The 55,793-nt window shown below is 69.1% G+C and carries 59 protein-coding genes and 2 CRISPR repeat arrays; of the genes, 38 read left to right on the top strand and 21 right to left on the bottom strand.

What is annotated here, in order from left to right:
- Positions 1-476: 476 nt before the first annotated feature.
- The 5 genes from BXA11_RS32250 to BXA11_RS32230 form a co-directional block, all read right to left on the bottom strand.
- On the bottom strand, positions 477-764 hold the full coding sequence (locus BXA11_RS32250) for a hypothetical protein (protein ID WP_076440630.1): 288 nt from the start codon (positions 762-764) through the stop codon (positions 477-479).
- A gap of 222 nt (positions 765-986) precedes the next feature.
- Positions 987-2,432, bottom strand: a complete 1,446-nt coding sequence (locus tag BXA11_RS32245) for an SCO6880 family protein (RefSeq protein ID WP_076440628.1) — start codon at positions 2,430-2,432, stop codon at positions 987-989.
- Between the two features lie 31 nt (positions 2,433-2,463).
- A complete protein-coding gene (locus BXA11_RS32240; RefSeq protein ID WP_143734641.1) occupies positions 2,464-3,780 on the bottom strand; it encodes a TrbL/VirB6 family protein in 1,317 nt (438 codons plus the stop codon).
- 82 nt (positions 3,781-3,862) lie between these two features.
- A complete protein-coding gene (locus BXA11_RS32235; protein ID WP_076440624.1) occupies positions 3,863-4,582 on the bottom strand; it encodes a DUF8175 domain-containg protein in 720 nt (239 codons plus the stop codon).
- A complete protein-coding gene (locus BXA11_RS32230) occupies positions 4,579-4,884 on the bottom strand; it encodes a hypothetical protein (protein WP_083744739.1) in 306 nt (101 codons plus the stop codon). Before BXA11_RS32230 ends, BXA11_RS32235 begins: the two co-directional genes overlap by 4 nt.
- 522 nt (positions 4,885-5,406) lie before the next feature.
- Here BXA11_RS32230 and BXA11_RS32225 point away from each other — a divergent pair.
- Positions 5,407-6,372, top strand: coding sequence for a C40 family peptidase (locus BXA11_RS32225; RefSeq protein WP_076440622.1), 966 nt, complete (start codon positions 5,407-5,409; stop codon positions 6,370-6,372).
- 435 nt (positions 6,373-6,807) lie between these two features.
- Here the strand turns inward: BXA11_RS32225 and BXA11_RS32220 are convergent, their stop codons facing one another.
- Both BXA11_RS32220 and BXA11_RS32215 read right to left on the bottom strand, forming a co-directional pair.
- A complete protein-coding gene (locus BXA11_RS32220; protein WP_076440620.1) occupies positions 6,808-7,605 on the bottom strand; it encodes a thymidylate synthase in 798 nt (265 codons plus the stop codon).
- Between the two features lie 336 nt (positions 7,606-7,941).
- On the bottom strand, positions 7,942-8,715 hold the full coding sequence (locus tag BXA11_RS32215) for a hypothetical protein (RefSeq protein WP_076440618.1): 774 nt from the start codon (positions 8,713-8,715) through the stop codon (positions 7,942-7,944).
- Between the two features lie 1,127 nt (positions 8,716-9,842).
- Between BXA11_RS32215 and BXA11_RS32210 the strand changes: the two genes are divergently transcribed.
- Entirely contained in the window at positions 9,843-10,946 is a 1,104-nt protein-coding gene (locus BXA11_RS32210; RefSeq protein ID WP_076440615.1) for a ParA family protein, read from the top strand.
- Positions 10,947-11,614: 668 nt separating this feature from the next.
- The gene (locus tag BXA11_RS32205) at positions 11,615-12,118 is read left to right on the top strand and encodes a hypothetical protein (RefSeq protein WP_143734640.1); all 504 of its coding nucleotides are present in this window, start codon (positions 11,615-11,617) and stop codon (positions 12,116-12,118) included.
- A gap of 104 nt (positions 12,119-12,222) precedes the next feature.
- Here BXA11_RS32205 and BXA11_RS32200 read toward each other — a convergent pair whose 3' ends face one another.
- Both BXA11_RS32200 and BXA11_RS32195 read right to left on the bottom strand, forming a co-directional pair.
- Positions 12,223-16,023 carry an nSTAND1 domain-containing NTPase gene (locus BXA11_RS32200; protein WP_076440611.1) on the bottom strand — a complete coding sequence of 1,267 codons (3,801 nt, stop codon included), beginning with the start codon at positions 16,021-16,023 and terminating at the stop codon, positions 12,223-12,225.
- Positions 16,020-16,436 carry a hypothetical protein gene (locus BXA11_RS32195; RefSeq protein WP_076440609.1) on the bottom strand — a complete coding sequence of 139 codons (417 nt, stop codon included), beginning with the start codon at positions 16,434-16,436 and terminating at the stop codon, positions 16,020-16,022. The genes BXA11_RS32200 and BXA11_RS32195 overlap by 4 nt, the downstream gene beginning before the upstream one ends.
- Before the next feature lie 1,070 nt (positions 16,437-17,506).
- Here BXA11_RS32195 and BXA11_RS32190 point away from each other — a divergent pair.
- The 3 genes from BXA11_RS32190 to BXA11_RS43415 all read left to right on the top strand — a co-directional run bounded on the left by BXA11_RS32190 (position 17,507) and on the right by BXA11_RS43415 (position 19,725).
- Positions 17,507-18,010 (top strand): hypothetical protein, encoded by a 504-nt coding sequence (locus BXA11_RS32190; RefSeq protein ID WP_076440607.1) that lies wholly within the window; start codon positions 17,507-17,509, stop codon positions 18,008-18,010.
- Positions 18,011-18,267: 257 nt separating this feature from the next.
- The gene (locus BXA11_RS32185; protein ID WP_143734639.1) at positions 18,268-19,401 is read left to right on the top strand and encodes a hypothetical protein; all 1,134 of its coding nucleotides are present in this window, start codon (positions 18,268-18,270) and stop codon (positions 19,399-19,401) included.
- 174 nt (positions 19,402-19,575) lie between these two features.
- The gene (locus tag BXA11_RS43415) at positions 19,576-19,725 is read left to right on the top strand and encodes a hypothetical protein (RefSeq protein ID WP_159454868.1); all 150 of its coding nucleotides are present in this window, start codon (positions 19,576-19,578) and stop codon (positions 19,723-19,725) included.
- A gap of 139 nt (positions 19,726-19,864) precedes the next feature.
- Here the strand turns inward: BXA11_RS43415 and BXA11_RS32175 are convergent, their stop codons facing one another.
- The 4 genes from BXA11_RS32175 to BXA11_RS32165 all read right to left on the bottom strand — a co-directional run bounded on the left by BXA11_RS32175 (position 19,865) and on the right by BXA11_RS32165 (position 22,122).
- Positions 19,865-20,509, bottom strand: coding sequence for a hypothetical protein (locus BXA11_RS32175; RefSeq protein WP_076440600.1), 645 nt, complete (start codon positions 20,507-20,509; stop codon positions 19,865-19,867).
- A complete protein-coding gene (locus tag BXA11_RS32170) occupies positions 20,499-20,975 on the bottom strand; it encodes a hypothetical protein (RefSeq protein ID WP_204053983.1) in 477 nt (158 codons plus the stop codon). Before BXA11_RS32170 ends, BXA11_RS32175 begins: the two co-directional genes overlap by 11 nt.
- A gap of 54 nt (positions 20,976-21,029) precedes the next feature.
- Positions 21,030-21,311, bottom strand: coding sequence for a DUF6193 family natural product biosynthesis protein (locus BXA11_RS45845; RefSeq protein ID WP_373320671.1), 282 nt, complete (start codon positions 21,309-21,311; stop codon positions 21,030-21,032).
- Positions 21,312-21,531: 220 nt separating this feature from the next.
- Positions 21,532-22,122, bottom strand: coding sequence for a phosphohydrolase (locus tag BXA11_RS32165; protein ID WP_076440721.1), 591 nt, complete (start codon positions 22,120-22,122; stop codon positions 21,532-21,534).
- Positions 22,123-22,357: 235 nt separating this feature from the next.
- On the opposite strand from BXA11_RS32165, the gene BXA11_RS42590 reads away from it, so the two are divergent.
- The 4 genes from BXA11_RS42590 (at position 22,358) to BXA11_RS43410 (ending at position 25,326) form a co-directional block, all read left to right on the top strand.
- Entirely contained in the window at positions 22,358-22,642 is a 285-nt protein-coding gene (locus BXA11_RS42590) for a hypothetical protein (RefSeq protein WP_143734638.1), read from the top strand.
- 350 nt (positions 22,643-22,992) lie between these two features.
- Positions 22,993-23,985, top strand: a complete 993-nt coding sequence (locus BXA11_RS32160) for an endonuclease/exonuclease/phosphatase family protein (RefSeq protein ID WP_076440598.1) — start codon at positions 22,993-22,995, stop codon at positions 23,983-23,985.
- Positions 23,986-24,611: 626 nt separating this feature from the next.
- Positions 24,612-24,737 (top strand): hypothetical protein, encoded by a 126-nt coding sequence (locus BXA11_RS45500; protein WP_275409761.1) that lies wholly within the window; start codon positions 24,612-24,614, stop codon positions 24,735-24,737.
- A 412-nt stretch (positions 24,738-25,149) separates the two neighbouring features.
- Positions 25,150-25,326, top strand: coding sequence for a hypothetical protein (locus BXA11_RS43410; protein WP_159454867.1), 177 nt, complete (start codon positions 25,150-25,152; stop codon positions 25,324-25,326).
- A gap of 192 nt (positions 25,327-25,518) precedes the next feature.
- On the opposite strand, the gene BXA11_RS32155 is transcribed toward BXA11_RS43410, so the two are convergent.
- Positions 25,519-26,310, bottom strand: a complete 792-nt coding sequence (locus BXA11_RS32155; protein WP_143734637.1) for a hypothetical protein — start codon at positions 26,308-26,310, stop codon at positions 25,519-25,521.
- Positions 26,311-26,966: 656 nt separating this feature from the next.
- Here BXA11_RS32155 and BXA11_RS45495 point away from each other — a divergent pair.
- From BXA11_RS45495 to BXA11_RS42585, 3 genes are all read left to right on the top strand, one after another.
- Entirely contained in the window at positions 26,967-27,101 is a 135-nt protein-coding gene (locus tag BXA11_RS45495; RefSeq protein WP_275409760.1) for a hypothetical protein, read from the top strand.
- A 501-nt stretch (positions 27,102-27,602) separates the two neighbouring features.
- A complete protein-coding gene (locus BXA11_RS32145; RefSeq protein WP_076440592.1) occupies positions 27,603-27,854 on the top strand; it encodes a helix-turn-helix domain-containing protein in 252 nt (83 codons plus the stop codon).
- Positions 27,855-27,944: 90 nt separating this feature from the next.
- Positions 27,945-29,213 carry a hypothetical protein gene (locus BXA11_RS42585; RefSeq protein ID WP_143734636.1) on the top strand — a complete coding sequence of 423 codons (1,269 nt, stop codon included), beginning with the start codon at positions 27,945-27,947 and terminating at the stop codon, positions 29,211-29,213.
- A 521-nt stretch (positions 29,214-29,734) separates the two neighbouring features.
- On the opposite strand, the gene BXA11_RS32140 is transcribed toward BXA11_RS42585, so the two are convergent.
- A complete protein-coding gene (locus BXA11_RS32140; RefSeq protein WP_143734635.1) occupies positions 29,735-30,130 on the bottom strand; it encodes a hypothetical protein in 396 nt (131 codons plus the stop codon).
- 139 nt (positions 30,131-30,269) lie between these two features.
- On the opposite strand from BXA11_RS32140, the gene BXA11_RS32135 reads away from it, so the two are divergent.
- Both BXA11_RS32135 and BXA11_RS32130 read left to right on the top strand, forming a co-directional pair.
- Positions 30,270-31,283 (top strand): PIN domain-containing protein, encoded by a 1,014-nt coding sequence (locus BXA11_RS32135; protein WP_076440588.1) that lies wholly within the window; start codon positions 30,270-30,272, stop codon positions 31,281-31,283.
- 6 nt (positions 31,284-31,289) lie between these two features.
- Positions 31,290-31,664 (top strand): hypothetical protein, encoded by a 375-nt coding sequence (locus BXA11_RS32130; RefSeq protein ID WP_076440587.1) that lies wholly within the window; start codon positions 31,290-31,292, stop codon positions 31,662-31,664.
- A 66-nt stretch (positions 31,665-31,730) separates the two neighbouring features.
- Here BXA11_RS32130 and BXA11_RS32125 read toward each other — a convergent pair whose 3' ends face one another.
- Complete coding sequence (locus tag BXA11_RS32125; protein ID WP_076440585.1) at positions 31,731-32,198, bottom strand: hypothetical protein; 468 nt, start codon at positions 32,196-32,198, stop codon at positions 31,731-31,733.
- Between the two features lie 229 nt (positions 32,199-32,427).
- Here BXA11_RS32125 and BXA11_RS32120 point away from each other — a divergent pair, with 229 nt between their 5' ends.
- Entirely contained in the window at positions 32,428-33,525 is a 1,098-nt protein-coding gene (locus BXA11_RS32120) for a tyrosine-type recombinase/integrase (protein ID WP_204053981.1), read from the top strand.
- Between the two features lie 69 nt (positions 33,526-33,594).
- Here the strand turns inward: BXA11_RS32120 and BXA11_RS44065 are convergent, their stop codons facing one another.
- Positions 33,595-33,789 carry a hypothetical protein gene (locus BXA11_RS44065; protein ID WP_076440583.1) on the bottom strand — a complete coding sequence of 65 codons (195 nt, stop codon included), beginning with the start codon at positions 33,787-33,789 and terminating at the stop codon, positions 33,595-33,597.
- Between the two features lies 1 nt (position 33,790).
- Here BXA11_RS44065 and BXA11_RS32110 point away from each other — a divergent pair, with 1 nt between their 5' ends.
- From BXA11_RS32110 to BXA11_RS32085, 7 genes are all read left to right on the top strand, one after another.
- Entirely contained in the window at positions 33,791-34,471 is a 681-nt protein-coding gene (locus BXA11_RS32110; RefSeq protein ID WP_076440581.1) for a hypothetical protein, read from the top strand.
- 307 nt (positions 34,472-34,778) lie between these two features.
- Positions 34,779-35,162 carry a hypothetical protein gene (locus tag BXA11_RS32105; protein ID WP_076440579.1) on the top strand — a complete coding sequence of 128 codons (384 nt, stop codon included), beginning with the start codon at positions 34,779-34,781 and terminating at the stop codon, positions 35,160-35,162.
- Between the two features lie 167 nt (positions 35,163-35,329).
- Positions 35,330-35,593: a DUF1883 domain-containing protein gene (locus BXA11_RS32100; protein ID WP_076440577.1), complete on the top strand. Its 264-nt coding sequence runs from the start codon at positions 35,330-35,332 to the stop codon at positions 35,591-35,593.
- 127 nt (positions 35,594-35,720) lie between these two features.
- Positions 35,721-35,870 carry a hypothetical protein gene (locus BXA11_RS43405; RefSeq protein ID WP_159454866.1) on the top strand — a complete coding sequence of 50 codons (150 nt, stop codon included), beginning with the start codon at positions 35,721-35,723 and terminating at the stop codon, positions 35,868-35,870.
- Between the two features lie 48 nt (positions 35,871-35,918).
- Complete coding sequence (locus BXA11_RS32095; protein ID WP_076440575.1) at positions 35,919-36,572, top strand: P-loop NTPase family protein; 654 nt, start codon at positions 35,919-35,921, stop codon at positions 36,570-36,572.
- 288 nt (positions 36,573-36,860) lie between these two features.
- Positions 36,861-37,199, top strand: coding sequence for a hypothetical protein (locus BXA11_RS32090; protein WP_076440573.1), 339 nt, complete (start codon positions 36,861-36,863; stop codon positions 37,197-37,199).
- A 91-nt stretch (positions 37,200-37,290) separates the two neighbouring features.
- Entirely contained in the window at positions 37,291-37,737 is a 447-nt protein-coding gene (locus BXA11_RS32085) for a hypothetical protein (protein ID WP_076440571.1), read from the top strand.
- Positions 37,738-38,201: 464 nt separating this feature from the next.
- Here BXA11_RS32085 and BXA11_RS32080 read toward each other — a convergent pair whose 3' ends face one another.
- From BXA11_RS32080 to BXA11_RS32070, 3 genes are all read right to left on the bottom strand, one after another.
- Positions 38,202-38,669, bottom strand: a complete 468-nt coding sequence (locus BXA11_RS32080) for a hypothetical protein (RefSeq protein ID WP_083744736.1) — start codon at positions 38,667-38,669, stop codon at positions 38,202-38,204.
- Complete coding sequence (locus BXA11_RS32075; protein ID WP_076440569.1) at positions 38,666-38,986, bottom strand: hypothetical protein; 321 nt, start codon at positions 38,984-38,986, stop codon at positions 38,666-38,668. The genes BXA11_RS32080 and BXA11_RS32075 overlap by 4 nt, the downstream gene beginning before the upstream one ends.
- A 97-nt stretch (positions 38,987-39,083) precedes the next feature.
- The gene (locus BXA11_RS32070; RefSeq protein ID WP_076440568.1) at positions 39,084-39,347 is read right to left on the bottom strand and encodes a hypothetical protein; all 264 of its coding nucleotides are present in this window, start codon (positions 39,345-39,347) and stop codon (positions 39,084-39,086) included.
- A 163-nt stretch (positions 39,348-39,510) separates the two neighbouring features.
- Between BXA11_RS32070 and BXA11_RS32065 the strand changes: the two genes are divergently transcribed.
- Genes BXA11_RS32065 through BXA11_RS32055 form a run of 3 tightly spaced genes read left to right on the top strand, consistent with a single transcriptional unit; the run spans position 39,511 to position 42,372 of the window.
- Positions 39,511-39,846, top strand: a complete 336-nt coding sequence (locus BXA11_RS32065) for a hypothetical protein (protein WP_076440566.1) — start codon at positions 39,511-39,513, stop codon at positions 39,844-39,846.
- Entirely contained in the window at positions 39,843-41,501 is a 1,659-nt protein-coding gene (locus BXA11_RS32060; RefSeq protein WP_076440564.1) for a relaxase/mobilization nuclease domain-containing protein, read from the top strand. The genes BXA11_RS32065 and BXA11_RS32060 overlap by 4 nt, the downstream gene beginning before the upstream one ends.
- The gene (locus BXA11_RS32055; RefSeq protein ID WP_076440562.1) at positions 41,491-42,372 is read left to right on the top strand and encodes a hypothetical protein; all 882 of its coding nucleotides are present in this window, start codon (positions 41,491-41,493) and stop codon (positions 42,370-42,372) included. The genes BXA11_RS32060 and BXA11_RS32055 overlap by 11 nt, the downstream gene beginning before the upstream one ends.
- A 41-nt stretch (positions 42,373-42,413) precedes the next feature.
- Here BXA11_RS32055 and BXA11_RS42580 read toward each other — a convergent pair whose 3' ends face one another.
- Positions 42,414-42,962 carry a GNAT family N-acetyltransferase gene (locus BXA11_RS42580; RefSeq protein WP_076440560.1) on the bottom strand — a complete coding sequence of 183 codons (549 nt, stop codon included), beginning with the start codon at positions 42,960-42,962 and terminating at the stop codon, positions 42,414-42,416.
- A gap of 77 nt (positions 42,963-43,039) precedes the next feature.
- Here BXA11_RS42580 and BXA11_RS42575 point away from each other — a divergent pair, with 77 nt between their 5' ends.
- The 12 genes from BXA11_RS42575 to cas2e all read left to right on the top strand — a co-directional run bounded on the left by BXA11_RS42575 (position 43,040) and on the right by cas2e (position 55,434).
- The gene (locus BXA11_RS42575; protein WP_143734634.1) at positions 43,040-43,468 is read left to right on the top strand and encodes a hypothetical protein; all 429 of its coding nucleotides are present in this window, start codon (positions 43,040-43,042) and stop codon (positions 43,466-43,468) included.
- Between the two features lie 106 nt (positions 43,469-43,574).
- Positions 43,575-43,865 (top strand): hypothetical protein, encoded by a 291-nt coding sequence (locus BXA11_RS42570; RefSeq protein WP_143734633.1) that lies wholly within the window; start codon positions 43,575-43,577, stop codon positions 43,863-43,865.
- Complete coding sequence (locus BXA11_RS41665) at positions 43,862-44,092, top strand: hypothetical protein (RefSeq protein WP_083744734.1); 231 nt, start codon at positions 43,862-43,864, stop codon at positions 44,090-44,092. Before BXA11_RS42570 ends, BXA11_RS41665 begins: the two co-directional genes overlap by 4 nt.
- A gap of 216 nt (positions 44,093-44,308) precedes the next feature.
- A complete protein-coding gene (locus BXA11_RS41655) occupies positions 44,309-44,509 on the top strand; it encodes a hypothetical protein (protein WP_083744732.1) in 201 nt (66 codons plus the stop codon).
- 323 nt (positions 44,510-44,832) lie between these two features.
- Positions 44,833-45,894: a CRISPR direct-repeat array (repeat unit 24 nt; unit sequence CATCCCCGCGGGCGCGGGGCCGAC).
- Positions 45,895-46,082: 188 nt separating this feature from the next.
- Positions 46,083-48,884, top strand: coding sequence for a CRISPR-associated helicase Cas3' (cas3, locus tag BXA11_RS32035; RefSeq protein ID WP_275409762.1), 2,802 nt, complete (start codon positions 46,083-46,085; stop codon positions 48,882-48,884).
- Positions 48,885-49,094: 210 nt separating this feature from the next.
- The gene (gene casA / locus BXA11_RS32030) at positions 49,095-50,726 is read left to right on the top strand and encodes a type I-E CRISPR-associated protein Cse1/CasA (protein ID WP_076440554.1); all 1,632 of its coding nucleotides are present in this window, start codon (positions 49,095-49,097) and stop codon (positions 50,724-50,726) included.
- Between the two features lie 54 nt (positions 50,727-50,780).
- Positions 50,781-51,374, top strand: coding sequence for a type I-E CRISPR-associated protein Cse2/CasB (gene casB, locus BXA11_RS32025; RefSeq protein ID WP_076440551.1), 594 nt, complete (start codon positions 50,781-50,783; stop codon positions 51,372-51,374).
- 34 nt (positions 51,375-51,408) lie between these two features.
- Entirely contained in the window at positions 51,409-52,533 is a 1,125-nt protein-coding gene (gene cas7e / locus BXA11_RS32020) for a type I-E CRISPR-associated protein Cas7/Cse4/CasC (RefSeq protein ID WP_076440549.1), read from the top strand.
- Positions 52,533-53,333, top strand: a complete 801-nt coding sequence (gene cas5e, locus BXA11_RS32015; RefSeq protein WP_076440547.1) for a type I-E CRISPR-associated protein Cas5/CasD — start codon at positions 52,533-52,535, stop codon at positions 53,331-53,333. Before cas7e ends, cas5e begins: the two co-directional genes overlap by 1 nt.
- A gap of 7 nt (positions 53,334-53,340) precedes the next feature.
- A complete protein-coding gene (cas6e, locus tag BXA11_RS32010; RefSeq protein WP_076440545.1) occupies positions 53,341-54,093 on the top strand; it encodes a type I-E CRISPR-associated protein Cas6/Cse3/CasE in 753 nt (250 codons plus the stop codon).
- A gap of 7 nt (positions 54,094-54,100) precedes the next feature.
- Positions 54,101-55,132 (top strand): type I-E CRISPR-associated endonuclease Cas1e, encoded by a 1,032-nt coding sequence (gene cas1e / locus BXA11_RS32005; protein ID WP_076440543.1) that lies wholly within the window; start codon positions 54,101-54,103, stop codon positions 55,130-55,132.
- A complete protein-coding gene (cas2e, locus tag BXA11_RS32000) occupies positions 55,129-55,434 on the top strand; it encodes a type I-E CRISPR-associated endoribonuclease Cas2e (protein WP_076440541.1) in 306 nt (101 codons plus the stop codon). Before cas1e ends, cas2e begins: the two co-directional genes overlap by 4 nt.
- 18 nt (positions 55,435-55,452) lie before the next feature.
- Positions 55,453-55,785: a CRISPR direct-repeat array (repeat unit 28 nt; unit sequence GTCGCCCCCGCGCCCGCGGGGATGGTCC).
- Between the last annotated feature and the right edge of the window lie 8 nt (positions 55,786-55,793).

Raw genomic sequence — 55,793 nt, 5'->3', positions numbered from 1 at the left:
CGCCCTGTACGGGCAGTTGCAGGCTCCTTAGAGACTCGAATCCGGGCAGGTCCGGCACAGAGCCGTAGCCCAGATGGATGCCCCCGGTGAAGTGGGCCGCCAGGCGGACCGCGAGGGCGTGAGGCACCGCGGCCAGCGTCATCACGGCGAGGAGCAGCTCGGCGTCGGGGAAGGTGTCCGGACTCCAGCCTCGTGTCAGCCGCTCCTCCAGGGGCCCGACGTGCATTCACCCGGGACGTCCCGGATTCTGGCCGGTCAATCGCGAACCCTCCGCCTTCCGATACAAGATCGGGTGCAAACTCTAGCCAGGGCCCGGGCGACGGCTTCACCCTGACAGACGCCGGCCGGCGCAGCGGGGGCACCGGGTTCTGTGCGGCTAGGCATACCGAGGCGGAGCCAGGCAGCCCGGCCGACAGATCCCGGCTGAAGGACCAAGGTCAAGCCGTGGTTTCCCGCTGACCGGTTCGATGACCGTGTCAGCGACTACTGAGCCCGGTCTCGTCCGGCAGGGCGCGATCGGTGATGACCAACTCGTCCGCCAGGTTGAGGACGCGCACCCGGCCGTGATCGAACTCCAGCAGGAGCCCGATCTCCGCGTCGAGGTGTCGATCCACGATGTGCCACACCGCTCGAATCGATTGGCCGAGGAAACCGCTCATCGGGAAGGCCCGCGGGACGGGAGCGACGACCACCCGGCCGCACTCGTCCATGTCGTAGTCAGCGTGTGGTTGCCGCCGGCCGACGAGCTCGTCAGCGGAGATCACCCCGTCATGGTGTCATGACCGTCCAGGCCCCCGCGTGCAGGCGTGGACGGACGTAGGCATGCCGGGCGGAGGCTTCGTTACTGACGCCGAGACGACACCGAGGACAAGGCGCAGAGCCCGGCCGGACTGTCGTCGAATCCGACGGCCGAGGCCGGAGTGCCGTCCCGCTGATGACTCGCTCCGGCGGGGCCCGGAATGCGGCCTGCGCTCGGACCGCGGCCATCAGCGCCGGACCAGGACGGGTAGACAGGTGCCACAGGGCAGGGTCGAGGCGAAGCTTGCGGCCTGGGATCCGGTCAGCAGACGCAGACGGATCTTGGACGACTCCGCGGCCGCCTCGGTCGCGGCGACGGCCTGTGGCAGGTCAGTGGCGTCGAGCACGGTGACGGTGACGAACATGCCCACCAGGCACACCCCGGCGCCCATGGCCTCTTCCCTTGCCGCCTGCCGGGCCCGCGCCTGGTCGAAGGCATCCCGCGCGGTCTCGTCCCTGCCCAGGCGATGCCGGTATGCCTGCCGGAAAGCCGCCGAGGTGACCTCGCTCTCCAACACCCTGTCGGCGGCGGCGGCTGGCAGCGGCCGGTACTGCAGCGTCACCCGCTTGAGGTACGGCCCGGGCGCGACCATCCGGGCCAGCACATCGGATTGCACGTTCTGCCGCGGCGCCTCCTGCCAGCACCATGACACCGACACCCCGCTGTCGTGCCGGTAGCAGCCCGCCAGCTCCTCGGCCGACAGTGGCACCGCATCCGCCCAGCCCATCGTACGCATGTTGGGCTGGGGCCGGCTCACCTCGCCGCGCGCAGCAGGATCGAAGGCCCCGCGCACGACGGCGGCGATCTGCGCCGCGGTGGCCCGCCCGAGCACGGTGACCCCGCAGGAGCCCAGCGCCGACTCCAGGCCCTCCAACGTGCGCGACACCTCCGCTACGGCCGCCTCCAGTGTCGGCGGCGCCGACGGCGAGGCCGCCGGGTCGAACGTCAGCGACACCCGAGTCTCGACATGCGCCGCCGCGGCGGGCGCGGACGCGACCAGCTGAGCCAGGATGGCCCTGGCCGTGGCGGGCGCGGCCGGGTCGATCGCCTCGGCTATGGTGCTGGCGAGTCGGCCGCCCGGCTCGGGGGCGGTCTCCACGGTGACGCTGACCCAGCACAGCATGGGCACGTGCCCGAGCGAGGCCAGCCAGGACCCCCAGCAGGCGACCCAGGTGTCGGCGTCGTCGGGGTCGGCGAGCCAGGGTGAGGCGGCCACGACCCGCAGCGTCGCGGTCAGGTGCCCGGTGCGCCGGTTCCACACCAGCCCGAACGGCCTGCCGTACCAGTCACCGGCCGACAGCAGGGAGGTGGCGGCGAGTACGCCCGGCAGCTCCAGCCGGGGGCCGGAGCGGAAGCGGGTGAAGCCGCGCCGGGTGCCGTACCACCAGCGCCACCGGGTGAGCAGCACCGCGGCCAGTGGCGTGCCGCCGGCGGGTGCCAGGCCGAGCAGCGCCACCACGAGCACGGGCGGCAGCAGATACAGCAGCATCCGCGGGGACAGCGCGGTGGCCAGCAGCAGCGTCACGACAGCCCCGAGCACGGCGAAGGTGGCGCCGACGCCCATGCCGAGCAGTCCCATGCCGCGGCGGCGCCGCCAGCCGCCGTACGTGCGCGGTTCTCTCGCCTGCGTCATGCCCTGGCCATCCTCGATGACGTACGACCTGTCATGCCGACTCCTGCCGCGGCGGATCCATTGAGGAGGAGACTGAGTCGCCGGCTCTCTTCGCACCGGTGGCCAGCCCCGTGATGACCGCCCCCGCTGCGCCTGCGGCAGGACCTGCGGCGGCGCCGGCCTTCGTCGTAGACGCCCCGGACCCGGCGGGCGCTCCCGCGGGGCGACCGGCCGCGGAGGGCGGGCTGCCGGACGCGGCGGCCGCTGTGGGGGTCGTATGTGCACCGGTCGGGGGCGGCATCGCCGAGGACATGAAGCGGGCGTGGTCGACGGCGCTCGCACCCCCCGCGCCGAAGCCGCCGGAACCGGCCCGGCCGCCGCGGAAGGCGCCGACCGCGACCGCTCCCCCGACGGCCGTGCCGAGCAGGCCGCCGCCTGAGACCGCCTCGCTGACGCTGCCGCTTGCCCAGGTGAAGAACTTGAGCAGCACGGGCAGCGCGAGGATCGACAGAAGGACCATCGCGAAGCCCATGAAGGTCGACCGGGCGTCGGAGGCGTTCCCGAGCATGGTGAATGCCGTCGCGTACACCATGGCGGCCGCGGGCTTGTAGAAGATGAGTGCCAGCATCCAGCCGGTTACCCGCCGGAACCAGGGACGGGTGAGCGGCGTCATCGACCCCGCGGCGGCCAGCGGCAGCATCCCGGCCAGCACGACGAGCGCCGCCTGACGGAACAGCATCAAGACGGCCTGAACGGCCGCCATGACGACTCCCGCGATGCCGAGCACGATCACCACGCCGGGCGAGGCGCCCGCCAGGCCAAGGACGGCCACAAGCTTCTTGGAGAAGTCGCCGGCGCTCATATTGAGCACCCAGCTGGACCACTCGTCGCCTGCCTTCAGCAGCAAGGCCGGCAGCAGCACGCCGAGGCTGCCCGCGCCGAGGATGACGAGCATGCCCGTGCCGGCGTCCAACAGGGGCGCGGCCTTGCGAGTGACAGCGATCTTCGCTGCCGCCGCCAGCAGGCACACGGCGGCCACCGCGACGGCGAACGGCAACGTCCACTGCTGGATGCGCTGGATCGCGTCCACCGCCGACGGGCCGCTGCACCCGACCGCAGGGTCGGCAACCAGGCAGGGCGAGTCGATGCGGGTCCACCAGGAGACGGTGTTGGTGATGATCCACGACACCGCGTACTGGATCGCCTGTGCCAGGCCGTCCACGCCGTACTGGACCGCGCCCTTGGCCGCCGTACCGGCGAGGTCTCCCAGGACATGGCCGCCGCCCTCGACCGCCTGGCGGGTCAGGGGTCCGGCGCCCGGCAGTGCGCCGTTCGCGACGCTCTCGGCGACGCACATAGGGGAGGTCAAATCGGCACACCCCGGTGTCGGGGCCGGAGCGATCGCGTGGACGGTCCCCGCTCGCCCGCCGGCCGTGAAGATGTCCACGCTGTCACCCCCGATCCGGGAACAGGGTGTAGCCAGTCAAGTCGGCTACCGGGGCCGAGGACCGCGTCCAGTCGCCGGAGGGTGGCGCCACCATCCGCCAGTCGTCGTCCCGCCACACCAGTTGCAGCCGTGTGGAGATCCGCACGGTGACGCCGCCGCGGCCGGGACCGGCCGTGACCACGTCGACGATCGCCAGGCCGGGAGTGTAGGCCTGCCAGCGGAACGCCTCCTCCACCACATACGCCCGGCCGATAGGCCCGCCCTCCGCGACTCCCGCCACGGCGCGGACGCTGTCGTAGGTGGCGCGAACGGCCCGCATTAGCGCCGGCCGGTCCGAGCCGGTGAACTGCTTGGCGATGGTCGGCTCGAACACCGCAGGCCCCCACCGCGGGCTGGCCCGCATGCCCAGGTGCAGCGCCGCCAGCAACGCCCCCGCCGGGCTTGGGGCGAAGCCGTACGCCCGGTCCCCGACCACCGTGCGCGGGCCGTCGGAACCGGAGTACGGCAGGCGGACCCCGTTGAAGTCCGCCCACCGCCAACCATCGACGTCCACCTTCGTGCTGGTGTCGGCGAACTGAGCAGGCGCCGACGGGACCGGCGGGCTGCCAGGCGAGGAGCTCTGCGCGGCCGGCAGAACGGCCAGTAGTACGCCTGCCGCGATCAGCACCGCGGCGACCCCCAGGAAGACGAACAACCTCCGGCGCTGCCGCAGGGAGGGGTTCATCCGAAAATCGCCGTGATGATCGGCACGGCGACCGTGGCCAGAGACACGCCGAGCAGGACTTTGGGCAGCTCCGAGGCCCCCTCGGCCGCGTAGTGCGACCGGCCGGACTGCCCGAGCGCCATCTTCCCGGCGCAGATCAGGATTCCGGCGACACCTAGGATCAGGCAGGCCCACTTACCCCAGCCGAGCAGCAGGTCGATCTTCGGCTGCAGGCCCGGCGGCACCTTCGGCGACGGATTGTTCACCAGGTCGTACGGCGGCACGATCGTGCCGATCGCGTCCTGCAGCGCATGCAGCCACATCAACGCCTCTCCCCCAGGTTCTCGAGCTCGCTCCGATTGCCTCCCAGCAAGCCGCACCGGCGTTGCACACCCCGTGACCCGCCACTCCTGCACCGGCCGGTCGCCGCCATGGGCGGGTCACAGGCCATGCAATCGGCCGCCGATGTCCTGCCTCTGCCGGCGAAGGAAGGAGGCAGGCCGCATGCGGACGTACGGCTTGCGCTGCACCGGCTCGCCGACGCCGCGCTCCACACGCGCCGTCGGCGAGCCGGGCGCGGCAGCCGCGCGGCGACCGCGCCGGAGCGGGCAAAGGGCGAGTGCGCCTGCCGTGCCGCTGTACGCCCTCGCCTCTGATGCCGAAGCCGCTGCCCGCACGGCGGCGCGCTCCCCCGGGTGCAGCGGGAGGTGCGGCACAGAACGAACGCCCGCCTGCCCCAGGGCGGCGCGGGCCTACGCCTCCGATGGGTGGCGCTTGGCGACCGTCACCGGACATCCCGACGCGCACCTGGTCCGGTGGCTCACCGGCGAGATCCTGGACCGCTGATGGGATGGCGATGGGCAGGGGCCGCCGCCGCCGCGGTCGCACTCCCGCTGCTGATCGTCGTGTTCGTCTTCGCCCAGCCCCCGGTCCCGGCCGACGGCGCCGAGGACGCGGTGCCGAGCCACCGAGCGCTCTCGGACATCCCCCCGTCATATATGCGCTGGTACATGGACGCCGCGCAGACCTGCCCGGGGCTGTCGTGGACGGTGCTGGCGGCCGTCGGCAAGGTCGAGTCCGACCACGGCCGCGATCCCGCCTCCCGGCGCCCCAACACCGCCGGGGCTCGCGGGCCCATGCAGTTCCTCCCGGCCACCTTCGCCGCATACACGGTCGACGGCAACGGCGACGGCCGTACCGACGTCTACGACCCCGCCGACGCGATCCCCACCGCGGCCGCCTGCCTATGCGCCTCCGGCGCGGCCACCGACATACGCAAGGCGCTGTTCGCCTACAACCACGCCGGCTGGTACGTCGACCGCGTGCTGGCCAAGGCGGCCGAGTACGGCACCGCAGTCTCCGCCGTCGCCGGCGACCTCGTCGAGGTGATCCTCGCCTACGCCCGCCGGCAGATCGGCAAGCCGTACATCTGGGGCGGCACCGGCCCGGACGGATACGACTGCTCCGGCATCGTCTACATGGCCTACAAGGCGGCCGGCGTGACCATCCCCCGCACGACCTTCGGCCAGTGGCCCTTCGGCGTCCGCATCCCCGCCGGCCAGGAGCAACCCGGCGACCTGGTGTTCTTCTCCTCCGGCCCGGGCAACGCACCCGACCGCCCCGGGCACGTCGCCCTCGTCATCGGAGGCGGCAAGGCCATCGAAGCCCGCTGCACCAAATGCGGCCCGATCAAAATCACCGCGTACGGCTCGCGCCGCAACATCGTCGGCTTCACCCGCCCGCTTGCCAACCGCAAAATCGAGCAACAACTCAGCGACAGCCCGTCATGGGCATCAGCTCCCCCACCGTGACACGGTTCGTCGTCGGCGCCGTCGTACCGGTCATCCGGCTCGACGACCCGTGGCCGAAGCCGCCGCTGCTCGGCGAGACCATGCCCCCGCAGGATCGCCGGGCCTCTCACCGCTGTTCTGGACACACTTCAACCCCTACGGCTGATGCCGACTGGACATGGACACCCGTCTCGAGTTGACCGCATCGGCACCACAGTCGTAGCCGGCAACCACCACGCGCCGTCCTCTGGAAGCATGCGGGCGGGAGGCCGAGCGGAAACCCTTACAACACCTTGCTGCTGACCACAGCCACAGGTCAGGAACCGGTAGCGCAGCCCAGTCGACGACTCCTGCTACGGCCCGACGCAGTCCGGCGAGCGCGTGTCCCCCAATGCCACGGCAGCGTGCCGTCGCAGCCGATGACGCCGTTCGCCGACCGCGCCCAGATGAGCCCGATCACACCGCCACCGGTGCCGTGATGCCGGGGTGCGGGTCGTAGCCGTTGAGCGCGAAGTGACTGTAGGTGTAGCCGAACAGGCTGTCGGCCGGCTTCAAGCTCAGCGTGGGGAACGGCCGCGCCTGGCGTGCGAGCTGTGTGCGGACCTGGTCCTCGTGGTTGTCGTAGATGTGGCAGTCGCCCCCGGTCCAGACGAAGTCACCGACGCCGAGCCCCACCTGCTCGGCGATCATGTGCGTCAGCAGCGCGTAGCCGGCGATGTTGAACGGCAGGCCGAGGAACAGGTCCGCGCTGCGCTGGTACAGCTGGCAGGAGAGCTCGCCGTCGGCGACGTAGAACTGGAAGAACGCGTGGCACGGCGGCAGCGCCATCCGCGGGATGTCGGCGACGTTCCACGCGGACACCACGATCCGCCGCGAGTCGGGGTCCTCGCGCAGCGTGCGCAACACCTCGCTGATCTGGTCGATGTGTCCGCCGTCCGGGGTCGGCCACGACCGCCACTGCACGCCGTAGACCGGGCCGAGATCACCGTTCGGCGCCGCCCACTCGTCCCAGATGGTGACGCCGTTCTCCTGCAGCCATGCGGCGTTGGCGTCGCCACGCAGGAACCACAGCAGCTCATAGGCGATCGAGCGGAAGTGGACCTTCTTCGTCGTGATCAGCGGGAAGCCGTCGGACAGCCGGTAGCGCAGCTGGTGACCGAAGATCGACCGTGTCCCCGTGCCGGTGCGATCCTCCTTGCGGGCGCCCGTGGCGAGCACACGGCGGAGCAAGTCTTCGTACTGCGTATCCGGCATGTCGCAAGTCTAGAAGCGGTGCTTCTACGAGACCTGGCAGAGCCGCCGGCGATGCACATCACCTGGGCCGCGATCACGCTGATGACCCACTGGCTCACGCGCGGATTCGCCAGACCGTGATCACGGTTTCCGGAGACCGGTCCAGTTCTCCGGTCAAGACGCGTGACCCTGGGAGTCTTTGCCACCAAGGCCCGACCCGAACGCACGCGCCGCCGAAAGGCGCCGCCCGGCAGCCACGACGACCAGCGTCTTGCTCACCACACGCCCCTCGTCCGGCTCCAGCAGCCAGGCGAACGGCGTGCCCCTCGATCAGCCCGTAGTGGCTCGGGCTCGCCTTCAGAGGCTTTGCCAGGCGACGGCCTGGTGCTCTTCCGTGAGCTCCATCAGGCTCCTCACCAGAGGTCCGAGGTTCTCGCGAAAGTCCCTCTGCTCCGCAGCGAGGAGCTCAGGGAGGACCATCGCCCGGAGCCTGGCGGCGGCGATAGTCAAACGCTTGTGGTCTTGAGGGCAGCTAGGCGGAGAGCCGATGCCTGCGATGGTCTGCCCGAGCTGCTCAAGCTCGAAGGAAAGGTCGCCAGTCGCCCGATCGCGGGCATCAACAAGGAGGGCCGTGAGTCGCAGAAGCCGCTCTCCGTGCTGGTTCATCCACTGAGTTTCCTGCTCGGAAGCCCGCGACCCGAGGGCGTACAATTCGCCATCGGGGTGCTTGCGGCGATTATCGGCATCCGCGAGCGACAGGATGCGTGCCCGGGTGGCCTGTCTCGTCGACAACCCCACGCGTTCCCCCAGCGCCCGAAGCGTCACTGGAGGACGAGTGGCACTGCCTGCTCGCAGGAGTCGCAGCTCCAGGCTGTCGAGGTGAGCGGGAAGGGCGGGAACCGAGCGTCGCGCGTAGGTGAGCAGGGTGAGCGCGTCCAGGACGTCAGACCCCAACGTCTGGCGTGGATTGACCTCGTGCTGTTCTGCGATGAACTGGGCAAGTTCGAGAGGGTTGTCCGCCACCTTTTGCAGATGGCGGTGGCCATAGGGGGTCCCTGGTCGCTCCACGATCGCGTCTCGAGCCGCCTCCATCTCCTCCCGGCTGATGGTGGGGATACGGCGTGCGGGCATGCGTAAACTCTATCTTTACGTCTACGCTCGCTCCTGCTTCTAAGAGGGACGAGTGCACACGGGAGAGAGTCGTCACCTCTCTTGTCGTCGGCCTGGACTCGCCGCCATTCCCCTCTTCCCGCCCTCGACAGTGCTCAGTAAGGGACTGTGGCCATCCCTGCGCGACAACTTGAGCGGGGGGCGGGCCTCCTGTTGCTCCCCTGTGCGCCCTCTACGGGGACGGGAGAGTGCGGCGAGATCCCCCGGGCCCCCTACGACTGATCTCGGCACTCAGCAGCCATGCAAGGACACCGCAAGCGCGCGGACCGGCGTTCTGTTTCCCCTACCTGGGAGCGAGTTCTGCTGTTACCTGCCGCACTTCCCTTCAGCGGACGGATGCCTCCAAGCATGGAGAATGCGGCAGGCCCGCCCCCCGCAGCAGGTCACTAGGAGGCCGGTTTGCTGCGAGGGATCCGCGTGCTGGACCAGAAATTCTTCCGCCCACGGCACCGGGGGAGCCCGCCGCCTGGATGGTGGTGAGGCCTTCGCAGAGGACGCGGCCAGGGGGCCGACCCTTGCAGGGGCCCGATCTAAGAGACGTGCATCCTCGCTTGCTTGATACCACCCCAGGTCGAGGAACAGGAAGGGTTCCGACGGTCATCCTCGGCTGCGCCCATGCTCTGCCGCCTACTGCCGGACGCGCATCCTCGGCTGCGACCTTGGTCGCATGCGTGCAGGCGGGGCAGCGCGGCACCGAGCCAGATGCCGGACAGCATGGCCATAGGTAACGGAATAGTTAAGTCTCCAGCTCAGACCATATGCCTTTCACACAATCACACGTTCGCACAGTCAGCCTGTCCCACAGTCATGCAAGCGAGCGGACGGGGCGAAGCAGGAGCGGCCTAGGTGTCCAGCAGTGTGGTTGTAGGTCGCGGAATGGAAAAGTCCACAGCTCAGGCCGTACGAGTTTCACACAATCACACGTTCAGGCGGTCGGCCTGCCTCACAGTCGTGCAAGCGGAGCGGAAGCGCCACGCCCGGCGGAAATCCCGCCAAAGCTTCAAGGGGACCTCTAGCATGTCCCCTGCGGTCATGCTCCTTGATGAGCGACGCACCTTATGTCTCAACCGGAAGGCAGGATCCCTGGCATGTCGGTCACACCGGTACCGGAAGCCGCTCTCCCCGAAGGGCATGCGGACACGTCCACCTGGCTTGCCCATGACATCAAATCGGTCGCCAACGTCGTCGCGCTGATGATGCGTAAGGGTGGCGCTGGTAAGACCACGCTGACGTTGCTGCTCGCAGATGCTCTGGCTCGGTTCGGGCTCCACGTGCTGGTTGTCGACCTCGACCCGCAGGGCAACAGCTCGATCGGCCTGGGTCACAAGGTGGTGCTGGAGCAGACCGGAGAGACGAAGCTCGGCAAGAAGCCCATCATGACGCCCACCGAGCCCACAGTCCTTGAAGTGATCGAAGCGGACACGGAGGGTGTGGCGGACGACGCGATCCAGATCGTCGACTGGGGTTATGACCTGGACGAGCCGTTCCACCGTGGAGGCCCGCTGTTCCCGGGAAGGGTCGGCAGGATCGGCGTCATTCCCTCTTACCGGGCATTGGAGGTGACGGCGGCGACATGGCGGCCGAACGACCTGGAGAAGCTGGCGAACGCACTGCTGCTTCCGTCGGAGAAGGGCGGCATCGCTCCCAACGCCAAGTGGGACGTCGTACTCATCGACACCCCACCCGGTGGCTCCCTGATCTCCATCATGGCGGCCAAGGCCGCATATCGCGCGCTGCTCGTGACTCAGGCGCAGCGGTTCGGTGTTGAGGCCATCCCGGAGACGCTGCTGCTGGTCGATGACATCCGGGAGAGCTACAAGCATGACGAGCTCGACGTGCTCGGTCTGGTGTTCAACGAATACACCGAGCGGTCGCAGACGCAGCGCCACCTGATGGCAGAGGTCAACGCCGAGCAGCAGCGGGAGGGCTCACCGTACGAGGTCGACGTCTGGAAGGGCCGGGTGCCGAACTACACGGTGGTCGACAAGTCGCAAAACGCGGAAGCCCCCTTGTCGGCCTTCCTGACCTCCAGCGCGGATCGTGAGCCGGCACGGAAGGTGTGCCAGGTCGCCGAAGGGGTGGCCATCCAGCTTCTGGAGGCGATCGGTCATCCGCGTGCCGGTGAGGTGAAGCAGGCGTGGAAGCAGGCGTGGCCTGCTGACCTGCGCATGCCGATCATTAGGGAGGTGTGAGAGTGGCGAATAGTCGGTTGAAGCCCAAGCCGATCACGGGATTCGGCCGGGCCGCTGAACCCGTCGAGGAGCCCGCGCCTGCTCCGGCCCCCGAGCCCGTGACCGAGCCGGCGGCCTCCTCGGTGCCGTCTGCTGCTGTGGGGTCGAAACACGAGGAGCCAGCGGAACAGGATTCCCCGGCTGAAGCACCGGCCCCTGAGGAGCCGACTGTTACCGCGGACGCCGTCTCGGTGGCGCCCGCTGTCGAGGAACCTCCTGCCGAGCAGGCCGCCGCGACGGCCGTACCCATGTCGGCGCCCGTCACGGAGACTGTGCCCACGCCTGTCTCCGCGCAGGCGGATCCCCCGCTGCAAGAGCGCCCGCCGGTCGCAGAGGAACGTCCCGCTGTCGAGGAACCTCCTGCCGAGCAGACCGCCGCGACAGCCGTACACGTGCCGACGCCCGCTCCAGAGACCGTGCCCACGCCTGCCCCCGCGCAGGTAGACCCGCCGCTGCAAGAGCGCCCGCCGGTCGCAGAGGAACATCCCGCCGTCACAGCTCCAGCGCACGAGCTTGGTGGTGCCGGCCACGAGCATGCTGAGGACTACGAACAGGAGAAGCCCGAGCTCGAGCGGGAAGTCGCGGAAAGGCCTCGTACCCGCCCGGTGTCTCGCGGTGCCGTCTCCCGCATGCCGTCGGCGCGCGCCATTTTGGAGTTGCCACGGACGCCCGCGTCCGCATCGTCGGGAGTGACTCTCGGGCAGGCGGGTCGCGCGGTTGCCGCGTCGTATCTCCTCGCTTCCGAGGGGGACGAGCGGTGGGCTAAGTTCTCCATCCGTCTCCCCGAGGACCTGCACCGGCGGTCGGTGCGGGCGATGAACCGACTCCGCAAGATGCTGAGAAGGCGGGGGCTCGGCACGAACCACGTGTGGAACTCCGCCCTGGCGGTGATGACGCCGGCGGACCTTGATGTATGTGTCGAGTGGGCACGGGCCCGCCGGCAGGCCAGCGATGGCATCGAGGCGCCGTCCCGATCGACGACCGTGCACCCTGCGGTGAAGGAAGCGATGACCGACCTCGAGGGCGACCTGCGCGAGCACGCCCGGCATGGTCTCGTCGGATACCTCATCGCGGAAATCATTAGCCGGTTCCTGGACCGGCTGGAGGCGGAACTCCCGGACGCGAACGGCTAGGCAGTGCAGGACTTACGCGGCCGCGGAGCGAGCTGACCATGCTCCGCGGCCGTCCGCCTGCCCTGCAGTCGCACCGCGAACACCGCAGGCGGCAGGGCCGCACCTCAGCAGGTCTTCACGTAGGGCACCTCGCCTCCCACGTGCTCCTGCCACTCGGCCGGCGTCAGTGGCCGGCCCGCTCGCCGGCACACCTCGGGTACGACGCGTTCGGGGGCGACGGGCAGTTCGTGAAGCGTGCCGTCACCTCCAAGGACGTGCAGCACACTGCTGTCCTTGGAGAAGGCGATGACAGGGCGGATCGCGTTGTCCTCCGCCGCCTCGGCGACGGTGACGACCTGCGGGGCGCCCAACTGGTAGCCGCCCGCCACGTCGAACAGCGTGACCCGGGTGTCATGCGCGACCGCCAGGAAACGTCCGTCGGGGGAGAACCTCCCGTTCAGCGCGTTCCCGGGCAGCCTGAGCAGTTGCCCAGTCGGCTTCCACGTATGCGTGTTCCACAAGGCCACTGCTCTGCCCCCGTACGGGGATGCCGCGAGCCCGCCCTTCGGGGCCAGCACCATCCACCCCTTGGCCAGCGTGCCGGGGCCCTTCGACCGTGGCAGCAGCTTCTTCTTCACAAGGTCGATCACGTCTACACCGCCATCGTCGGCGGTGACGAGGGTCTTGCCGTCGGCGCTGAAGGACATGTGGTCTCCCGCGACCGGCGTGAACCGCATCACCTGCTTGCGACGCCTGACATCCACGATCTCGACTCCGCCCTCACCGGTGTAGTCGTTGGGCTGACCGTGACTGAAAGCGAGGAGGCGACCATCCGGGCTGAACCGCAGTTCGCGTTTCTCCGCGCTCTCCTCCTTCAGCGTGACGTCACGCAGCTTGCGCCGGGTTTCGATGTCCCACAGCGTCAGCTTCGGCGTGGAGTCGTTCAGGACGCTGGTCGCCAGCATGCGGCCGTCAGGGGAGACGGCCATGCCCAGTTCTTCGAACTCGTCGTTCGTGCCCGGCTTGATCTTCAGGTTTGTCTGTGTGAGGTCGGGCAGCGCCCACCTGTGCAGCACACCGTCGGCCAGGGCGAACAGGGCGTCACCGGTGGCGTTGAATTCCCTGTTCTCCGCGTCGGCGTCCTGGACCTCGGGCGCACGCATGTACCGGCTGATGTCGTAGGCCGTCACCTGTCCCGTTTCGTCGAGCAGGGTGAGCGTACCGTTGTCGGGGCTGATTCTCGGGGACCCCACGATCGCGGCGTCGATGGTCAGATTGAGGAGTTGGACGCCGTCTTTCACGCGCCACAGGGCGACGGTGGTTCCTTGCTGGTTACTGCCGGAGGTGACCAGGAGTGTGCCGTCCGCGCTGAAGACCGCGTCCTGGCTCGGGCCGTAGAACTCTCGCCCCCAGTCACCTTTGATCATGTTCCACAGCCTGATCTTCTCCTCGTCGGTCTCCTGGCCCGCGATCACGGCGAGAGTGGCGTCGGGGGAGAAGGCGAGGATCCGTCCAGGAAGGTTTTCCGGGAGCCGCTTGCCGGGGACAGGGCCGCCCTCGGGGAATGTCCGCAGCACGTCCGCTGACTCTTTCGCGCCTGCATAGATGGTGAGGGCGCCGAAGTCGTCGTGTGGGCCAAGTACCGCAGCGCTCACTCCCAAAATTTCTGATTGCGGGAGTGTCTCCGGAGGTATCTCCAGCCGCCGTTTCGCGACGTTCCACAGCGCGTAGTACGGCCCGCCCCGGTTCTGGTACGCCCACAGGTAACCGCCGCCTGGGCTGAAGCTCAGCTCGCTAGGGTCACCCTTGCCCGAGTTCTCACTTTTCGGCACGACCGCCCCGCCGCCGAGCCGCTTGCCGGTGCCCAGGCTCCACAAGTGGATACCGTTCCTGCCCAGTGCCAGGGTGTCGCCATCTGGGCCAAGGGCGGCGCTGAAGGGGCCTTGCCCGACCCCGGTGAAGGTCCTGATCGTCTTGCCGGTGCTGACGTCGTAAGCGGTCACCTTGTCGGCCCCCGCGCTGACCAGGATCCGGCCGTCGATGCTCAGCGCCCGCCCCTCGTTGGCGAGCGCTGGGTCCTTGAAGCCGCGCAACTCCTGCTGACCCAGTGCACTGAACACCGCCGCTCTCGCCTCCGGCACCGGTGCGATGCGATAGGCGGCGACGCTCAGCAGCATCGCTTTCACCGGGTCGCTGTCGCGCAACGCATCGGCCTGCAGGGCAACCCGACGAGCGGTGGCCTGCGCACTCTGCTCAGCAAGACGCCGGTCGCTGACAGCGAGCCGGCGATTGCTCGCCTCACTTCTGCGTGCCTGCTGCCAAGCGAGCATCCCGCCGGTGAGCGCGCCGACGAGCAGAATCGCCAATGTACCCGCCAGTAGTTTCCGCCGCCTGCTTTGCCGTACCGACTCGGCGCTGCTTCGTTGGAGGAACTCTTTCTCGAGGGAGTTGAGTGTCAGGCTAGTGGACGTCGTCCAGGCCAGCGCGGCGTGCAGGGTGCTACCCCTTAGGAGTTCCTCGACCAGGCGCCCGTTCGCCGCCCAGCGGCGGGCGGCCTCGCCGAGCCGGCGGTGACGGTCGATCGACTCGCGATCAGATCTAATCCATTCATGCAGGCGGGGCCAGGCGGACAGCAGGGCCTCATGGGTGATCTCCACGGTGTCCTGGGTCTGAGTGATCAGGCGGCCTTGGGTGAAGGCGTCCATGACTCCGGCGGCCGAGCCGGTGCCGGAATCGGGGCTGAGGAGATCGGCGCGGGGTACACGGCGCCGTGCATCGTCGATGTCGTCGCCGATGGTGACCAGACGCAGGAACAGGGCCCTGGCCATACGCCGATCTGCGTCACTCAGACCGGTGAAGATGCGCTCCGCGGTGGTGGCCACGGCTTGCTGAATGCCGCCGGTGACGCGGTAGCCCTCCACGGTCAGGGTGTGGCCGTGCCGCTGCTGCCAGGTGGTGCGCAGCGCGTGGGCCAGCAGCGGCAGACGCCCGGTTTCATACCCATTACCCGTGGTGGCACCCAGGTCGCGGAGCAGAAGTTCGACCAGTCCTGGCTCAATTTCCAAGCCCACGTCCCGGGCCGGGTACTGGATCGCTTCGCGCAGCTCCTCCTGCGACATCGGCCCGACGAACACCTGCCCGTCCTGCAACGCCGCGCGTAACAGGGGGTAGTCGGCACAGTGGGTGTAGAAGTCCGAGCGCAGACCGCATACGACCAGCGCCACCGGCCTGGTTCCCCCGAAGCCCGGGCTGGCCAGCTGGGCGAGCGCCTCGATGAAGCGATGGCGCTCCGGCTCGTCCTCGCACTGAGTGAACAATTCCTCTAACTGATCCACCACCACGATCATGCGTGGCCCGACGACGTCCGGATCGGCGTCCCGGGCTGTAAACCGCTCGTGCAGCATCCACGCGCACTGTTGGGCCTCGGCCGCGATCGCTTCACTGACCTGCCCCGGGTCGATGCCGGGCAGTCTCTCCAGGGTCTTGGTCAAGGCAGCCATCGGCTGGGCGCCGGGCGTGAACAGCAGCTGCGGCCAGTGTCGCGATCCGGAAAGGGCGCCGTCTTCCAGCGCGGGCAGCAGGCCAGCGCGCAGCAAGGAGGACTTCCCGGCGCCGGAGGGGGCCACCACCATTAGCGGGCCGCCGGACCGTGCGCGCTCGTCCAGGCGCGCGGTTAGCTCTGCCAGCAGCCGATCTCGTCCGAAGAACCAGCGGGCCTGTTCGGGCCCGAAGGCGGCCAATCCGGGGTAGGGGCAGCGGTCCGAGGCCTGGCCTGGGTGGGCGCGTCGCCGCTGCCGGACGCCGTCTTGGTAGTAGAAGTGCTGGTCTCGGCCTGCCTGATAGACCTTGCTCTCGCCGGACGCCTCGGCCTGGAAATGGGGGCCGGCGTGCTGTGGGTCTGGCGGTTGCTCGGAGGGGCGGCTCACTTGTCGTGGATGTGCTGGTCGCGGCCCGCCTGGAACACTCGCCCGTGCCCGCGGGCCGTGGCCGTCATGGTGATGTCGCGGATGCGAGACTGCTCGGGTGCGGGCAACAATGGGGCCAGCTCCTGGTCCAGGATGCGCCGGAGCTCATCGCCCAGCTGCGGGTCGGCGGCCAGCAGTCGCCGCAGCTTGCGCTGCCAGTCGCCGACCAGTTCCTGTTCGGCCTGCCGGTCGCCCGATTGGCGGGCGGTCACCACCTCGGCGCGGGTCTCCTCCAGCTCAGCTTCGATCGCCAGTGCTCGCTCGGGACGCGCCCGCTGCCACAGTGCGACCACCGCCTCGCGGGCCTGCTGCCAGCCTTCGGTCGTCATCGCGGTCACCATTGCCGTTGCCGCGGCTAACACCAGCGGATCCATCCCCGCCCTCCTTAACGCGCGAATCCGTTCCCCCAAGCCGCCGTAACCACAGCGACAGCACCGCGCAGACGAAAAGAACCAACACGCGCATATCGCAATCGACGCCCTTGCTGTTTCCAAACCGGGAGTACGAGTTTCCTAGTGAGCAGTGGCCCGAGAGCCGTAAAGGACCGCAGTCGGACGTTGCGGTGTTCGGGTTCTGGCCGCCGAAGCTCGACGGTGCCGAGTGGTTATGCCGGTGCGGTCAGCCGACGGTCGACGGGTAAGACGGGCGCGGCCGCTGAGAAATTCAGCTGAAGGTGTCCCGGAAGTTCTCACCTCGGGGGCACGGGTTCTGACGGTAGGGGAGGCACTCGCGCCCCCGAAGTGAATCTACGCTGTAAAGGCGCGGCCATCGCACAACATCCTCACGAGAGGCCCGTTATCCGGGCCTCTCCCTCCCCCCGTATACCGGACACTCGAACCCAGGATTACCCATCGGTGCCCAAAGCCCCGGCCCCGTGCGGTGCCGCGTGGATGCGCCGGTTGTCTTCTCCGTTTACCCTAGCCGGGCTTTACAAAGTAGATCGCAGGCCCGGATCCGCGGTAAGAAACCGCCCGGAGGGCCGAGTAGGGGAGCGTGCCCGACACCGTAACCGCTCGCAGAGCATGACGCAGAACCAGCTACCAGTGCCGGGAGCAGAGCGCCAGCGGGGGAGCGGCCGTCACGGACCGAGCAACGCCCCCACGGCCTCCTGAACCCCATGACCCAAGCCCGGACCACACGCACACGGACCGCCCCGCCATCCCCCGCCCGCACAGCCGGCCGCCGCCTCGCCAAAGCGAACCGCGAGCGAAAACGGGCAGCCGCCCACGCCGTCACAGGCACTCGCTAGCGCAGGAAGGACAGAAGCCGCAGGTCAGCGGTGACGGAGGGCACTCCGGGCAGCGACACGCCACAACACTCCGCGTCACCGCGCTACGACACGCCGGAAAATCACAGCCGTCTTGCTCGCCTCGCGAACCAGGTTCCGGTAGAACTGATCCGAATTACATCGGTGGTAGTAGCACGGGCGGGAGAAGGAGCTGAGATGCCGCAGCCGCACAGGGGGAAGAGGAAGCCGCAGACGATCCGCTTCCCGGGATCCCTGGACGCTGAGATCAAGCGCCGCATGCCGGCCGAAGGCTGGAAGGACTTCGGGGACTACGTCGTCGCCCTCCTTTGCCGAGAGCACGGCATTGACGTTCCGTCCTACCTGACGCTTCCGAGCGTGTCGACCACGGCATCCGGCATCCCCGGCATCGCCGACCTGGTCGCTGCCGAACCAAGATCCGACGTCGCGGCGCAACTGGACGCAACGGAGCGCAGAGCGCAGACGATCCGCTTTCCCGAGCCCCTGCACGCCGAGATCAAGCGCCGGCTGAAGACCGAAGGCTGGAAGAACTTCGACGCCTACGTGGTCGCCTTCCTCTGCCGGAAGCACGGCATCGAGGTTCCTGCATACGTCGCGGTACCGAGCGCGGCATCGCAGCGGGCGCCGATCCCGGGCCTGGAACTGGTCGCTGCCGGAACAAAGACGGGAGTGGCGGCCTAGCCCCACGGCGGCCGCCCGGAAGGAGACGGTGAAGGAGAGCAGGTAACGCCGCAGGTCGGCGTACTCCTCACAAAAGCAGAGAGCCCCGCGCTCATTGGCCTGAGAAACCTTGCGCGGAGCCCTCTCCCATAGAACAGACATCCGGCCCGGCCCGAGTCGGCTGGCGGGCTTTCGCGTGCCTGGCCGGGTGTCCCTGACGTCTGGAGCCCAGAATAGACGACGGGTCGCCGGGTCGGCCAGTCACGTCCTTTTTCGGCGTGTCCGACCCGTTCTTGAGCGTTGCCCGGGAACGGCTTGACCCTTCCGAGCCGATCCCCGCGCATCTGGTGTGCGCACGATCTAGGGCCGCATGGCACCGTGCCGTGGAGTCACACCCCGACACGGCCGCGCGACGCGCGGACTGGCGGCGCGGCCTGATGGCCGTCGTATGGCAGCTCGCCACGCGCACCGGCCGGAACATGGTCACCGCCCCGAAGAAGGGCGCGACATGGGCCGTCATGGCCGCAGATGCCGGCGTATCGAGGTCCACGCTGGCCGACCGTCTGGCGTGGTTGCTGGAGCGAGGGCTGCTCGTACGCGTCACACCCGGCACCACACCGCGGTTTCGCCCGGGCACCCTGCGCGGCGCACTCGACGACGGCCGCGGCAACGAGGCCGCCACGTACGTCCTGACGGTGCCCGCCGACCTGGCGGAGTCCCTTGCCGAGGACGACCAGGGCGACGGCGGGCAGCTCCGGACCTGCGCCTCCGGCCCCGCTGGAGACGACTGGCGCGACGTTCCCTGGCCTGCGGAAACACTGCCTGTGGAGCTAACTCGGACCCCCAAGCCTCACGTGGTTGATGTAGGAGAAAAGACTTCCCCTGACGTGCGCGCGCGCGAGACGCCCGCTCACACGGCGCCCGTCTCTGCTTGGCCGGCCACCGCAACGCCTGGCACCAAAGCGGAGATGCTGGCGGCGTGCGAGCGGCTGCGAGCGGAGGACCCGATCCTGCGGAAGCTGTCCGCGCGGCATCTGCGGTCGTTGCTGCGTGTGCTGTTCCGGCTCGGCGCTACCGTCGACGACGTGCGCCACGTGCTGCACCACCAGCCGGGCGGCAGGGCCTGGCCGCTGGCGGCGGCGCCGCGCTTCGTGCCGGGCTGGGTGCGGTGGCGGGTCCAGGCATGGCTCACCCCGGATTCGTCGCTGGGCGGCGAAGGCGTGCGGCTGGCCGGCCAGCTCCCGTCGCAGGTTCGTGTGGCGTACCGGACACGGATCCGCCGTGAGCAGACCGCGCGGACGACCGCGCTCGCGGAAGCGCGGGCATGCCGCGGGGACGCGTCGGCCGGGGCGGCCCTCGCCCGGCGACACTTGATCGCAGCCCTGTCACGAGCTCCGAAAGGCGCAGCGTGAGCCGCTTCATGATGACGCGACTCCAACCGTCTCGTCCGCCTCGCGTTGAAGGACGGACCTGAGGGGCGGTATCTCGCGTGAAGGCGATGGCCTCGAGACCTGTGGTGCGAAGTGATCCTTGTGAAGATCGGTAGCGACCTCTTATGGCCGGCGGGCAGGATGGCAGGTGTGAGGATGAGCACCGATGATCTTCTGGCCGAATGGCTGGTGAACATGACGCGGGAGCAGCGCCAACATCGGTTTTGGGGGTTTCAGGGAACACTGCGCTCCTCGCAGGAGGCGCCGGGCGACGGAACCGAGCAGATCCCCGAGCGAGAACCGTAGAGCCATCGAGGGGTGCCACCGGAATACGGCAGAAACGGGCCGCGGGCGGAGTCTCAGGGGTTGAGGACTCGGATAGCCGCTGGTCGTTCCGATGTCGGTGGCGCAGTCAGATCGCCACACGGGGGCGAGCAGAGGACACCTAAGCCAGACGGGTGCTGCTCTGGTCGTCGCTCCTGTGGTCGCGGATCACTACGTAGCCTGGCCCGTCCGTTGCGGTGCAGTCCGGGCCGTGGGCGTCGATGCTGCCGAGGTCTGCGGGAAAGGCAGCGTTGGACGGGAGGTTGTGGCCGTCGATGGTGAAGGTGACGCGAGTCCCGCTTCCCGGCTGCGGATCGAACCTCTGCACAGTGTCGAGGGGACGAAGGCCGGCGAGTTCTTGGCTGAAGCCTCGGCCGTCGCTCCACATTTCGACGGTTGTCGTTGAGCAAATCGTCGCGATCGCTGCCAGGAGCCACCACTCGGGGCTGAGCAGGGAGTCGAAGTAACCGAGGGGCGGGGAGTCCGACCAAGTGTGCTGCTGGTGAATCGTCACGTTGAAACACAAGTCGCCGAAGACGACGATCTCTGAGATGAGCGAGTGATCTTCTGCGACTCGCATCGCCGGGTGCAGTGCGTGCCGAGCCGCAGCTGACAGCAACAAGGCTGGCAGCCTTGGGTCGTCCAGTCCCGCCCCGAAGTACATTCCCGGCTGCTTGAGGACGGCGGCGTCGAACTCGAGCACGGTGATATCGGCCGCGCTGTACCGATGCGCTTCCGGAGGGGAGGTCGGATGATCAGAGGTCACGGTTGTCCTTGCGGGCGCGATGCCAGGCTGCCTCGAATTCCTCTCTGCTGATCTCCAGGTCCTTCAATTCCGGGTCGACGAGGTCAACGATGGGCGGGTTTAACGGCCAGTCATCTGGGTCGCTCTTAAGGGCGTCCCCGTTGTCAGTCAGCTCCACCTGCCTCAGTCGGCGTCCGTCGGATCCGATCTCCATCAGGTAGTCGGCCGGTTCGACGCCGTCGTCTCCGTCCCAGCGGCGCTGAAGGTAGACGAGGGTTCGATCAGCCAGCGCCCCGAAGCCGGGCAAGTGCCGGTGCGCTAGCCGCTGCGCACGCAGGTCGTCCAAGCCCGCCGGCATGGACTGGGCGCCGACATCGGTTTCTTCCAGGTTCCATCCCTCAGCCTGCTCGATCGTTTCCGGGGTCTCGATTACCTCCCGAACGTTTCCAGCACCTCGCGAGCCGAACGTGCGCGCACCCACCACCACGAACCGCCCATTCCGTAGTCGTACAAGATCAGAAACCGCCGCTTCGTCGCGCCCTCACCGGTCACGAGCTCCATCTCCTTGAGAGTCGACAGCCGGGCCGAGCCCGGCTGGGAGGTTGTCGACGACGAGAGCCACTGCGGCGTCCGCCGTGTGAATGACCCCGATGACTTCGGGACTTCGAGGACGACGGACACAGAACCGGCCATCCCGCAGAGGTTCGATCGACGGCGCCTGGACCGACCACGGGTGGCTCGTGCAGCTGCTGAACAGCAGTCTGAAATGACTGGTGAAGGGATAGAGCTGCCGGAGTTTTCGGCTCCGTTCGGGCAGCCTCAATCAACACCACGATGCCTGGGTGGGCATTGCCGGGGTGCAAGGCTTCGTGCCGCTCGTGATGCCAGCGCCACACGAGCAGCAGCTGCCGCCAGCGCGCCTCCACGGTTTACGTGGGGCCGAGCATGCGGGCAGCGGCGAGATCGGGAAGCTGTGGCCTCGGAGGAATGCCCGATATCGGTCGGAGGCGCCGGAGCTCATCGTCATCGTGTGTCGCCGGCTTTCAGCTGTAGATCGGGAAGGACGCCTGGAACGCCAGGCGTTCGTCGGCCCGGTCGCCGATACGGGACAGGACCGCGTCGAGCTCGATGAACTCCTCCCACTTCGCCCGGCCGGTCGCCTCGGACAGGCGGGCCACAATGAGGTCCTCCAAGTCCGGGACGCGTTTGTTCTTCCAGATCTTGTCGGCGAGGCTTACGAGCAGGTCTTCCAGCCCGGCATCTGGGCCCGTCCATGATGCGTGCGTCGCGGCGAAGCGGGCGTGCTCCGGGCAGACACCGCGGCTAAGCAGAAGAGCCTGCCCGGCTTCCTCATGCGCCGACCCAGGACCGGACAGCTCAGCGAGATGAACGGACTTTCCAATGTCGTGCGTAGCAGCCCCGAACAGCACCGCCTCTCGGTCGAAGATCAATGTGGGACGGTGCTGCTCCACCCAGGTGACCAGCTGGTGCGCGACATCGTGAACGGCCCGCAGATGGGCTGCCAGCCGCGGCGGGCTTCCCACGTCGGACAGAAGCTCCGCGATGTGATCTGGCAGGGGGAGCAGAAGCGAATCCACCATGCCTTTAGTGGCCCTCGACATGGCGGCGTCCATCGTCACGTCGTCAGGGTACTGACCGCACCTCGTCTTGTGTCCGTTAGGGGAACCCCAACCGGACACTCGCCCAGCCGGACCCGGCGGCCAACGGACCGCAGCTCCGCCGCTCGCATCCGCCTAGAGCACGAACCTCGCCTCGAGGAGTTCCTGGGGTCACAGCGGCGGAACGGGTAAACCCGCGCACCGGAGAGATCGTCTTCTCATGGTCGATATCCCCGATCCGGGAGAGCAAATGCTCCGTCGTCTCCTTGCCACGGGCGCGCTCGTCGCGTCCGCTCTCGTGGTACCCGCGGTTACGGCCGCACCGGTTGGCGCCGTCACCCTGTCGTCCGCCACCTCCTCCACTGCGGCGAGTTGCTACAAGCAGGTGGGCAACCACTGGAACTGCATCACCCCCGGTGCGTTCTGCCCCAAGGCGGCGCACAACCGGTACGGCTATGCCAAGGTCACCAAGAAGCGGTACAAGTGCACCTACAAGAGCTCCGACCCGTACTGGCGATGGAGGCGCGCCTACTAACGCCACGGAGCAAGCGCCCGCTCCTCCCACGGGAGGAGCGGGCGCCGCCCTATTCGCGAGTACCACCCGTTCGGGCAGGGGCCAGCTCATCACTGCCCCGCTTCATGTACGTCAGGCGGCGGTGCAGGGCGGTGATCCGGGCGCGCACATCGCGTGGCGCTCCCGCTGGACTTAGCCGTGGCCGACACGGCGCCGTCCCTCGGTCATGCGGAACCAACCGCGGGTTGACGAGCGGCACGCGGCGCAGCCGACGATCGTGGCTGTACGGTCATTGCGGCAGATTCTCTTCTGGCTGTAATACGGATTGCGCGTTCTTGTTCACCCCGGACAGACGAGACGGGAAAACGACGATGACTGTTATCGGAACTTGGAACGTCGAGAATCTGTTCAAGTTCACGCCGGGGGGCAAGTTCGGTCCGACCAGCCAGGCGGCGTACGACGCCAAAATCGAGGGCCTGTCCGCGACCATCACCCGGGCAGGCGTCGAGGTCCTGGCCGTGGAGGAGGTCGGCGACCCCGACGCGCTCGCCGAGTTGGCGGCCCGTCTGGGAGGTGAATGGCGGCACGTCACCTCCGGGATCTTCGACCCCGGGCATCCCATCCGGGTCGGGTTGTTGTCCCGGCTTCCGTTCGAGGTTGTCACCGACCGAGCGACCTTCCCCCAGCAGCTGTCTGCGATTCAGGCCGGCGATGACGGCATGACAGCTCACCAGATGGGCCGGGGCGCCCTGGCCGTACGCGTCACCGAACCCGACGGCCGCACCATCGACGTGATCGTCGCGCACCTGAAGAGCAAGCTGCTGTCGTTCCCGCCAGGGCCCAATGGGCGGCCCCGCTTCCGACCCCGGGACGAGGGCGAACGGGCCCGGGTAGCGGCCTACGCCCTATACCGGCGGACCGCTGAGGCCGTCACCGTACGCGCCTTGGCCGACGAACTGCTCGCCGGGCAGGGCGAGGCCCGCCAGGTCATGGTGATGGGCGACTTCAACGACGAGCCGGAGGCAGCCACCACCCAGATCCTGCTGGGCCCGCCCGGCTCCGAACTGGGCACCCCGGGCGCCGACCAGCCCGACCGCGGGGACAAGACCCGGCTATGGAACCTCGCCCCCCGCATCCCCGCTGCCGAGCGGTTCTCCCGGGTCTTTCACGGTCGCGGCGAACTCATCGACCACCTGCTGGTTTCGCACGCCCTCCTCGCCCGCGCCTTCGAGGTCCATACGGTGCGTCCGGCGGACGTGGGCGGCCCGCACGACGGGCTGCCCTCGATGACCGAAGACCCCACCAGCCGCCGTGACGCGCCGGCCTCTGACCACGCCATGGTCTTCACCCGGCTCAGCCCCTGATATTCACCGGCAGCGGAAACCGCCGCCGCCGGGGACGACGCGCCAACCGAGCGCCCGATGGATCGGTTCGGCGATGATTCGTGGCCACCGTAGGCGCTCCGCTCGCCGATATGACAGTTCACACCCTTCCCAGCAAGAGAGGGGTGTCGGTCACGGCGAGCAAGGAACCTCGACTGCTGCTGGATTCCAGCTCGATGTGTCCGGCCAGAGCCGTCTGGTGATTGATGTAGCCGGCCACCGTCCCCGCGGTATCGAGAGCAACCAGGAGGCCGGTAGAGCTCTTGAGAAGCAGATCGCGCCCATCGTCGATAGGGGCGTCCGTTCATACGAAGCCGGGTGGATGCATGAGCACGGCGGCCGAAGCGTGTGACTGGTCCGCCCTTGCTGGGGTGCCGGTAAGAAGCGTGTCATGAGCCCCAAACGGGCGCTCAAGGCGAATGTGTCGGCCGTCCGGCATAGCGCATGTGGCAGTGGCAGCCCTCGCGCCTGCCTGCTTCCGAGCCGGCCTGCGCCTACGCCGCCGGCGGCAACGAGGACAAGGTCCACCGGATCGCTCGTAGACGCTCCGCTGTCGTCATGACGACCTGTGGCGGGGTGGCGTGGGCACCTCGCCAGATGGGACGACCATGACCAAGAACAGCGCCCGCAAGAAGGCCATCCGCGCCCGCCAAACCGCCACCGGCGAGGCTTACAACGCCGCCCGCCGCGCCCTCGACGTCCCGGACACCGGGCCGGACCTTCCCCGGCGGTGAGCGGCCTTGGGTCTCCTCCTGGGACGGCGACCCCATCACGACGTCAACCCGGCGAGCGGCCACCACCGGCGCGCGCTGTGCGGCGCGTGCGGGGTATGCACCACCTGCGACGGGTGCTACTGCGCCGAGCTGGCGCGCGAGGCCGCCATGGACGCGAGATCGAGCGGGAGACGCAGGAGCACCTGGGCCACGACCAGTACCGGGCCGACTGCCTGCGCTGCGAGCGTGAGCGCGTCGACAGCGCGCCGACTACACCCGCTGCCCGGCGTGCGGCCTGACCTACCCCGACGGCATCGGCGACCACCGCCGGCACAACCCGCCCTACTGCAACGACCTCCCGACCTACCGGCTGGGCATCGGCTGGGGATACCTACGCGGCCAGCACGTCACCCTCGTCGGGCCGGACTGCAGCGTGCACGGCCTGGTGCTGGTCGACCAGGACGCGCCCGACCCCCACGACTACTACCCCCACCTGCTGATGCGCCGGACCGATCCCGGCTATGAGGACGGGCCCTGCGAGGCGTCGCCCTTCAACCCCCGATCCTGGCTGGAGGTCCACCAGGTAAGCGCACTCTCATACCCGAACTGAACGACCATTCTGTCTGGTATGGCTGCCGGGCCGATTACGGAGCCCCCCGATGCCGGACGACGGCGGGATGGCGTACGCGCCGTTCCGGGCGGCCGCTGACGCCCGAAACGGCGATCGCGTGGCCAGGAGACCCGTACGGCCAGCGCCGCCGTCATCAAAGACTTCGGTACCACCCGAACTGCGGTCGCGGCCTCAGGCCCGCTGTCCGGTGCCGGCCGCCTCCATCGCGTCGGCCTCCTCGCGCGCCTGGCGGTCGTGCTCGTCCTGGTTCAGCTGCGTCCCGCACGACCGGCACCGGTAATAGTGCACCTCGTCGTCCCATCCGACCGCCCGCTCCCCGCACGCGCAGCGCACCGGCGAGCTCGTCGACGCCCGGTCGTCCTTCGCCAGATGCCGCAAGACCCGATCCCAGTTGCTCAGCTTCCGCGGCAGGCCGGCCATGTCCTCATGCGCGAGGACGTCCTCCAGGCGCTCAGCCAGCCACCCGATCGTCCGCGAGCGCGGGTGCGCACCGCGGCCGCCGCGTGATTCCCGGCCGGGGTAGCCGCGCAGGGCTCGCCATTCGTCCTCGATGTCGAACAGGTCGCCAAGCATCTTGTCGAGCACGTCGGTGACGGGCGAGACGCTCGGGCGGGTCCTGGTGCCCGACACACGGCCCTCGCCCCCGCCGGCGCCGCGGCCACGGTGCCCGTCGGCGGTGGCGGGGAACTGGCTCGCGAGCACGTCCAGGTCGAGCAACGTACGACGGGCATTCGCGGCGCACCGCCCGCAGAACAACGGACTGTCGGGCCAGAACCGCACCCGTGGAGTCTCGGGCTCGGCGGGAGGATCCCCGTGGCCGCCGGCGGCATACCAGGCGTCCACAGCGTCGGCATGTTCCACGAGCGCCTGGTGGTGGGCGAGGAGTGCACGGGCCGCCCGCGGGTTGCACGAACCGCGGCAGGAACCGGCAGGGACATCGAGCTGCTGGGCGGTGTCGGGCATGTATGGACCTTCCCCGAGATGATCCGTTTCCGATCACGGTAGCGGCCGGTCAGCTGCCGCGCGGTGCTCGCCGTGCCGGACTGGTTGCCGTAGGAGAAGCGAGTTCGATCGATCCCGTGTCCGATTAGATCAACACGATCTCTGACTCCACGCGAGGCCCTGAAGGAACCGGCTGTGCTGTACGAGTACAACAACAACCGCTGCGCGGCTGAGAAACACGAACATCCCGCGTCAGGGCAGGTCAGGAGGGCAGGAACGGCGTGCGCAAGGACCACAATGCCTACTTGAACTACAACGACGAGAAGAAGTGCAGCACTCGGTCGGGCGCTATCACACCTCGCCAACTGGCGCTCTGAGCAGGGAAAAGGAAGATCCCGAGTGGAACCTTTGCAGGTCTCTGCTGATCAGGTTCCTCCACGCGCCGCAGGAACACGAAGATCCTGCGCCGGGAAGTGCCGGTGGGCACCCCTACTATTCCCTCGTACCGCAGAAAGCCCGGGCCCCGTTGACGCGGGGCCCGGGCGGAAGCGGTACGTGCTGAACCCGGGGCTCTGCACTGGAACCACCACTAAGCACGGCCAGTGTAGGACCAACTTAGGTACGGCGCCTTAGCTGGTGCCTCGGGTTCGGCGATTCCCAAATTCAAGGAGGAACGCATGAACCACCTGGTCCTGCGCGTCCCGCAGGCCTTCGGCCGCTGGGGCGTCGTGATCGTCGTCGTCATCGTCGTGCTCTACATCCTCGTGCTGACCGGCACGAAGATCGAGCTCGGCATCGGCCCCGCCGTGTGACGTCAGCCCGTCCCCCGCACAACATCCGGCGGCCGCTCTCCACTCGGAGGGCGGCCGACCGCGCTGAACTCTGCTACGCGTACGACTACGCCTACAACAGTTGGCGGGGACGACCGAAGGTGTGATGGTCGGTTGCGCGGCGCCGCCCTTCACTCGGCAGACGCCGACTCGGCACGCTTCTCCTCAACGAGCTTGGGCCCCGGGTCCACACCGCGTTTCCCATGCTGCGCCGGCCTCCGCATCGCCGAAGCGATCGGCGTCACGACCCAGGCGGTCTCCTACTGGGAGCTGGGGGGCGCACTCCCCGGGCCGCTACCGCGAGGCCTACCTCGAAGCGCTCAACGCGCTGCGCGAGGTCGCGTCATGAGCCGCCGCCACTCCCCTGGCGAGGCCTCGCTCATCGACGAGCCGGACGAGCACCCCGAACCGCATAACTGCACGTCAACCGAGTGTCGATCTTGCCCGGGGACGTTAACGCCCGGATGTGCTACTCCACGCACCATGATTCACAGGCAGAACGTCGGCAGCCACCAGGAGCGGACACCCGCCCCCACCGACCGGCACACGCTGACCGTCCCCGAGACCGCGCGCCTGCTCGGCATCTCCGACGACGCCACATACGACGCAGTCCACCGCGGGGACATCCCGTCATTCCGAATCGGACGGAAGATCTTGATCCCCACGGCCAAGCTCGCCGCGATGCTTGGGATCGCTGTTGGCGGCCAGACGGGAGCAGCTGGCGATGAGGGTTGACACGTCGACGGGCGGTCCCCACCAGGGCCGCCTGATAGCCACGCCCGCCCGAGGGGAACGCGCACATCACCAGGGTGGAGGGCGCGGTAGATGACCGCCACATCTACGGACACCCTCGACGAGTACGGCATCCCGCAAGGCGAGTGGATGGGCCTGGTCCGGCGCGCGCGCATCGGCCGCGAGCGCAAGCTCGCCATGCTGACCGTGGGCTCCTACGCCAACGCCGACGGCACCGGTATCTACTGCGGCGTGGCACGCCTGGCCGTCGACTGCGAGGTGAGCTACCGGACCGCGGGCCGGTACTTCGCCTGGGCCCGAAACGTCGGCCTGGTGGCGCTGGTCAGGCACGGCAACCGGCGCCGGGGCAAGGCCGACGAGTACCGGCTGACGGCCAGCCCCGAGCTGCTGCACCACCTCGACATCCCCGACCCCGACGTCTACCGAAAGCTCGTGGGCGACGTCGCCGCGGCCAACCGTGCCGACTCCAACAAGCGCCAACGCCAGCTTGCTGGCCGCGACCGGGCCGACGCCACAGCTGCGGACACCAAGGATGACCGTAGAACCGGGGACGACGACGCCGGCGACCTACGGACACGGGGGGACCGTAGAAACGACGCCTGCGAGGCCGTTCCTACGGACACCCAGGCGTCCGTAAGAACAGGTTTCTACGGACATGCGGCCGACGGATCTACGGACATCCCTGGTGTCCGCCCACCTTCCATGGATCACCTCACCTCTTTAACGGACCTTCCATGGGTGCCAACTCCTGCCCGTAACGCGCGGTACCACTACGCGCGTGCGCGAGCGAGCGAGCGACGGACAGGATTCATCGACCAGACCACCCCGAGCGACCGGGCCGACGTGCACGGCATGCGGCACCGAGCTGGACCCGGACGGCTCGTGCTTCATCTGCCGAACCCCGGCGGCCCGACCCGTTCCGCTGCGATCGGCGGGGGCGTGAAGGTCGGCGCGGCCGCGCGGCCGCCAGCCGAACCTGCGGCCGTCCGCACCCGCTACCGGCGAAGTTCGCGGTCTCCGCCTGACCACCTCCGTCGGTCTTACGCCACCCCATGTCCGCCGCCGAGAGCGCGGGTCAGGGGCCGGGTCGCGATCGAGGGACGGAACTGGTTTGCTTGGGATCAGTCACCAAGCCGCTTCTTGTGCGGTCGGTCGTCCTGCAGGGGATCGACCGGCAGGCCCCCCGACCGATCCCCATCGGTAAGGGGCCGGAAGGAGCAGCTCATGGCGGCTAAGCGGCGACGCCGCAAGGTTCCGAATCTGGGGGAGTGGGGGCCGCTCGCGCTGCGCGCGGCTCTGATCGCCCTGGATTGGCTCCTGAACGGGAGCGGACCTAGGTAGGTGGCCCCCTACCTAGGCCCGTAACTCCCAACAAGGCGCAGGGCCCCGGTTCTTGTTCTTTCCATGGGACCGGGGCTCTTGCGTTAGTGCAAGAGTATCGACGTCTTGCGAAGGGTCTAGGCCGGGAGCAGACACGCGAGTCCTGACCGGGGAGCCAGGGCACGCCTGATCCGTCGGCCGCGCGGCCGTGGCACGCGTCGCCCGTCAGGGCTTCTTGCGGATCGCCCCCGTCGTGAACCACTACACCAGCAGGACCGCGGCCTGCGCCTGCTCCAGCACCGGGGCGTCCCCTCGCCCTTGGTGATGCCCACGACCACGAGTGCGCCGTCCTTACGGGTACCGACGATGCCGAGGCCGGAACGTCGAGCCGTCCTGGAACATCGCCACATGGAGGGGCTTGGCGACGCTCTCGCCGGACGCGGTCGTCGACGCCCGGCCCGTGCACTCCGCCGCCGACCTGTCCCTGAGTGACGCCGCGCGGGAGGCCATCCTGGCGGGCATCCCCGAGTCGACCGGCGCGCCTACGCGGCCGACTGGTCGGCCTTCACCGCCTGGTGCGCCGATCGCGGCCGCGTCCCGCTGCGGGCGACCGCCGAGACCGTCACCGAGTACGTCACTTTCATCATGGTGACGCCCTTGGGCAAGACTGGCCGCCCGAGCCTGGCCCTGATCAAGGACCTCGCCGCCAAGGTGCGTAAAGCGGACGCGGCCCTGCCTGAGACGCTGCGCGCGATGTTCGACCGCTCGACCCTCACCGGGAAGCGCGACGCCGCGCTGCTACTGCTCGGCCACGCCTGCGCCGCCCGGACGTCGTCGTCATCGTCGTGCTCACCCAAACGAAGATCGAGCTCGGCAGCGGTGAAGACGATGACGAGGACGCCGAGCGCGACGAGCGTGATGCCGGCGGGATGGCTCACGAGATCTGCATGCGGGCCCTCGTATGGGACATGAAGGTGCGCGCCCTGCGGAGCCTCGAACACGCTCGGTGTAGGCCGGTGGGGCCACGAGACAGGGAAACTGGTGGTGGCGATGCGCTGACCCGTGCACCCTGTCTCCATGCTGATCACCCTTGAACCGGGCGCCAACCGCCACAACGTCCTGAAGACACTGCGCGAGGTCATCGTGAATGCCCAGAACCTCGCCAGCAGCCAGGGCGGAGGCCGAGAACTGCGCATCGACTACCTGACATGGGTCAACGCCACTCGCGCCCGGCTACGCGGTCAGATCAGCAGCGCCGACCTCGACCGGCTGGTCACCACACCTCGCTACATCACCGTGTTGTCCATGCAGATCCCCGAGCCGGTGATGAAGGCGCAGCCGAATCCGTTTGGCGGCGGCGCCCATGTCCAGATATCGGGGCCGAATACGGCTCCGATCCGCGAGATGATCTCCCTGGAGATCGCCGAGCACATTGACCACCTGACGCAAGCTCTCACGACGCTCACGGGGTGGACGTACCTGCTCGACCAGCGGCCGGGCGCCCTTGTTATCGCCGACTCCAACGTCTACTGCCACCACCCCGACCGACTGGACGAATGGAACGTGGGCGCGGACGCTCGCGTGCTGCCATCCCAGGACGTCCATATGATCCTCCCGTTGGCGGTACTGGACGAACTGGACCGGCAGAAAGACCGCGGCCAGGGCGCCGCCGCCACGAACGCCCGCGAGACGATCAAGCTGCTGGACGGCCTGCTTCCCAACGGCGTCATCCGCCCGCGGGGCAACGCACCGGAAAACCCTGCCTTCCCGCGCGGCGCGATCAGCATCGACCTGTGGCCCGACCCGCCCGGCCATGTGCGCCTGCCCCGCACCGACGATGAGGTCATTGCCCGGGCCGTGGCGTTCCAGGCGCTCGCCGGCCGGAAAGTGAAGCTGCTGACCGGAGACATCGGTATGTCGACCCGGGCGCGCATGGTCGGCCTGGAGGCGATCCGGCTCGACCTGCCCGACGCGACGCACAAGCCGAAGAGGCCGCCGCGCGGTACCCAGCATCCGGCCCTGAAGAACACGAGCGGGGACGGGCAGTCTGTCGGTTCCGCCGCCGCCGCGGGGGGCGATGGAACAGGATGAGGTGCTATGTCCTACTCCCTTGAGTTGCAGTTCGATGAGCCGCTGACGGTCGGGCAGGTCGCCCGGTACCTCGAACTCCTGCGCTCCGCCGGCGCGACCGATGACACGGTCCTGGACGAGGTGCACCCCTACCAGGACGAGTCGCTGTTGATCGGGTGGACGTACAAGACCGAGACCCTGCCCGCCCCCTCGGACCGGGCTGAGCTGACGTTGCCGGCGCCCGTCGTCCGCGACGCCATCGACATGCTCGACTCGGTCGCCGACTCCGATGGCGATGTCCGCAGTCTGCTGGACGCCGCGGAAGGCGTGCGGTCGACGCTGCGCAAGGCGATCGCGGCTGAGCTGGGCTTCCCGGAGGTCAGTACCTCAGGCCTCAGGTGATTGTTCGACCCGCCTTCTCCCGCCCCGTGAGTGATGCGCTCACGGGGCGGGGACGTTTGCCCTGGGTTACGCGTCCGCGAGGATCTGGCCGACGCGCTGATGGGACAGGCGTAGGGCGCCCCCGGCGTCGCGGTAGGTCCACCCCTGCCCGGTGAGGACCTGGGCGGCGTGGCGAACGGCGTCGCGTTCGGCCTGCTCGGCTTCGGCCCGGGCGACGCGCGCCGCGGTGACTGCCTCCAGAGCGGCGGCCGCGTCGGGGTCGGCGGGGGCGACGTGGAGGGCGACCGTACCGGGGGCGGCGTGGAGCACGTCCGCGACGCACATGGCAGCGTTGATCTCGGCGTCGCGCCAAGTGGCACCCTGGGCCTTGACGGCGGCGCCGGGGAGGTCGGGGACGGTGACGGTCCACAGCTTGCCGGTGCGCGTGGCGGTGGCCTGGTAGGTGGTGGCGGCGACGTTGGCGAACTCGTCGGGATTGGCGCCATCGTCGGCGGGCTCGACAGCCTGGAAGACCGCTTCGTGAGGGGATCTCATGGAAGAAGTCTAGTTTCACTAGACAGAATGCGCCTAGTTGGCATTGACGAATTCTGCCTATGTGAGCTTCCGTGACCCGGGCCGCCAACCCTTCCCACGGCGCCCCGTCGCAGACTCCGCAACCGTCTCTGTCCGTCTCCCGCCGTACCGCGCCGTCTCTTCCTTCCTCATCTTGTCTCCTGATAATGTTCCTTATCAGTAGTTAGCAAGCGCCCCAAGGAGCCCGCCCGTGACCGACCTTCTCCCCGCCCGCATCACCCCCGCCGACGAGATCGTCACGGCCGAGATCCTCCCCGCTGAGATCGTCACCCGGCCCGTTCACTCGGCCGCCGACTTCGCCGTGAGCGCCGCCGCCCGGGAGGCCGTCCTGGCGGGCATCCCCGCGTCGACCCGGCGCGCGTACGCCGCCGACTGGTCCGCCTTCACCGCCTGGTGCGCTGAGCACGGCCGCGTCTCGCTCCCGGTGACGGCCGAGACCGTCACCGAGTACGTCACGCACCTCACGGTGACGCCGTCGGCCAAGACCGGCCGTCCGCTGGCCCCGTCCAGCATCGAGCGGGCCCTGGCCGCCATCCGCACGATGCACAACGCCGCCGACGAGGCCCCGCCGCAGACCAAGGCCGCGCGCAAGGTCCTGTCCGGCTACCGCGAGCGCCTGGCCCTGAGCAAGGACCCGGCCTCCCGCACGCGCAAGGCCGACCCCGCCGTGCCGGACGCCCTGCGCATGATGCTGGCCACGCTCGACCGCTCGACCCTGGCGGGTAAGCGGGACGCCGCGCTGCTGCTGCTCGGGTACGCCTGCGCCGCCCGTGTCTCGGAGCTGGCCGCCCTGGACATCGCCGACGTGAAGGACACCCCGGACGGGCTGCTCGTCAGCGTCTACCGCCGCAAGATCAAGGCGTTCACGGAGACCGCCGTTCCGTACGGCAAGATCCCGGAGACCTGCCCCGTTCGCGCGGTGCGTGACCTCCTGGCGGCCATGGCCGAGGCTGGCCGCACGTCGGGCCCGCTGCTGGTCCGCATCGACCGCCACGGCCGCATCGCTCCCCCGCTCACCAGGGGCGGCAAGCAGATCGGCGACCCGAGCGGCCGCATGACCGCCGACGCCATCGCCGACGTTGTCTCCCGCATCGCCGAGGCTGCCGGGCTGGAGGGTCGCTGGACCGGTCACTCACTGCGGCGCGGCTTCGCTACCGCCGCCCGCCGTGCGGGCGCTGCCCTGGAGAGGATCGGCCGCCACGGTGGGTGGGCCGACGGCTCCAAGGCCCTGCTCGGCTACCTGGAGGAGGGCGACCGCTGGACCGACAACCCCGTGACCGGCCTGTAGCCCCTCCACTCTGGTCCGTGTCACGAGCCGCAAAGTAGGTCTGTGTGATAGCCGCGACGGTGGGTGTTCTCAGAGCTGGAAGCGCTGGCCAAGCTCGCCGCGACCCGCGAGCAACTTGTGGAGCTGATCGGCGGCGAGCGCGAGGAGTAGACCGAGGAGCCGAACGGTCCCCGCTGCTCCCCGGCTGGCCGCGATGATCCCCATCACGGCCAGCCAGGTGGATTCCCTCAGCTGAAGATCGAAGATCGTTCTAGACTGCGGCACTGTGCATACGCTTAGGGTGATCCTCACGCTGTTCATCCTCTATGCGCTCACTCTGGGCCCCGCGTCCCCCGTGTCGGGCCGGTTTGTCGTGGAACGCGCGACGCCCGAGGCCGTCGAGGTGTTCACCATGGACTGGTCCGATTGGCTCAAGGAGCCCTACGACTCGCGAATCGAGCCGTTCAACTACGCGCTGGACGCAGCCATGCAACGCACGGAGGCCCACCCGAAGGACCTCGCCCCGCCGTACCTGCTGAAGCGGCCGTACCGACTGGTCGCTCCATACATCACCGAACGTGGGCGGGCGCTGGCCGCCGCACCGCTCACCGGTGTCGCCTGGCCCGACCATGTACGGACCCCCTTCACGATCATTCCGGTCGTACGGCAGGTGCGGCACAGCAAGGCGGAGCTCGAGGCCGTGTTGGACGCCCTAATGTCACCGGCCGGCGACCCGAGGATCTTGGGAGGCCATATCGACGTCGAGCGGAACCGGGCCGTAATAGAGGTGAACGACGTCGACTTGCAGCTGCGTCGTCAGCTGGCCCAGGAGTACGGCTCCGACCTGGTCGCCATCCAGTGGAGCCCGGGAGAAGCTCGAGATTCTTTGACGACGTCGAAAGCATTCGGCGATCGGCTTGCCATGGGCCCCCTCATCTCCCTCGTGGGGGCACCCTCGCCTGGTTGAGCGGAACTCCCACGGCGCTCGCGATTTCACGGGCCTGAGGCCGCCCCAGCCTCGGGTCGAGACCCCGTCGTCCTGGCCCTCGTCGGCCAGCTCGGCGCCGCGCGCCCCCGGCAGCCGTCGACCACCACCCCTTGGCAGAAGGCGACCCCCACCCACCCTTAAGTCGTCTTCCCAGGAGGCACCCGTCTGGTCTTCCGCGTGGGTGACGGCCGAGTCTGCGGGACAGTGGCCTCCTCCTAAAAGGCAGGAGCGGAGTTGTAGATAGTGATCTTCTCAGGAGTCAACAGCAGCCCCGGGAGGCGCACCAGTGACCGCTCTCGCCCCGCGCCCACCCGGCAGCGCGGCCGTCCCCGCGGTCGTCGACGCTCGGCCCGTGCACTCCGCCGCCGACCTCGCCCTGAGCGACGCCGCCCGAGCCGCCGTCCTCGCCGGCATGCCCGAATCGACCCGCCGCGCCTACGCCCGCGACTGGTCGGCCTTCACCACCTGGTGCGCCGAGCGCGGGCGCGTCCCGCTGCCGGCGACCGCCGAGACCGTCACCGAGTACGTCACTTTCATGAGGAGGGCCGCCCCGCCGCCGCTACCTGTCGGGAAGCCGGGCTGGTCGCACCGACCCGAGCGGTGGGCCCTGGTAGGCGGGGTTTGGCCGCGCGTGCGTCAGGCGACGGAGTGGGTGACGGTGCCGGCGTAGAGGCCCGGGGCGGCGGAAGGGCTGGTGACAACAAGCGTCGGCGCCCAGTTGGTGGAGGTAGGGATAATCGAGCCGCCGGCCGCGCCGCTGCTGACGTCCGCGAGCGACGCCCAGCGCGGATGCGTACCAGGGTTCCTGCCCATTGCGTGACCCGCTACCAATAACGTGTGGAGCATCTCTACTGGGATCTCGGATCTCGCGCAGGCGGTGCCTGCTTCGAGGTGGAGCTGCGCGGCTCAGCCGCCAGAGTTTGCCTCATGGACATCGACCACTATCAGGCATATCTCGACGGCGGCGAGTACGAGTATTACGGCGGCTTCTATGACGTCAGCCCCGTCGTCCTGGAGGTGCCCTACGACGACTATTGGTATCTCGTCGTCGACAGCAACGGCCAGCGGGTCAAGGTCTGGGTCACTGAGATCTTCGACTGACCGCGCGTCCGCAGCCATTCACGAGGACGTTCAGCGGTCGGAGGCCTCATGAGCGGATCCCGCGCTTACTCCTCACCGCCCTGTCAGACGGCGATAGCCACTCAGATCAGCCCTGAGAATGTGACCGATGATGGCAGTGCGACGCATGCGCCTCCGTCTGCTCACGCTTTCGCTGGCCGCACACACTGTCAAGGCGAACGGCCGTGCCTTCGTCTGGGACATCGACCCCCAGGCCAACGCCTACGACCTCACCAGCGTCATGGACTCCCCCGGCTAGGACGTCGTCCACGAGCTCGACCCCGCCCGGGTTGCCGAGGTCCGTCGGATGCGCCAGTACGACACGGTCTTCATCGACTGCCCGGGCAGCCTGGAAGGCCGCGAGATCCTCCCCCAGATTGTCCGGGCCTCCACCTTCGTGCTGATCCCGTACGAGCATGAGCCGGAGTCGATTCTGCCGACCCTCCGGACAGCGCGCCGTGTCGCAGAGCTCGGCGTCCGGTACGCCGTCGTGGCCAACCCCCAGGTGGGTGCCGACCACGTGCTCGACGCCTGGAGAACCCTCGAGGAGCAGCAGATTCCACACTTCCAGTCGTTCGTCCGGCTGTACCGCGCCTGGCCCAACAGCCTCAAGGCGGCGTGCCCATCACCCGCTGGAGCGAGCGGCACGCCCCGAAGATTCGCGAGGATGTGGCCTGTGCTGGTCTCGACGGTCACCGCGACCGGCACCCAGCCGGTCAGCGACTACTACCTCAGCTGCCATCTGCTGCTGCAGGGGGTTCAGCTCGAGCAGATCCGCGGCGACCGCATCCTGCACGAGGCGCTCGCGGTCGAGACCGATCCCCTGCACCTGGCGATGGCGTTCAACCTCAGCTGGGCGACCGCGATCGCCTACGCCGACGTTGCCCGGACCCTGCTCGAGCGACCCATCGAAACGATTGAGGAAGCGCCACTCGGCGCCGGCCACCGTCCCCCGGCGTGAGTCGAGCCGAACCCGACGCGGTCTCGACCCTGAAACGCTGAACAGCCGTGGGTTCCCCCTGAAAGATCTTCAGTCACCGTGAACCCGACGCAGAAGGCGAAGCAAGATATGCATAAACCATGCTTACGACTCCCGGGGCGGCGGGAGTCCTACGACCGGGCGCGGTCGTGCAACGAGTGTGGGAGCAATGGCGTGCGCGCGGCGAAACCCGAGCCACATCAGAGGCTCTACGGAACTCGGCGCGGTTCAAAGACCCCGGACACACATGGTCGACGGAGACGAGGACAAGTGGTGCAAAGCGCGAGCCGCAAGCGCATTCGGCCGCTGGCCGGGGCGGTGGTCCTGGTGACCCTCGCTCTGGCCGCATGCCAGCCCTACCGGGACGAGATCTTCCTGATCGTCAATGAGACCGGCGAGAACGTCGTGGTCACCTGGAGCGGCGGCGTGTACACCAGCCTTCCTCCCGGCCGATCCACCGAAAAGATTCCGCCGCCAAACCGCTGCCGCGTCACTCCCCTGCCCGACGACCGGTTCACCGCGACGACGGAGACCGGAAAGCGCTACACCTACGCGCGGCCCATGTGCCCCGGAGAGACGTGGCACATCCGCAAGCCTTTTCCATCCTGAAAGCGCAGCTCATAGCCGGTGAGCCCATCGATCATCAAGGCTTGGCCGCGCCGACCGCAAGCAGTTCAGCACCTCTTGCGATGCTGGAGTCATGAGCGATCTCGAGCCTGTGGATCTGAAGTTGCTCGCTGGGCTCGCCGCGAAGATTGATCCGCTCATGCAAGACGTCCTCGTCAGCGGGGATGTGGAGCAGATACGCGGCTTCGTCCTCGAAGCAGCGTGGAACTGTATGGAGCGGCCGTACTTCGAGCACCTGTGGGGGGTAGGCGGGCTCTACCGCGCCTGGATGGAAATCGACGACATCCTCGACGGCTGGCCCGTCGACTACGGGGCCGACACCGATGCCCTGGTCATGCGCGAGTTCAGACTCGTGGCCCGGGAGTGGCTGGACATGCCGCGGACGGAGGCCGGGTTCCGGGACTATGTGCATCGGTGGGAGAGGCGGGTGGCGGAAGACACCTGGCCCGCACCCGGAGGAGCCCATTGGCGGCAGCGGCTGGCCTCGTCCGGCGATCGCGACGACTCCTGCCAACCTTGATTTCCACAACCTGACGACGCTGGTCACCACAGAAGAAGGCCGGGTTGACGCTCCCACGCCCGCATCCGGGCAAGGGAGCGTCCGGTAGGCGGCGAACTCCCAAGGCGGGAGGTTCAAGACTCGTGCCGCGTCGGCGACCAGCATCAACCGTATGTGCTCGCCAAAAGATCGAAGTCATCCAGGGCGCGCTTGATCTGTAGCGGCTGACGGTCCGGCTGAGTTGCTGCGCTTCCGGTGGCATAGTCACCCGAGGTAGTCTGTCGGTGACGCCGGGAACCGCGGGTTCCTGGAAGCCGTGAGGCCAGGTGACCTGGGGCATGACCGGGAGCCTGGCCTGGCGCGTTTCAGGGTTCGGATCAGAGCACCCTCACGGGGAAGTCGATCACTCTGTCGCCGAGAATCTCCCGGTAGCGAGGGTCGCCCAGCTTCTCTGCGCGGACGGCGCCGGCCACGATATCGGCGACTCACAGCAGGGCCTCGCCCGCGCCGGGTAGATGATTGATGCGGAAGCGGGTGCCCTTGGGCAGGGTGTATCGGGCATGCTGCACAGTGGTGACGTCCCTGGTGTTGAGCGTTGGCTGGCGGGCCTCCATGAACAGCTGCTCGACTCCGAACCCGTGCAGTTCGAGCACCAGCTGGTGAAGGCAGTAGGCGCGGGCGCGCTCTTGTCTGCGCTGGTGGACCGGGGACCCGACCGCAACGACATGCAACCCGTCGATTCCGGCCACCGTGTACGCCAGCTCCAACCGCTCTTTGTCATCGCGGGCGACCCAGTGCAGCTTCGCCGGGGCGTGCCGGGCCTGCGCCTGCAGCATCTCCGCACGAGCCGACTCCTGTGCAGAAGCGGGGATGATCACGGCAGCGATGATGTAGAAGCCGGTCGTGTCGTGCTCCTGGAACGACTCATCCGCCCAAGCGGTGCTCGCCCTCACACGGCATCGTCCCCTGGAGGCCTCCTCGGGATCGGGCCCGTAGCCACCTCGTGGTCGGCGATGGCCAGGAACGCCGCGTGATAGACCCCGACTGCCGCCCGCCGCATCTGCACGATCGGCGCCCAGCCACGATTGCCGTGCAACAGGTCCGTGCCGTGCAACTCCGCCGGCAGGACAACCTCGTACGCCTGCGCGGCCCCCGCCACGACCTCGCCCAGGGCGCGCGTCAGGGAGATCGCCTGGACGTCCGGGACCAGCAGCGCAACCATGGAGTAGCGGTTGCGGGTGTAGCTCTCATCCACGTACGCCAGCAGCACGTCACCCAGCGTGACAGACCGCTGACAGCCTAGGGCCGAATCCGGCGGTCACTCGGCGAACCCACCTCGGGCGTGACCTGAGATGAAACGGCTTCGATCACTGCGAACCGGACTGGTGGATGGATGATGTCGAGGGCCATGCCGCCGGGAAACCGTGCTCAGTCAGCTGGCGGTTCACGTGCCGCGCCATCCGGGCCACCCGGGCGGGGTCGGCCTGCCGGGCGCGTTCGCGCAGCAGAGCCAGCGCGCGCTGGTCAGCGATGCGCTTTTCGTTGACGGCGTCGTTGAAGACCGCGGTCACGATGGCGGCCTTGCCTGCCGCGACGAGGTGCTCGGCGTATTCGAGGATGTCGGCGTCCACGGTGATGGTGATCTGGACCTTCCTGCCTCCGCCATGGCTCGCAATCCTGCCGCGGCGATGACGTCACGGTGCGGGCAATGGTGGACGGCCAGGGTCGCTGGCGATGGATGGGGACGGGCAGGGGAGGCGCCGTCGGCGGCGGGGGCCGAGGCGGCGCCGCGTCGTGCAGTTCTCGCTCGACGACGGCGAGTACGCCGAACTGGAGGAGGCCGCTGCCCGCGAAGGGCTGTCGCGCGGCGCGTACGCCGCCAACGCCGCCTTGGCCGCCGCGCGAGGTCAGGCTGGGTCGCAGGTCGCTGCGCTGAGGGGGGCGCTCAGGGAGCTGGTGCGGGCGAGCGAACAGGTCCGCAAGATCGGCGTGAACCTCAACCAGACGGTGGCGGCGCTGCACACGACGGGGGAGGAGCCGCCGACCCTGCGCCTGTACGCCGCGGCCTGCATGCGGTTCGTCGCCCGGCTGGATGAGGCGGCGCACGCCGTACTGAAAAAGATCCCGTGATCGGCAAGGTACGGCGCGGCGGCCGCGTGGCAGGGCTGCTGCGCTACCTGTACGGCCCGGGGAGGGCCAACGAGCACGTCAACCCGCACCTGGTCGCCGGCTGGCGGGAGCCGGACGAGCTCGAGCTGCCGCTGCGCGCGGGCGGCAAGCGCGACTTCACCCGGCTCACCACCCTGCTTCGGCAGCCGTGCGCGGCAATCGGCGAGGCCGAGCGCGTCTGGCATTGCATCGTCCGCGCCGCACCGCAGGACCGCGACCTGACCGACGCCGAGTGGGCGTACGTCGCCCGCGAGGTCATGCACCGTACCGGGCTCGCGCCGTACGGGCAGGAGGCGGAGGCGGTGCGCTGGGTCGCCGTCCACCACGGCGACAACCACATCCATATCGTCGCGACCATCGCCCGGCAGGACGGCGGCAAGGCTCGCACCTCCAACGACTTCTACCGGCTGCGGGAGGTCTGCCGGGCCGTGGAGGCCGAGCTCGGCCTGCGCCGTACCGCGCCGGGGGACCGCACCGCTGCCAAGCGGCCGACCCGGGCCGAGCGCGAGCAGGCCGGGCGGCGCGGCTGGTCGCAGATCCCGCGCGAGACACTGCGGCGCCACGTTGCGGCAGCGGCGGCCGCCACGCTCTCGACCGAGGACTTAATCGCCAGGCTGGCCCAGGTGGGCGTGCGCGTGAGGCTGCGACGGCGCGACGACGGCGAGGTCGTCGGGTACGCGGTGGCGCTCGACCACCACCGCACCGCCGCCGGCGCCCTCGTCTGGTACGGGGGAGGGGCGCTGGCCGCCGACCTGACCTGGCCCAAGCTGCGCGCCCGCTGGCGGCGTACGCCCCAGGACGAACTCCGGGAGAAGGTCGCGGCCGCCGCTCGTGCCGCGCTGGGCGAACAGGACTTCTTCCGCCGCCTTGCCGAGCAGGGCGTACTCGTACGACTGCGCCACAGCCAGACCAACCCCGGCCAGGTCACCGGCTACGCCGTCAGCTTGCCCGGCATGACCCGCACGCCCGGCCGCGACAGGTGGGGGAGCGGGGAGCCAATCTGGTATGCCGGGGGCCGCCTGGCCGGCTGGCTCACCCTACCCAGGCTGCGCCGCCGGTGGCGTACCGGCGGGGAAGACTGGGCGCGGGCCGAACGGGAGGCGCTGTACGGCGAGGCCGCCCAAGCGGCGTCAGCCGCAGCGGCCCGCATCAGGCAGGACCCGGCCTCGGCCGCCGACGCCGCATGGGCCGCCGCCGACTCCCTGCGCGTGGCCGCCGCCGCGCTCGGCAACCCGGTCCTGGCCAAGGCGGCCGACGAATACGAGCGCGCCGCCCGCACCCCCTACGGCCGGATTCCGGCGCCGTCACCGGAGGGCATACGGCTACGCTCCGCGGTCCGGCTGCTAGCTCTGTCGGGCACCATGAGCCGGGACACGACGCTCGCCGGCGTGGTCGTCATCGGCGCGCTGACCTCCCTCGTCGCCGCAGTCGCCGACCTGCGCCGAGCCCAGCAGCGCGCCGCCCAGGAAGCCGCCGCCCGCCAGGCGGCGAACCGGCTGCTTACCCAGGTCACGGTGTCGGCAACGCCTCCCGCTCACCTTCACCCCGTACGGCTGCCCCAGGACCCTCCCGGGCAGTCCGAAAGCATGGTCAGGGAGCCCCGGCATGGATGGTGAGCACTACGACGACCCGATGCGCGAAGCACTGGGAAGAGCAGCCGGGCGCACCGCCCAGCTGACCTCCCTTCTCGCGGTCGCCGTCCAGGCCGGAGTCGACGTCGCGCGGCGCCGCGCCGAGATCGCGCAGGCCCGTGACCTCGCCGCCCGGCGGGAGCTGGAACGGCAGGCGCACGCTGTACGGCAAGCCGCCCGGACCCGCTGGGCGCCAGCCCAAGATGCGCGCTGGCTCGGCGAGGCCGACCTGCTCGACGTCGGCAGGGTCTGGAGCACTGCCGTGCCACACGCGGCCGACGACCCCACCGCGGAGGCGGCCGTACGCAAGTGCGAGGAGCGGCTGCGCACGCTGCACCCGCAGGCGATGGCGGACTACGACCGGCGGCGCGCAGACGGGATGAGCCGACTGGAGGCGATGCGTCAGGCCGCCCCGTCGTTTTCCCGTGACGCCCGTGGCCCCGCCCCGCGGCGCGCGGCAGTCACCGTCGGCGTCGGGCACGAGGCGGTGTTCGACAGCTTCGAGCACGGCCCCTTCCGTGAGGACTGGGAGCGCGCGCGATGGGAACGCGCCGCTGAGCAGCGCGCGCACGGACTCTTGGACGAGTTGGGCGCCTGCCCCGGCGCCGCTGCACCCACGGACGAGGAACTGCGGTCGGTCCTGGAGAGCCGTACGAACCTGCCGCTGCAAGCCGTAGACGTTGCTGTAGCCACCCGGACCAGTACGGCGGCGGCTCTGGCCGCCCTCGATCACCCACACACGATCGACCAGGTGGTGAAGTCCGTCGTTGACAACCCTGCGCCCAGCTCAACATCCCCGACCCGTCCGCTGCGCCATGAAGCTTCTGCAACCACAGCCAGTCCGCCTGCTCCATGAACCCCCACGTGCGTGGGGAGGACGACATCGAGCGCGGGCAGTCAGGCGGTGGGTGCCAGGTCGAGCACGAGGACGTCGGAGATGTCGGCGTCAGGAGCTGGCTGGCAGGTACCGACGATCTGCCAGCCCCAGCGGAGGTACAGGGCGTGTGCGGGAGCTTCGGGGTGGGCGAGGAGCATGCCGTACGGCTCGGTGCGTCCGGCGAGCCACTGGGCGAGGAGGCGGTGCCCGTGGCCGTGTCCGCGGTACTGCTTGCGGAGCACGAGCTCGATGACGGTGGCCTTCGGCGCGGCGAGGACCTCGGCGGGCGGCTCGGTGATGTCGCCGCGCCACCACTTCTCGGGTGCGAAGGTCAAGCCGAAGCAGAAGCCGGCCAGTTCGCCTGTGGCGGTGTCGATGGCGGACAGCAGCTCGAACCCGGGCTGTTCGACTTGGCGGCGGGTGCGGTCGAGGAACCGGTCCCGCTCGTACAGGGGGCCGCCGTTATACGGCGGCTCGGCGTAGACGTCCTGGTAGAGGCGGGCGTATTCGTTGCTGAGCGCCGTGGCGGCGTCGTCGTTGGCGGTGCGTTCGTAGCGGAGGCTGGGCATCCCAAGGGTCCTCACTGGGCGGGGGCAGTGCGAGGAGTTCACGGTACTCGGCGACGGCGGGCCGCTTGGCTTCGCTGATGGGCACGGTGGGGCACGTTGTCGGCGGCCGTCCGGACGAAGATAGCGCGCTGCTCGGTGGGGAGCGTCTGCAGCGCGGCGGCAGCGTGGACGACGCCATCGGTGATGTTGCCGTGGCGTACGGCGGTGACGGCCTGGTGGAGGCGCACCTGGACGATCTGCCGGGTCCGCCAGGCGGGGTAGGCGCGATCGCCGCGGTGTGCGCGGCGACGGCGGAGTCGACCGGGCCAACCCGGGCAAGCACGAACGACTGGTTGTGTAGCAGGCGGGTGTGTGGCCAGCCGAACCCGGTCTCCGTGTCGTTCGTGACGCGGTCGGACATGCGCGCGGCTGGCTACGCTTGCGCGGGCACCGCCGAAGCGCAATGTGTCCGCGCGCTGCTCGCCGCGCTCGCCGGCGACGCCCGCCGCGCTACGCTCGCGTTGTAGGACCTGGAGGACATGGACACCCGGCCCGCACCAGCCCCCGACCACAGGCGGTTCGTCCTCGATCGGCTCACTCACCCGATCCTCGTCACCTGGGAGTAGCACGCTGATGGAGCCCACCCAGGTGTCGTTTGTGCGGTTCCCCCTCGTCGCCCGGCCCCGCCCGGCCTGCGCCCCGCTCAACACCCGCGTGGGCGACCTGTGCGAGCTGGCCGGCACCGCCGAACGCGACAGCGACACGTCGAAGGCATCGACGGTGTTCAACCCAGGCCGCCCTCCTGGCCATCGACCTCGGCCTGCCCGACCTGGCCCGCACCTGGTGCCCCACCACGCCGCCCTCTACCTGACCTCCTGCCCCCTCACGGGGCGGGCAGCCCGGCACGCCCTCGAACCCTCGTGAACCTCGCCCGGCTGCACATCCGCGCAGGCGACGGAGCCCACCCCTTCACTCTCCTGGACGGCCTGTACGAGGCCTTGAACGCCCGTACCGACACCACCGTCGACGGCCTGCCCGTCCCCTTCTCCACCCTCACCCAGACCGCGGACGACCACCAGGACATCCTCCAATGGCTCTGGAGGGTCCACCTCGCGGACGGCACCCGCGCCCTCACCGGCGCCGGCTGCTAGAACGACGCCCTGAACCACCTCCGCGCCCGCAACGGCGTGGGCCACCGGATGCTCGACGGCCGCCAGGTCGCCGTCATCGCCCACGCCCTGGCGGGCGACACACCACCGCCCGTGCATTGCTGGACGACATCACGGAGGGAGAGCCATGGTAGGACGCCGTCACCGCCTGCCTGGCCCGCCCTGTGCCGACCCGGCGACGACCGTACGGCGGCGGAGATGCTGAGCCGCTACCGGAGGCTCGACGACACAGCCCCCAGCCTGGTCGTGTTCCGGACCCGGCTCGGCTTATCGGTGGTCGACGCGGCCGGAGGAGTCGACACCTCGGACGGCCGCGCCGAGCCCACCACGCTCACCATCCGCGCCGTAGCGGCCGACGACGGCTACGCCGCCCGGGACGTGCTCAACCACACAGGGTGAGCGGCCGTACCAAAGGCCGACCAGGCGGCCGCGCTCACACGGCTGCTACAGGTGAGCGGACTCGGCTCACGACGGCTTCCAGGGTGGCTGATGGTGGAGCTGTCGGTCGCATTGTCGCGGTGTGGCGCAGTGATCGCGCGCAGCCTCGGCTCTATTCCTCGTACAGGTGCGGCCGGAATGCGCAAGAAGGGGGCCGTGCGCTGACGGTTGCCTCTGATGCCGAGCTACCTGAAGGACGAGGCGCTCCTGATCAGCCACTGATGCATCGACCTGGTGAAGGGCCGACATCTCCCGCAGGTCGAGATCCAGGTCGTCGACTGGAGCATCCCCGTGGGCGCGGGGCCGGCGCGGCGCCGGCCAGGACCTCGATCGCCGGGAGGGGAGCATCCCCGCGGGCGCGGGGCCGACACCTTGCCGCCGGACATCATCACCGTGGAGGTAGGAGCATCCCCGCGGGCGCGGGGCCGACATCTCGACGCAGGCCTCGCCCTCGCCATCTTCAGGAGCATCCCCGCGGGCGCGGGGCCGACAGGCCCCCGCCGACTTCGAGGATGCGCACCCAGGGAGCGTCCTCGCGGGCGCGGGGCCGACTTCTACGAGACCGCGAAGGACCGTGACAACCGCGGAGCATCCCCGCCGGCGCGGGGCCGACATTTCCTCCGGCGTGTTCCTGGCTATCGCCCGAGGAGCATCCCCGCGGGCGCGGGGCCGACCCACGCAGCACCTCGATATCGGTCTCGACGCCGGGAGCATCCCCGCGGGCGCGGGGCCAACGTCGGCGACCGCAGCGACCAGGACCCGCCGTGCGGAGCATCCCCGCGGGCGCGGGGCCGACGCGCCGAACGCGGTTACGTACCCGCCCTGCCAGGGAGCATCCCCGCGGGCGCGGGGCCGACGAGTGCTGAGGTGATCCGGGCTATCGGCTCGGCGGGAACATCCCCGCGGGCGCGGGGCCGACCCGAACGATGTCGAGCAGATCAGACCCGTCGAGGGAACATCCCCGCGGGCGCGGGGCCGACGGGGGGTACGCCGTGACTCGCCTGCGCTGCCCGGGAACATCCCCGCGGGCGCAGGGCCGACCTCCGCGGTGGAGGTCTCGCCGGACCGCAACGGGGAACATCCCCGCGGGCGCGGGGCCGACAGGCCCGAATACGTCGAGCACGCGGAGGATCTCGGAACATCCCCGCGGGCGCGGGGCCGACGCCCGGGAAATCGTCCAGGCGCTGACCGAGAGGGGAACATCCCCGCGGGCGCGGGGCCGACGACGTCGACGCCACGGCGGGCGGTGCGGCCGGAGGACCATCCCCGCGGGCGCGGGGCCGACGTCGTGGACATCAACATCAACGGCACGTCCATCGGAACATCCCCGCGGGCGCGGGGCCGACACTTGCTGACCAGAGGGTTCTTGGCTTCTAGTGTCGTTTTTCATTCAGTTCGATTCAGCTCTGTTCGGATCCCACGGGCGACCCTATCTGACGATCGCCTGCTCCTGTCGGTGGCGGCTTCTAGTGTTTTGACCGGTCCACGAACGATGTGAAGGAGGAGGTCCTTGGACGAGTATGAGCTGGGGTCCGTGGATCCGGATGTAGCACGGCAGTTGGGTGTTTTATGGGGAAAGTCGGCCGCGAAGGCGGCAGGACGTATGAACCTGCTGATGTGTCACCTTCTCGATACCGCTGCGGTCGCCGAGCAGATCTGGGATCGCTACCTCGCCCCGTCGACCAAGGCCTGGCTGCAGGATGTGGCGGGAGGTCCTGGGCGCGGGCGCCGGTTCTTCGCCTGGATCTGTGGCATCCATGATTGCGGGAAGGCGACCCCGGCTTTTCAGCAGATGGACGAGACGGCGGCACGGGCAGTCCGGCACTCGGGGCTGACCTGGATGCACACCGGTCGGCAGCGTTGGCGCCACGACCGGGCAGGCGGGAAGCTCATCCGGGACGTATTGGGAGAAGCAGGGTGGGCCGACGACCACATCTCATGGATTTGGCCTTTGATCGCTGGGCACCACGGCAAGTTCCCCTCAGTGGGGCAGCTGTGCGAACCGCGTATCGCGCGGGGTCATCTCCACGGAAAGAGCCTCGGATGGCGTCGGGTGCAGTCGGCTGTGGTCGAGGTCTTCACCCGCCAGTTGGGGTTCGAGGGGCTGAAGGAGGTTCAGCCCTTACGGGTGCCCAGTCGCGCCGATCAGCTGCATCTGAGCGGCTTGGTGGTGATGGCGGACTGGATTGCCAGCGATGAACGTCACTTCCCGGGGATCGATGATCTGCGCGACGTCAGTCTGTCAGTGTCCCGCGGGCGCGCTGCCAAAGCTTGGGAGAAGTTGGGATTGCGAGGCGGTTGGGGCGGGCTCACAGTTCCCGGGAACGAGGTGTTCCAGGACCGTTTTGGGCATGGTCCGCGTCCCTCCCAGGTGATGGTGATGGATGCCGTCCGGTGCATGGGCGGCCCGGGTCTTGTGATCGTCGAGGCGCCGATGGGGGAGGGCAAGACCAAGACGTCTTTGCTGGCGGCGGAGATCCTGGCTGCCCGGTTCGGAGCGGATGGGGTGTTCGTCGGTATGCCCACCCAGGCGACCAGCGACCCGATCTTCTCCCAGGTGCGCTGGTGGGCGGGCAAGGTGGCGCCGGGTCTAGAGTCGCAGGTGGCGCTGCTGCATGGCAAGCGCCGTTTCAACCGGGAATGGCAGGCTCTGCTGGAGGAGGCCGGCGACAGCCCGGACGACATCTACGGCACTGTGGACGAGGACGCCCTGTACGGGATGTCGTCGTTCGATATCGGCGAGGTTCTTGAGCGGCGGGCGCCTGCGGAATGGTTCTTGGGCAGCAAACGAGGGCTGCTGACCCCGCTGGTTGTGGGAACGATCGATCAGCTGCTGTTGGCCGCGACTCGTACCAAGCACGTGATGCTGCGGATGGCCGGGCTGGCCGGCAAAGTCGTGATCCTGGACGAGGTGCACGCCGCCGACGTGTACATGTCCCAGTTTCTGTTGGAGGGACTGCGTTGGCTGGGGCAGGCCCGCGTGCCGGTCGTTCTGCTCTCGGCGACCTTGCCGCCCGCGCAACGGCGCGCCTTGGTCGACGCCTATCTCGCCGGTGCCGCGTCGAGTGAGGATCCGCCGGCACTCGATCTGCCGGCCCCCGGCGGTTACCCGAGCGTCACCGCGATCTGGCTGGAGAAATCGGGCCCGCAGCGGCTCGTTGAGCACTGCCCGTCCTGGCGGGAGGACCTCAACATACGGGTCGAGGTGCTCCCCGAGCTGCCCCAATCGGCCTTCGCTCCAGGCGTTCGCACGGATGCGGTCGTCACGCTCCTCGCGGACCGTCTGCACGACGGCGGCTGTGCCCTAGTGATCCGTAATACGGTCGACCGTGCGCAGGAGACTTACCGGGCGCTGCGTGCTCAGTTCGGCGACGATGTCCTGCTCCTGCACGGGCGATTGCATGCCGCGCATCGGGCAGACCGAACGGAGACCGCGCTGGCCCGGCTCGGGCCGTCAACCGAACACCGTCCGCGTACGATCCTGGTCGCGACACAGTTGGCCGAGCAGTCGTTCGATGTCGATGCCGACATCTTGGTCACTGACCTGGCCCCGATCGACCTGCTCCTGCAGCGGATCGGCCGGCTCCACCGCCACAACGACGTCCCCCGACCCGCAGAGGTTTGTGAACCCTGCGTCGTGCTCACAGGATTCGAAGCCGTCGGCTCGTATGCACCGTGGATCCTTCCGGCCAGCGAAGCGATCTACGGCCGCTACCTGTTGCTGCGCACCGCCGCGCTCGTCTGCGCCGTCGAGGACTCGTCCTGGAACGTCCCCGGCCAGGTCCCCGCTCTGGTCGCAGCCGTCTACGGTGACATGCCGGTCGTACCCGACGCATGGGCCGAGGCGGAACGCGCGGCGTTCGCCAAGTGGGACGCAGATCAGCAGGCCCGCGTGGACACCGCCCAGAAGTTCCTGCTGACGCGCTTCAAGGAACACGAGAACACGACCCTGGAGGGTCTGCACTACGCCGAGACCAAGGGCGCCGATGAGATCGTTCAGGCGATTGTCCGCGACGGCGAACCCACTATCGAAGTCGTCATCGTCCACGAGGACTCCAGCGGCTACGCCACATGGACGGGACGACGCCTGGGCATCAACGGGGAAGTGCCAGCGGACCTCCTCGATGAGGTTCTGGGCGGTACGGTGCGCCTGCCCGCCAAGCTCGCGGGGGCAGCCGAAAGCGAGCTCCAGCCGCTGGACGGCTGGCGAGACCATCCGTGGCTGCGCAACAGCCGCGCGTTGAAGCTCGACCCTCAAGGGCAGGCGAGCCTCGACCGCTGGGCGATCCACTACGACACAGACCTGGGATTGGTCGTCGACAACCGCAAGCAGTAGTGGGTTCGAGAGCTCCCATTAGAGGCACCGGACGATAAGAAGTGTCGGTTGCGCAGGTCGTGACATGTAATGGCATTTCTATTTATATGGGTCCGAAAGCGTGGGATTCGGGCTGTGAAATATAGGTGTGGCAGAAAATGTCGGTGGCCGCCTCTACGCTCACCCCTGACTTTCCTTGGTACGCCACTTCCCCCCGAAGGCAGGCCATAGATGGATCGGTTCGACCTGGTACATGACGGCTGGTTGCCGCTGCGGCAGCGGCATGACGGCGCTTTGCTCGAGGTGGGCATCGAGAGGGCCCTGACCGAGGCGGACACGTTCACTGAGCTGGTGGTCGAGCTTGCGACGCAGGTGCCCGCGTTGCTGCGGCAGGTGTTGTTGCCGGTCGTTGCGGACGCCGTGGGGTTGCCGGCTGATCGTGCGGAGTGGCGCAGGCGTTTTGAGGCGGGGGCGTTCACGGAGGCGGAGCGCGACCGGATCCGGGCGTACCTGGCAGAGCATGGCGAGCGGTTCCAGGCGTTCGGCCATGCCCCGTTCGCTCAGGTGGGCAGCCTGGAGGCGGTCAGCGGGGAGACCAAGGGCGCAGGCTTGCTCGTGGCGACGGAGTTCACTGGCAACAATGTGCCGCTGTTCGGGTCGCGGACCGAGGCCGAGCCGCCCGCCTTGACGCCTGCGGAGGCGGTGCGGTGGCTGGTGCACGCGCACTGCTGGGACACCGCAGCAATCAAGACCGGCGCCAAGGGCGACAGCAAGGTCAAGGCCGGCAAGACGACGGGTAACCCCACGGGTCCGCTGGGCCAGCTCGGCGTGCTCATCCCCACCGGCCGCACGCTGTACGAAACCTTGCTGCTGAACCTGCCCGTCGGGGCGAGGTCGCTGCTGGGTACCCCGCAGTGGCGGCGTCCCGCGGCGGGCCCGGTCTGGGCCGCCGCCGGCTACCCGGACGGGCTGCTTGACCTGTGGACGTGGCAGTCGCGCCGGATCCGGCTGATCCCGGAGGACACGCCGCAGGGCGTGCGGGTCAGGCGGGTGATCGTGGCGGCGGGGGACCGCATGCGGGAGCTTCCGGAGTGGGAGCCGCACACCGCCTGGAAGTACGACAAGCCGGCGGCGAAGGCCAAGGCGGCCGATCGCAAACCGCGCCGGCACATGCCCGGCAAGGCGATATGGCGCGGTCTGGAAGCGCTGCTGGCCGTCCACCACAGTGACCTGGATAGCGGCTCGGTGGAGACGAGCAGCCTGCTGAGGCAGGCCGCCGACCTGCGAGCTGTTGGAGCGCTCCAGGAGGACTACCCGCTGCGGGTCGAGGCGTTCGGGATCATGTATGGCACCCAGTCGGCCATCGTCGACGACGTCTACCACGATCTGATCCCGTTGCCGGTGGCCGCGCTGCAGGCGGACGCCGAGTTGTACGGGGTGCTGGTGGAGATGACCAGCCAGGCCGAGCAGCTCGCCCGGGCGATCAACCACCTGTCGGCGGACCTGCGCCGTGCCGCGGGACTGGACCCGATCCCCTGGGACAAGGGGCAGCGCCCCGGACAGCAGCTTCTGCACCGCCTCGACCCCGTGGTGCGCCGTGTCCTCGGCCACGTGGGCGGCCTCGACGACGAACAACTGGAGACGGTGCTGCTGGCCTGGGAACAGGTCGCCTACCGGATCACCCGCCAGATCGCCGATGAGGTGTTCGCCGCGGTGCCGGAGTCGGTATTCGCCCCACGCCGCAGCAGCAGCGATAAGGAGGCGCCGGCAGCCAAGCCCGGGCTCGGCCATGTCGAGGGCACGCTGCGACGCGATCTTTCGGTCATCTTGCCGCGCGCCGCCGAGCACCGCCGTGCCGCCTGACCTCTGGTCCCACCCGAAAAACCCACCCCCTCATCGTTGGAGCGTGATATCGCGATGGCGACCCCGTACTGGAATCGTGCAGCCGCCGACGGGACCTGGCTGACCGACACGCGAAGCCGGCGCCCGCTCGGCCCGCCGCCGGGGGAGGACCTGGCGGCGATGCGGGCCGGACTTGGCCGCGGCTTCGGCGAGGTCCCCAAGCTGTGGCCGTACTACACCGTCGAGATCAACGATGACCTGGCGCGCCGCGGCCAGGCATCGGTCGAGCAGAAGGCCGAGCACGCCGCGCTCGCCCTGTACGGACTGCACCAGCAGTCCAAGAGCATCTCGATGCACCGCCCAGGAGTGCGGCTCGGGACCTCACTGGCGCGGCTGCGCGCCAGCGACCGGTTCAGCGAGAAGGCGATCGACGACCGGGTGGAAGCGGCGGCCACAACCACGACCCCCGACGCGCTGCTGATCCGGCTGCGGGGCCTGATCGATCTGCTCCGCGTCATCAACCAGCCGCTCGACTACAGCCACCTGATGCAGCTCATCCGCGACTGGCACTACGACGACCGCCGCCGCGCCGCCCGCCGCACCTGGGCCCTGGACTACCAGGTCTGGAAACAGACCGCACCGCAGGACGAGCCCGCAGCCGCGTCCTGACGTATCCCCCCAACCGAGCTGATCGGAGACGACGATGTCTAAGCGCCAGTACGTGGACTTCCACATCATCCAGACGGTTCCCCCGGCGAACCTGAACCGGGACGACCAGGGCAATCCGAAAGAGGCCCGGTTCGGCGGGGTGCGCCGTGCCCGGGTGTCGTCGCAGGCGTGGAAGCGCGCCACCCGGCGGGCCTTCGACGACAAGCTGCCCGAGGCCGACCACAGCACCCGCACCAAGCGCATCGCCGGGCAGCTGACCGAGCGCATCGCATCGCGCACCGGTGTCGAGGCTGAGGCGGCGGCGCGGATCGCCGGTGCGCTGCTGGAACCGCTGGGCATCAAGGCCGGCAAGAAAGCCGGCGACACCGCCTACCTGCTGTTCTTCGGCTACCGGCAGCTGGACGACATCGTCGACCTGATCGCTGACGAGGCCAAAACCCTGGCCGGACTGGACGACGAGCAGCTGAAGGCGGCAACGAAGGACCTGCCGGTGGCCGACCGGCTCAAGAGCGGTCACCCGATGGGTGTGGCGCTGTTCGGCAGGATGGTCGCCGACATCCCCTCCCTGAACGTGGACGCCGCCACCCAGGTCGCCCACGCCATCTCCACCCACGCAGTCGAGATCGAATCCGACTACTACACCGCCGTCGACGACGAGAACGAGGCCGACGAGTCCGGGGCTGGAATGATCGGCAACGTCGGGTTCAACGCCGCCACCTTGTACCGGTACGCCACGGTCGGCGTGCACCAGCTCGCCGACAACCTCGGCAGCGTGGACGCCGCGCTCGAGGCAGTCGCCCGGTTCGCCGAAGCGTTCGCGCTGTCGATGCCGACCGGGCACATCAACTCCTTCGCCCACCGCACCCGTCCCAGCCTGGTCGCGGTCGTGGTCCGTGACGACCAGCCGGTCAACCTCGTCTCCGCCTTCGAACGGCCCATCCGCAACGCCGACGGGATCGCCGCCACCTCGGCCGCACGGCTGGCCGAGGAGTACGAGCGCTCCAGCCGGCAGTGGGGTGACACGCCCGTGCATGTCGCGGTCTCGCACGCCTTCGACAACGACGGCGACCTCACCGCGGCATTCGGCGCCAACCAGCCCTTCAGCCGGCTGCTGTCGGGCCTGAACGAGGCTCTGACCGCCTCGTGGGAGACGAACTGATGGCCGAACCCCGCCCCGAGCAGGCCGTTTTGTTGCTGCGGCTGGCCGGGCCGCTGCAGTCCTGGGGCGACCAAAGCGCCTTCAACCGGCGCGACACCCGGCCGCAGCCCACCAAGTCCGGAGTGATCGGACTGCTCGCCGCCGCCACAGGCCACCCCCGCCACGAACCCCTCGGCGACTTCCTCGGACTGAGCATGGGGGTGCGCGTCGACCAGGAGGGCACGCTGCTGCGGGACTACCACACCGTCAGCGACTACCAAGACCGCCCGCTGCCCCAGGCAGGGGTCTCGGCCAAAGGCGTGCAAAAGCCGACCTCGCCCGCCAAATACACCCACATCACCCAGCGCTTCTACCTCCAGGACGCGGTGTTCGTCGCCGCCGTCGCCGGCCCGAAACCGCTGATGGAATCGTTGGCCGAAGCCGTCACCCACCCCGCGTTCCCACTGGCGCTCGGGCGGCGCCCCTGCGTCCCCTCACAACCCATCCTGCTCGGCCTCACCAGCGAGCCGATCCTGGACGCGCTTACCACCCAGCCGTGGCAGGCCGGCGAGCCCGCCCGCGCCCAGTTCGAACGACAGCACGGGCGGCTGGCGGCCATCGACCGGATGGTGACCGTCGAGTCCGCCGACGGCGACCAGATCCTGCACGACGAACCGCTCTCGTTCGACCCGCGCGACCGCCGCCACGCCACCCGCCGCGTCACCCACCTATGGCGCTCCATCCCCACCGGGTTCGACACCCCGGTCCCGCCGTCCGACGCTGCCTCCGCACACGATCCGTTCGCCCTGCTGGGCTGGTGACCACCCAATGACCTACCTGTCCCGCATCAGAATCAACCCGCTACGCGCCCAAAGCCGCGCCATGCTCGCCAGCCCCCGCGTCATGCACGCCTACGTCTGCGCCGGCATCCCCGCCACCCCCGACAGCGAACGCATCTTGTGGCGGCTGGATGTCGACAACCCCCACCGGCCCCTGCTGTTCGTCCTCACCCAGTCCAAACCCGACTGGACCCACATCGTCGAGGCCGCCGGCTGGCCAGACGCCGACGACGAACACTTCGCCATCGGCGACTACACCCCCCTGCTCGCCCGCATCGCCCCCGGCCGCGAATTCGCCTTCCGGCTGACCGCCAGCCCCGTGCAGAACACCAACCGCCCCGACAAACCGACCCCCGCCCAAGCCGCGCGGATCGCCGCCGGGGACCGCCGATCCTTCCGGCTCGCACACCGCACCGCAGGTGCCCAACTCGGCTGGCTGTTGTACCGCACGACCCGGCACGGCTTCGACATCCCCCCGGCCCGTACCGACCCTGCCGTCCCCGACCTCGCCGACGACAAGGCCGTACCCGCACCGGATGTGCGGCTCATCGCCCGCAACCGGCACGAATTCAGCAAAGGCGACCGGGGCAAGCGCATCACCCTGCACACCGCGACCTTCGAAGGCCGCCTGCGCGTCACCGACACCGCCCTGCTCACCGACGCACTACTGCAAGGCATCGGCCCGTCCAAGGCCTACGGATGCGGACTGCTCACCCTCGCCCCGCTCCCCGGCGGTCAGTGAGCCGCAGATGGCTGACATCTGGTGGAAAGCCCACCCGCACGACCTGCACCGCGTCTCCGACCGCGTCTCCAGCGTCTACGTCGAACGCAGCCACATCGACCGGGACGAAAACGCCGTCGTCATCATCAACAAACGCGAGACCGTCCGTGTCCCCGCCGCGATGGTCGCGGTCATGCTGGTGGGCCCCGGAACCCGCGTCACCCACGGCGCGATCCGCCTGCTCGCCGACTCCGGCACCACCGTGTGCTGGGTCGGCGAACAAGGCGTCCGCATGTACGCAGCCGGCCTTGGCCCCGCACGCGGTGCCAACCTCCTGCACCGACAAGCCTGGCTCGTCACCCGAACCAAAGAACGCCTGAACGTCGCCCGCGCCATGTACGCGATGCGCTTTCCCGGCGAGGACGTCTCCACCGCCACTATGCAGCAGCTCCGCGGACGTGAAGGAGCACGCGTCCGCAAGCTCTACCAAGCGCATTCCCAGCGCACCGGCGTCGCCTGGAACCGCCGCGAATACCGCGCCGGCGACGCTCACGCCGCCGGCGACGACCTCAACCGCCTCCTGTCGGCCGCCAACGCCGCCCTCTACGGGATCTGCCACGCCGTCATTGTCGGCATCGGAGCCAGCCCCGGCCTCGGCTTCGTTCACACCGGCACGGCCATCTCCTTCGTCCTGGACATCGCCGACCTCTACAAAGCCGACTACACCATCCCCCTGGCCTTCGACCTCGCCGCCAAAGGCCTCACCGAAGAACGCGACGCCCGCATCGGCCTTCGCGACCGCATTGCCCAGACCCGCCTCCTCGATCGGATCGTCACCGACATCAAAAACCTCCTCACCCCCGGCGAATCAGAGGTGCGCGAAGATGATCTGAACCAGCTCTGGGACGAACGCCTTGGTACCGTGGCGGGCGGCATCAACTGGGCCGACGAGTCCGACCTGGCCATCAACCTCGGCCTCAACCTTGTCCAGCCAACCATGGGTGAAGACCACATCGCCGTCATCGGCCCCGAATTCGACACGCCCGGGTCATCAACATGACCGTCGTCCTCATCGCCGCTCCCGCAGGCCTCCGCGGCCACCTCACACGATGGATGGTCGAAGTCAACGCCGGGGTCTTCGTCGGCAACCCCAGCCGCCGAATCCGTGACCGACTATGGGACCTGCTTGCCACCCGCATCGGAGACGGCCAAGCCATCCTCGTCGAACCCGCCAACAACGAACAAGGATGGAGCGTCCGTACCGCAGGCAAAGACCGCTGGCGCCCCACCGACTTCGACGGCCTCATCCTGTCGGCACGCCGCCGAACCCAACCGAATGAAAACCGCCCCCAGGCCAGATAAACGCGCAGCTCAGCAAGTGTCGCCCCCGCGCCCGCGGGGATGGTCCGTTGCGGAGCTGCGGCGTCTTCCGAGCCCGGATGTCGCCCCCGCGCCCGCGGGGATGGTCCTCCCGTCGCGATCGGGCTCGACACGAAAGGGCCGTCGCCCCCGCGCCCGCGGGGATGGTCCCATAGGCCGTTTCATGATGGCGGTGTACTCTTGGTCGCCCCCGCGCCCGCGGGGATGGTCCGTTGTTCCGGCCCAGGCCGCCGGTGACGCGGGAGTCGCCCCCGCGCCCGCGGGGATGGTCCGCGGGTCCAGCGGCAGGCGTTGCGGCGACCCAGGTCGCCCCCGCGCCCGCGGGGATGGTCCCCCCATTC

This window comes from Microbispora rosea, from assembly GCF_900156315.1.
Classification (GTDB): Bacteria; Actinomycetota; Actinomycetes; order Streptosporangiales; family Streptosporangiaceae; genus Microbispora; species Microbispora rosea.
Note: the sequence above shows the minus strand (reverse complement) of the source record. Positions and strands in the feature narration are given on the sequence as shown.

Excerpts from the sequence above, each read along its gene's own strand:
- BXA11_RS32245 (WP_076440628.1), bottom strand. The coding sequence starts at position 2,432 with ATGACGCAGGCGAGAGAACCGCGCACGTACGGCGGCTGGCGGCGCCGC.
- BXA11_RS32235 (WP_076440624.1), bottom strand. The coding sequence starts at position 4,582 with ATGAACCCCTCCCTGCGGCAGCGCCGGAGGTTGTTCGTCTTCCTGGGG.
- BXA11_RS32230 (WP_083744739.1), bottom strand. The coding sequence starts at position 4,884 with ATGTGGCTGCATGCGCTGCAGGACGCGATCGGCACGATCGTGCCGCCG.
- BXA11_RS32225 (WP_076440622.1), top strand. The coding sequence starts at position 5,407 with ATGGGATGGCGATGGGCAGGGGCCGCCGCCGCCGCGGTCGCACTCCCG.
- BXA11_RS32220 (WP_076440620.1), bottom strand. The coding sequence starts at position 7,605 with ATGCCGGATACGCAGTACGAAGACTTGCTCCGCCGTGTGCTCGCCACG.
- BXA11_RS32215 (WP_076440618.1), bottom strand. The coding sequence starts at position 8,715 with ATGCCCGCACGCCGTATCCCCACCATCAGCCGGGAGGAGATGGAGGCG.
- BXA11_RS32210 (WP_076440615.1), top strand. The coding sequence starts at position 9,843 with ATGTCGGTCACACCGGTACCGGAAGCCGCTCTCCCCGAAGGGCATGCG.
- BXA11_RS32205 (WP_143734640.1), top strand. The coding sequence starts at position 11,615 with ATGCCGTCGGCGCGCGCCATTTTGGAGTTGCCACGGACGCCCGCGTCC.
- BXA11_RS32195 (WP_076440609.1), bottom strand. The coding sequence starts at position 16,436 with ATGGATCCGCTGGTGTTAGCCGCGGCAACGGCAATGGTGACCGCGATG.
- BXA11_RS32190 (WP_076440607.1), top strand. The coding sequence starts at position 17,507 with ATGCCGCAGCCGCACAGGGGGAAGAGGAAGCCGCAGACGATCCGCTTC.
- BXA11_RS43415 (WP_159454868.1), top strand. The coding sequence starts at position 19,576 with ATGAGCACCGATGATCTTCTGGCCGAATGGCTGGTGAACATGACGCGG.
- BXA11_RS32165 (WP_076440721.1), bottom strand. The coding sequence starts at position 22,122 with ATGGACGCCGCCATGTCGAGGGCCACTAAAGGCATGGTGGATTCGCTT.
- BXA11_RS42590 (WP_143734638.1), top strand. The coding sequence starts at position 22,358 with ATGCTCCGTCGTCTCCTTGCCACGGGCGCGCTCGTCGCGTCCGCTCTC.
- BXA11_RS32160 (WP_076440598.1), top strand. The coding sequence starts at position 22,993 with ATGACTGTTATCGGAACTTGGAACGTCGAGAATCTGTTCAAGTTCACG.
- BXA11_RS45500 (WP_275409761.1), top strand. The coding sequence starts at position 24,612 with ATGACCAAGAACAGCGCCCGCAAGAAGGCCATCCGCGCCCGCCAAACC.
- BXA11_RS32155 (WP_143734637.1), bottom strand. The coding sequence starts at position 26,310 with ATGCCCGACACCGCCCAGCAGCTCGATGTCCCTGCCGGTTCCTGCCGC.
- BXA11_RS45495 (WP_275409760.1), top strand. The coding sequence starts at position 26,967 with ATGAACCACCTGGTCCTGCGCGTCCCGCAGGCCTTCGGCCGCTGGGGC.
- BXA11_RS32145 (WP_076440592.1), top strand. The coding sequence starts at position 27,603 with ATGATTCACAGGCAGAACGTCGGCAGCCACCAGGAGCGGACACCCGCC.
- BXA11_RS42585 (WP_143734636.1), top strand. The coding sequence starts at position 27,945 with ATGACCGCCACATCTACGGACACCCTCGACGAGTACGGCATCCCGCAA.
- BXA11_RS32135 (WP_076440588.1), top strand. The coding sequence starts at position 30,270 with ATGCTGATCACCCTTGAACCGGGCGCCAACCGCCACAACGTCCTGAAG.
- BXA11_RS32130 (WP_076440587.1), top strand. The coding sequence starts at position 31,290 with ATGTCCTACTCCCTTGAGTTGCAGTTCGATGAGCCGCTGACGGTCGGG.
- BXA11_RS32125 (WP_076440585.1), bottom strand. The coding sequence starts at position 32,198 with ATGAGATCCCCTCACGAAGCGGTCTTCCAGGCTGTCGAGCCCGCCGAC.
- BXA11_RS43405 (WP_159454866.1), top strand. The coding sequence starts at position 35,721 with ATGATGGCAGTGCGACGCATGCGCCTCCGTCTGCTCACGCTTTCGCTG.
- BXA11_RS32095 (WP_076440575.1), top strand. The coding sequence starts at position 35,919 with ATGCGCCAGTACGACACGGTCTTCATCGACTGCCCGGGCAGCCTGGAA.
- BXA11_RS32085 (WP_076440571.1), top strand. The coding sequence starts at position 37,291 with ATGAGCGATCTCGAGCCTGTGGATCTGAAGTTGCTCGCTGGGCTCGCC.
- BXA11_RS32055 (WP_076440562.1), top strand. The coding sequence starts at position 41,491 with ATGGATGGTGAGCACTACGACGACCCGATGCGCGAAGCACTGGGAAGA.
- BXA11_RS42580 (WP_076440560.1), bottom strand. The coding sequence starts at position 42,962 with ATGCCCAGCCTCCGCTACGAACGCACCGCCAACGACGACGCCGCCACG.
- BXA11_RS42575 (WP_143734634.1), top strand. The coding sequence starts at position 43,040 with ATGGGCACGGTGGGGCACGTTGTCGGCGGCCGTCCGGACGAAGATAGC.
- BXA11_RS42570 (WP_143734633.1), top strand. The coding sequence starts at position 43,575 with ATGGAGCCCACCCAGGTGTCGTTTGTGCGGTTCCCCCTCGTCGCCCGG.
- BXA11_RS41655 (WP_083744732.1), top strand. The coding sequence starts at position 44,309 with ATGCTGAGCCGCTACCGGAGGCTCGACGACACAGCCCCCAGCCTGGTC.
- casA (WP_076440554.1), top strand. The coding sequence starts at position 49,095 with ATGGATCGGTTCGACCTGGTACATGACGGCTGGTTGCCGCTGCGGCAG.
- casB (WP_076440551.1), top strand. The coding sequence starts at position 50,781 with ATGGCGACCCCGTACTGGAATCGTGCAGCCGCCGACGGGACCTGGCTG.
- cas7e (WP_076440549.1), top strand. The coding sequence starts at position 51,409 with ATGTCTAAGCGCCAGTACGTGGACTTCCACATCATCCAGACGGTTCCC.
- cas5e (WP_076440547.1), top strand. The coding sequence starts at position 52,533 with ATGGCCGAACCCCGCCCCGAGCAGGCCGTTTTGTTGCTGCGGCTGGCC.
- cas6e (WP_076440545.1), top strand. The coding sequence starts at position 53,341 with ATGACCTACCTGTCCCGCATCAGAATCAACCCGCTACGCGCCCAAAGC.
- cas1e (WP_076440543.1), top strand. The coding sequence starts at position 54,101 with ATGGCTGACATCTGGTGGAAAGCCCACCCGCACGACCTGCACCGCGTC.
- cas2e (WP_076440541.1), top strand. The coding sequence starts at position 55,129 with ATGACCGTCGTCCTCATCGCCGCTCCCGCAGGCCTCCGCGGCCACCTC.